Raw genomic sequence first — 57,671 nt, 5'->3', positions numbered from 1 at the left:
CAGCATGCTGTAGGAGTCCGTCAACTGGCTGGACATCTGGCTGAACAGCTCGAATGCCTGCTCAAGGCCCTGTCGGCTTGCCTGCTCTACGGAGGACGGCTGCCCCTCGGGACTGGAGGCAGAAGACATCTGGGCTTGGGGCATTGTGCTTTCTCGCTTGGCTGACCGTCAGTTAAACGGAACGTTGCGAGGGCTGTAGCAATACCCGTGCCTAAAAAAAACTGCTTATAAATGAAGCAGTTGAAAAACAGGCGTCAATCCTCCGCCTGTTCATCGCCATCGCGTCGGCTCATGCCGTACTTGCGCATCTTCTCGACCAGGGTGGTACGACGGATACGCAGGCGTTCAGCCGCACGCGCGACAATGCCATTGGCATCGTCCAGCGCCTGCTGAATCAGGCCCTGCTCCAGACCACCGAGGTAGTCCTTCAGGTCCAGACCTTCCGGCGGCAGCATGGCATTGGCGGTGAAGTCCGGCGTATGGCCATTGATCGCCACGCGCTCTTCGAGATCACTGCGCAGGCTGTCGACCATTTGCTCGTCTTCGTCATCGACGTAGCGGAATTTCTTCGGCAATTCGACCACGCCGATCACTCCGTACGGGTGCATGATCGCCATGCGCTCCACCAGGTTGGCCAGCTCACGGACGTTGCCCGGCCAGCCGTGACGGCACAGCGACATGATCGCCGCCGAGTTGAAGCGGATCGAACCGCGCTTCTCGTGCTCCATGCGCGAGATCAGTTCATTCATCAGCAACGGAATATCTTCGACGCGCTCACGCAACGGCGCCATCTCGATCGGGAACACGTTCAGGCGATAGTAGAGGTCTTCGCGGAAGGTGCCGATCTCGATCATGCTTTCGAGATTCTTGTGGGTCGCGGCGATGATGCGCACGTCGACACTCTGGGTCTTGTTGCTGCCCACGCGCTCGAAGGTGCGTTCCTGCAAGACGCGCAGCAGTTTGACCTGCATCGGCAGCGGCATGTCGCCGATTTCGTCGAGGAACAGCGTACCGCCGTTGGCCAGTTCGAAACGGCCGGCACGGCTGGTGATTGCACCGGTGAAGGCGCCCTTCTCGTGGCCGAACAATTCGCTTTCGAGCAGCTCTGCCGGGATCGCCCCGCAGTTGACCGGCACGAATGGCGCATCGCGACGTTTTGAATGGTAATGCAGGTTGCGCGCGACCACTTCCTTGCCGGTGCCGGACTCACCGAGGATCAGCACACTGGCATCGGTGTCGGCGACCTGTTGCATCATCTGGCGCACGTGCTGGATCGCACGACTGGTGCCGACGAGGCTGCGGAACAGGTTGGGTTCGCGATGACGACCGCGCTCGCGGGCCTGGTCGTACATCTCGCGATAGACCTGGGCACGGTGCAGGGAGTCAAGCAATTTGCTGTAGCTGGGCGGCATTTCGAGGGTCGAAAGCACCCGGCGACGCTGGTCTTCAGGCAAGTCGACGGAAGAATTATCGCCCATCAACAAAACCGGAAGGAACTCATCCCAGGTTGAGAGTGTCTTTAACAAGCCCAAAAGCGCGCCAGGAGCATTAACGGTCCCGATCAGTACGCAAATGACCTCACGACTAGACGACAAAGAGCCGACTGCCTGCTGCCAGTCATGGCTGCCGCAGGGTAAATTTTCTTCGCCGAGAAAATTTAGAATCACCGCCAGGTCGCGGCGGCGGACGCTATCGTCATCGATCAGCAGAATTTTGGTTTCACGCCACATGCAATAGCAACTTCCCTAGTCAACTCAATGCCCGAAAAATGGGGCAAGCGAGACGCTTGCAGGACACCATGTGCCTGTAGACGCCTGAAATCTGAAAACAGCCACTAGTTAAGTCAAAAAACCGTGCACAGTCAAATTTATGGCGCACATGTCTGGATTAACTGGGGGTTAATTAACCAAACAGATGGTAAACCTTTGCCGCCTTTTGCGCTTGGGTGATCTGCGACATCTCGTTGGCTATCGCCTGCCGCTCACCCATCGCCACCTCAAGAAGCTCTTTGTAGACGTGCAGCAGCTCCTCGAGATTGTTGCGCAATGCGTCTTCATCCAGCGCGGCTTCCGCCATGACGTCTTCCATGCAGGACCGGCAAGCCAGATCCAGCTCACCAATGGCTTCCCAGTTGCGTTCGGCCAGGGCTGTGACCAACGCTTCACGGGTATCGGCGATTCGCTGCAATACAAGACTCATGACGATCTCCTTAAAACTGGGGGCCTGGTGGAGCGATGCCGTCCCAGCCTTCCTTTACGGTGCGCAGCAGACCGGCCACTTCGTCGAGGATCTTCGGATCACTCTTGATGTTGGCCTCGGCCAGTCGCTTCATCATGTAGATGTAGAGCTGGTTGAGTTCAGCCACCGAATCGGCGCTGTTTTCCAGATCCAGACCCTCACACAAGCCGCCAATGATGCCAACAGCTTTGCTGATGGCCGTGCACTTGGCAGCAATATCCTTGCGCTCAATGGCGCCCTTGGCCTCGGCGATACGCCCCAGACCACCTTCCATCAACATTTGCACCAGACGGTGCGGGCTCGCTTCGGACGTCTGAGCGTGTGCGCCGACTTTCTGGTACTGCCGAAGGGCTAACATCGGGTTCATGTTCTACCTCATTGCCACATTGACTCGTATAACCAGTGTATCGCCAACGAATCAGAGAACTTTAGATCAAAAAGACAAAAACCCGGCACACGCCGATAAAGCGTAGCCGGGTTTTTGTCGTGCCTGTCTGTTACTTCGCGGACTGCTGAGCGTTCAGCGAGCTGAAGAACGACGTGATGTTGCTCGCCGTCGCCTTCATCTGCCCTACCAGCAAGTCCATGGCGTTGTACTTGGCAGTCAACGTCTTGGTCAGGTTCTCGACACGCAAATCCAGCGCCGCCTGCTGGTCGGTCAGGTTTCTGGTGTTTTTAGTGAGAATGGCCATGCGCTGATCAAGCAAGCCGACACCGGTAATGCTGCCCGCTGGCGGCTTGAGATACGGATCAACCACCTTGCTCATGCGCGTCAGCAGACCATTGGTGTCGTCGGTGCCGGTAAACAACTGCTGAACCTGGCCGGTCATGCCTGGCTGCGCCATGGTTTTGGTGAAAGCAGCGGTATCAAACTTCAGGTTACCGGTGTCGCGGTCGGTCATCACACCCAACTGCGACAGCACCGACAACGGGCCGCCAGCGCCTGTTGCTGTCAACTGTTCACGAATATCGGCAATCAGTGCACGCGGCATCGCGTCGCCGGTGAACGCCGCTTGCACGGTCAGCTTGCCATCGGCATCCGGCGTCGCCTTGGACAGCGTATCGATGGTGGTCTTCAACGTGTTGTAAGCGTCGACGAACGACTGGATCGATGTCTGCAGGCCTTTGGTGTTGGCGTCCACGCTGACAACAGTCGGCGTCGCAACACCACCCACGAGAGGACTGACCGTCGTCAGGTTCAGGGTCAAACCACTGATTGCGCCGGTCACCGTGTTGCTTTTGCTGGTGACTTCAAGGCCGTCGATGGTCAGCTTGGCGTTACCCGCAACGCCGTTGACGGCGCCTGAAGCACCGGCAGCCGGGTTAGGACCCATCAGCTGGGTGCCATCGATTTCCAGACCGGCAATACCGCTGACTTTGAGGTCAGAGCCTTCGCCGGTTTTGCTCGAACTGATCACCAGGCGCGAAGAGCCAGAGCTGTCGGTCACGATGTTGGCGGAGATGCCGTTGGCGCCCTGAGCCTTGTTGATAGCGTCACGGGTGGTCTGCAACGTGGCATTGGCCGGAATGTCGACATTGTAATCAGTGCCATTCTGACTGATTTTCAGGGTACCACTCGGAATGGCACTGGCGGCACCGCCGGCAAAAGAGGCGCTGGCGATTTTCGAGCCAGTGGCCAATTGAGTGACAGCAACGTTGTAACTGCCCGCCACGGCGGTGCTGTCGGACGTCGCGCTCAGATTGGTATTGCTCGAAGTCGCGGTGAAGCCGGAAAAGGCAGGATTGGTCTTGCTGCCCAGATTGGTCATCGCCGTCTGGAACGCGGTCAACGCGCTCTTCAGCGAACCAACGCCGGAAATCTTCAGCGTATTGGCTTTGGTCGCGGTATCGATCTGCGTCTGCTTCGGCGCCTTGTCGGCGTTGACCAGCGCAGTGACGATCGCACCGATGTCCAGGCCGGAACCCAGTCCGGAACCCGGTAGAATTGGACTTGCCATGTGCATCTCCCTTCAGATTGTTGCCATTCTTTTGACCGTTACACGCGTCCTGAGAATGGACAAACATTATTCATGCCAGCTATCAGACTTTGGCGTCGAACAACACGTGGCTTGCATTGGCCAGGCTGTCTGCCAGCTTGAGAGCTTCTGCGGAGGGAATCTGTCGAACGACCTCACCCGTCTCGCTTGCGATCACCTTGACGATGACCTTCCCGGAATGCTCGTCGATAGAGAACTCCAGATTGCGCTTGATCGATTGAACAAACTTCTCGATCTCCTGCACGGCCAGCTTCAACTTGGCATCGTCCGTATCCTGACTCTTGGCAGTGGCCGGAGCTTCAGTCTTGGCAACCTTAGGCGTTTCTGACGGTTTGTCAGCAACCGGCGCTACTGGCTTGGGAGCCGGATAAGACTGGTTAAGCTTGACGCTCATGTCCATGCTCATCACCTCCTAACGTAAAAAGGCGAGAGAGCACGACAAGCGCACTCCCCCGCCCAAACTTGTTCCGAAATTACTGAAGCAGCTTCAGTACAGCGGAAGGCAGTTGGTTGGCTTGAGCCAGAACGGAGGTCGAAGCCTGCTGCAGAGTTTGCTGCTTGGTCAGGTTAGCAGTTTCTGCGGCGAAGTCGGTGTCTTGTACACGACCCTGTGCAGCGGTGGTGTTCTCAACGATGTTTTGCAGGTTGGAGATGGTGCTGGTCAGACGGTTTTGCGAAGCACCCAGGCTCGAACGAGTGCTGTTGATCGTTGCAATTGCAGCGTCGATCGCGGTGATTGCGTTGTCGATGTTGGCAGCAGCGCCCGATACGCTTGCACCGGTCAGAACTACAGTACCGCTACCTACGGACAGGCTGACGGCGTCGAACTTGGAGCTCAGTACCAGGTCGATGTGGTTAGCCGAACCGGTGTTTGCGCCCACTTGCAGGGTCACAGTACCAGCCGAACCGTCCAGCAGGTTTTTGCCGTTCAGGTTGGTCGAAGCAGAGATACGAGTCAGTTCGTCCGACATCTGGGCGAATTCGTCGTTGGTTGCTTTCTGGTCGATGCTGCCGTTGGTACCGGTACGGGCTTTAACAGCCAGTTCACGCATACGCTGCAGAATGTCGGTCGAAGCTTGCAGAGCGCCTTCAGCGGTCTGAGCAACGGAGATACCGTCGTTGGCGTTCTGGATCGCCTGGTTGCCACCACGGATCTGGGAAGTCATACGGGTAGCGATCTGCAGGCCAGCGGCGTCGTCTTTAGCGCTGTTGATTTTCAGGCCGGAAGACAGGCGCTGCATCGAAGTCGACAGAGCGTCGGAAGCGCGGTTCAGGTTTTTCTGAACGTTCAACGATGTGGTGTTGGTGTTTACTGTTAAAGCCATGACGAATTCCTCGTTGGTTGGGTACTGCGGCTTCCGGCCCTGGCAACCGCCGGGTATGGCCTAGAGAACCTTCGTAATAGTTATCGTCGGGTTTGCAGGTTGCTTGAGGGCTTTTTGAAAAAAATTTGCCATCACCCTGCCACTCCCAAAAAAACAAGGGCTTAGCGCGCCCCTCCCACGAAAAAATGACGCCATAAAACTGCCCACACCACCAACCCTTGTGCCAGAGCCGTCGCCCCTCTCTCAGCTCTGCGCACTCTCCAGCAATTCAATCAGTTCATATTCCACGAAATCGGCAAGCCCCAGCCAGTCCTGACGCTCCTGACACGCCAGTATGTGTGTCAGTACCTGCGCCCACGACTGCTGGACATCCTCATTGGCGAGCGCAAAAAACCGCTGCGCCTCGTCGAATACATCGACCATCGTCAGCGCCGCTTCGACATCACGGCCCAAACGAAACAAGCCGGCGCATTGCCTGCATGCGCTGATGCACGCCACCTGGGCACTCATTGCACAAACTCCGGGTTGAACTGAGTGCCCACGATCATCGCCCCTGCCCGACTGCTGTTAAGGAAGCTGACCTCGGGATGCCGCGCGATATAACGCTCCAGCACGCACAGGTAGCCACGAAAATTCAATTGCGTCCTGACCCGCTCGCCATTGCCGTCACGGACCCAGTGCCGCGCCTGCTCCAGGGCTGGCCCCAGATCGCCATCGTCCCATCCGGCATGGGTCTTGTTCATCGGGAAGGCAAAGTCGGCACCGAACAGGGTAATGCGCGTGCCGCCCATTTTCACCGCCAGATCCACAGCGGGGTGAATCACGCTGCCGCCAGCATTCAATTCGGCTCGAGGGTGCTGCTGACGCAACGTGGCGTAGACCGGGCTGGCGGTATAGGCGCCATAGCGTTTGCCCTTCCAGGCCTTCAACACCGTCGGCGAGCTCATGGGCAGGTACACCAGCGGGATGCCGTCCGACTCCTCGAAAGGCAGATGCCGAAAGCTGATCAACTGATCGATCGTCACCACCAGATCGGGGATGATCCCGTGCTGACGCAACGGCCGATAAGCCGTGTCGACACAAATGAACAGCGGCCGCTCGGCCTGAGCGCGCACCGCTGCCAGCCGTTGAAAATGCCCTTCCAGGCTCGGTCCGGTGCCGATCACATAGATTTCGCGGCCGATGCAGGTGCCAAACAATTGCGCCACGTCATCATCGGCAAGCAGCACCTCCAGGCTATCGCGCAAGCGCTGCTGGATCGCCGGCAATTGCGGATCGAACTCGCGATTGTTGAAACTCAGGTGAACTTCATTGACCAGCCGATCACGAATCTTCGCGCTGAAGTCATCGGCCAGGAGCATTTCGGCGGGCAGCGCAAAAAACGGCGTGTAAATATCCGCATGATCGCCGGCATACATCAGTTCAACTCTGGGGTCTTCAAGCCATGGCCGCTGGTCGAGCAACTGCAGAACCAAGGCAAACAAGGCGCCGTTGAGAATGTGCACGTACAACCGCTCAAGGGCGGCGCGCTCCAGCAACACCGACGGCAGGTCGCCAAGGCCGGTGCCGTAGACGTGCAACCGAGGTTTTTCCGGCAGGCTGGCCGCCTGGACCCGGGCCTCGTGGATGCGGTCATGGCGACTGGTCAGTTGAATCCCGTCGATACTCAGCGTAGAGCCCAGGCCTTGCACCAGTTCGGCTTGAATGACCGAACTGTCTTCAGCCAGCAATCGTGCAAACAGCGCCGGCCAGCGTTGCTGGATCACCTGGGCGTTGGCCTGGAAAAACTCGCTCATGGCGCCTCGCGCTCCCTTTCAGGCAAAAAAATAGCGTTCAAGGTTAACCTTGAACGCTATTTTTGTATCCGCCGTTTTTGATTCCGCTCAAGGACGATAAATGATCGCCGAGCCCCACGACAGACCGACACCGAAACCGCTCAGCGCAATACGCTGCCAGTCGGAATCAATGACGTGTTTTTCCAGTAGCAACGGAATGCTCGACGACACCGTGTTGCCGGTCTCGACCATGTCCTTGATGAACTTCTCCGGCTCGCCTTCGAAGCGCCGCGCCACGGCATCGACAATCGCCGCGCTGCCCTGGTGAATGCAGAAAGCATCGATGTCATCAGCCTTCAGACCGGAATCATCCAGCAGTTCGTGCAAGTGCGCCGGAACTTTCAGCAGCGCAAAATTGAACACCTGACGACCGTTCATGAAAAACACGCCATCGGTGACTTTCAGGTGCGGAGCACCCGAACCGTCGGTGCCGAACTTGGCCTTGCCCAGCGCCCAGGTCGGATCTTCGCCCATCCAGGTGGCCGTGGCGGCGTCGCCGAACAGCATGGTGGTGTTGCGGTCTTCCGGGTCGACGATTTTCGAATACGGGTCAGCGGTGATCAGCAGGCCGTTCTTCAGGCCGGCGGCTTCCATGAACCCCTTGATCGCGTAGATGCCGTAGACATAACCGGAGCAGCCCAGGGAAATGTCGAACGCCGCCACGTTGGTTGGCAGCCCGAGTTTGTCCTGGACGATTGCGGCGGTGTGCGGCAGGCCTTCTTCATCACCGTTCTGGGTGACGACGATCAAGGCGTCGATCGATTCACGCTTCAGTTCAGGGTTGCTGGCAAACAGCGCATTGGCCGCTTCCACGCACAGATCGGAGGTTTCTTGTTCAGCGTCTTTGCGCGGCAGGAATGCCGAGCCGATCTTGCCAAGGATGAATTCTTCATCCTTCTCGAATTTTGCACCTTGTGCGTAATTGTCCACGCCGGCTACAGGAACGTAGCTCGCAATGCTTTTTATGCCAATCATTACGGCTTCCCAATAAAAAACAGCCCAAGACCACCGCTCGCAAGGATTTCGAGGGGCGCCGACAAACAGAAAACGGCCGCCACAACGGGCAGCCACGGGGAGCGCAAAGGGCTATCACTGGAATCGAAAACGAGCCAGGCGCCATCTCCCCGATCAATACAATACAGTGAAGATGCGCGTTATGACTCGCAGGTCACGCTATTTTGCCGAATCGGTGCAGATCGGCTTATTCGACCAACGACCAGTCCAGCGGCGTGCCACGCTTGATCGCTGCGCGCGCGCGGCGGCCGAGGACGGCGTCGGTGTGCTTGGGCGGCAGACCGAGACCAGGGCGGATAGCACGCAGATTGTCCCGGGAAAAGGGCTCACCGGCGGCCATGTCGGCGGTGACGTACAGCGAACGGCGATAGACCAGCGATTTGCGTTCAGCCTCCGTGACGCCGTAATGCACTTGGCCCATGGCCTGCCAGGCACGTTCGGTTTCTACCACCAGACTGGCCATTTCTGCAGGTTCCAGCGAAAAGCTCGCATCAACCCCACCTGCCGAACGGTCAAGGGTGAAGTGTTTTTCCACCACCGTCGCGCCAAGCGCCACCGCCGCCACCGACACGCCAACACCCATCGAGTGATCCGACAGGCCCACTTCGCAGCCGAACAATTCGCGCAGATGCGGGATCGTGCGCACGTTGCTGTTGAGCGGGGTCGCCGGATAGGTGCTGGTGCATTTGAGCAGCACCAGATCCTTGCACCCCGCCTCGCGGGCAGCGCGCACGGCTTCATCCAGCTCAGCGATGCTGGCCATGCCGGTGGAGATGATCAGCGGTTTGCCGGTGGCCGCCACACGGCGGATCAACGGCAAGTCAGTGTTTTCGAAACTGGCGATCTTGTAGGCCGGTACATCAAGGCTTTCGAGAAAGTCCACCGCGCTGTCATCGAACGGAGTCGAGAACGCGAGCATGCCCAGCTCTTTCGCTCGGGCGAAAATCGGCGCATGCCATTCCCACGGCGTATGGGCCTTTTCATACAGATCATAAAGCGAAGTGCCGGCCCACAGACTGCCCGGATCCTTGATGAAGAACTCGCCTTCAGCCAGATCCAGGGTCATGGTTTCGGCGGTGTAGGTTTGCAGCTTCAAGGCATGCGCCCCGGCCTTGGCCGCAGCCTCGACAATGTGCAGGGCGACGTCCAGTGACTGGTTATGGTTGCCGCTCATCTCGGCAATGATGAAGGGCGGCGCATCGGCGCCGATCAAGCGGTTGCCAATCTTGAAACTAGTCATGCGGGTGATCCTTCAAAACACGGGTGAACGCACAGGCACTCTGAGTGAACCCGGCGTCATGAAACACATTCAACGAGGGACGATTGTCCGGCAACACCTGAGCGGTGATGACTTTCAGTTGCGGCCAGTGCGCGGCAACAAATGCCTCGCCACGGGCCAATAGCGCCCTGCCCCACCCCAGGCCCATCCGTCCTTCGAGCAGGTAGATCGAGACTTCAGCTTCAAACCCACGCAAGTCATACCGCACAACGCCAACCGCGCCGTCGTCCGCCTCGGCGATCAACAGCAGGCGCTGCGGATTGCGCAAACTCGCGGTCAGCCAGTTCAGGTGCTGCGGCCAGTCGATCACGCCGCTGTCCAGCGACCAGCGCCGCACCGTTTCGGCATTGCGCCCCTCGAACAGCAATTGCGCATCGTCCAGGGTCGCCGCGCGCACCTTCAGCACCGCACCGGCCAGTGCCACCGCGACACGCTCGGCGCCGCGCCCGTCGACCAGTCGTCGCGAGCGTTCGGCCAGGCTCTGGCGCAAATAATGATTGCCGGTGACAAAGCCGATGGCGTTGCGCAACTGCTCGACACTGACCTGCTCACGGGCGCCCATGAACACATGCGCGCCGGCTGCCGCCATGACTTCGCCGTTGGCCTGCTGATTGTTCGACACGGCAATACAGATCGTCGGCAGCCCCATTGCCGCCCGCTCCCAACTGGTGCCGCCACCGGCACCAATAAACAGATCAGCCTCGGTCATGCGCTGGTAGAAGTCACTGACAAATCTGTGCAGACGCCAGTTCGGCCGTGTCTCGGCCAGGGCCTGCATCTGCGCCCATGCCGGATTGTCGGCACCGGCGACGAAGTCCACCTGCAGATCGGCAAAATCGGCCAGCGCGAGCATCGCGTGATGGGTTTGCCTCACCGCATCGAAACCGCCGAAGTTGACCAATACGCGCTGGGCCCGATCTTTGATGTCGACGGCCGGGCAGCTGAATTCTTCACGCAACATGGCATAGCGTGGACCGAGCAAGGTGCGGCAACCTTCTGGCAACAGCGCTTGATAATTCTCGTACAGGCCCGAGAGATTCTGATTGAGCAACAGATCGACGCTGTAGCGCCGCGTGGCCAAATCATCCACCGCGGCGATTCGCAACGCCCAGCGCCGTGCAGCGGTTTGCCAGTGATGATCGAGGCCGTAGTGGTCGACGATGATCCAGTCGAATTCGGCCTGACCTTCAAGCTGCATGCCCAACGCGTCGATATCGGCCTGCCACGGCAACATCGATTCGATGGCTTGCTGTGGGTCTTCATCGACGTAGCGATCAGGCAACGCAAACGTCTCGAAGCCCTCTGCGCGCAAGGCCTCAAGGCGATGGCCCGGCAAGCTGCGGCAGGCAAACGCGACGTGGCTGCCCTGCCCGCGCAACACGCGCGCCAGCGTCAGGCAACGGGCAATGTGGCCGCTGCCGATGGTTGGCGAGGCGTCGGCACGAATCAATATTCTCATTGCAACTCTCCGCCGGCCTTGAGCGCAGCGTAAAGGTATTCGGCGCGCGTCCAGTCTTCAAGGGTGTCGATGTCCTGCACCAGATGTCTGGGCAGAATCACCGGCAGGCTGGCGGGCGAATAGAGCACATCGCCGCGCAACCATGCCTCACTGCGCCCCCAGTAAAACTGGCCGGCGTCCTGAAACGCTTCGGGCAGATCCTGCGAACGGGTGTTACGAAATTCGGGATGCAATGCCGTCAAAGCGCCCTGCGCGTCCAGCGTCAGCGCACGCTGCACCGGAAAACCAAAACTGCACACGGAGAATGCGAATGACTTGTCTGGATGTTGCTCCAGCCACTCGATGCCCTGGCGCAGAAAACGTGCCTGCAACAGCGGCGCCGTGGCATACACGCAACAGGCGTAATCAAAGGCTGGCAGTTGTTGCAAGGCGTGCACGATCACCGCAGCGGTGCCGGTGAAATCATCGGCCAGCGCCGCCGGACGCATGAAGGGCACCTGCGCGCCGTGCGCTCGCGCAACGTCGGCAATCTCGGCATCGTCGGTGCTGACCACCACCTGCTCAAACAAACCTGAATCCAGCGCCGTGCGGATCGAACGAACAATCATCGGCACGCCATCGAACGGCAACAGATTCTTGCGCGGGATGCGCTTGCTGCCCCCACGGGCCGGGATGATTGCGACGTTACTCAAGGGCGTTTTTCCAGCAGGAACCAAGTGATGTCGTCCGCCGGGAATTGCGGATCGCGGTGATAGACAAAACCATAATCAAGCAGGTGCAGATCGGCATAGCGATCAAGCATCTCGCCGGCGAAATCACGTTTGAACAGCTTGCCGCGGTTGCCACGATAAGTCACTTCTACCGGCGCCGGATTGTAATACTCGGCGATCAGAATGTAGCGCTGACTCAACTCATACAACTGCGCATAAGCCGTCGGCAACAGCGGCGGCGCGAGGTGGATCAGCACACCCTTGCTCAATGTCAGGTCGTAGCGGCGTTCGCGCGGAAAATCGAACAGTGAGCCATGCCAGATCTGTGCAATGTCCAGCGCACGTGCCTGAGCACAGGCGTTGTCGTTGATCTCGACGCCGAATAGCTCGCAACGTGGCAACAGTTGATGCAACGCCTGCAAATTGTTGCCGGCGTTAGTCCCCAGTTCTACCAGACTTTCGATACCTGCGGCGCGGTTGAGCGCTTTGGCAAACAACGCCTGGTTCGCCGCCATCAGCGGCTGACCCGCATTGCGCTCGGCGTACTGGTTACCGAAGTCGCCCTGCCAGAACTTTTCCTGCTCACTCAACTGACGCATTGCAGATACTCATCCGTCGCCGCAGTGGCAATTATTCGGTCAGCCGACGCAATTGCTCGACCACGTAATCCTGTTGCTCATCGCTCAGCAGCGGGAACAGCGGCAGGCTGATCGCCTCGGCGTAATAACGCTCGGCTTCGGGGAAATCGCCCTCGGCGAAACCCAGGTCACGGTAGTACGGCTGCAAGTGCACAGGGATGTAATGCAGATTCACGCCAATACCGGCCGTACGCAAGCCTTCAAACACTTGACGGTGGCTGAGGCTGATGCGATCGGTCTGCAAACGAATCACATACAGATGCCAAGCCGACTCGGCCTCAGGCTGAAGGCTGGGCAACGTCACCGGCAAATACGCCAGCAGACGATCGTAACGCGCCGCCAGTTCGCGCCGCCGGGCGATGAAGTCGTCGAGTTTGCCCAGTTGCGACAAACCCAGCGCAGCCTGCAGATCGGTGATCCGATAATTGAAACCCAGCTCGATCTGCTCGTAGTACCACGGGCCGTGACTCGGCTCGCTCATCTGTTGCGGATCACGGGTCATGCCGTGGCTGCGCAGGCGTTGCAGGCGCTCGGCCAGTTGCGGGCGATTGGTCAACACCATGCCGCCCTCGGCGCTGGTGATGATCTTCACCGGGTGGAAACTGAACACCGTCATCGCCGCGAATTGACCGCAGCCGACCGGGCGCCCGGCATAGCTTGCGCCGACGGCGTGAGAAGCATCCTCGATCACGGTGAAGTTGTAGCGCTCGGCCAGTTCGGCAATCTTGCGCATGTCGCAGCTCTGCCCGGAGAACGCCACCGCCACCAGCACTTTCGGCAAAGTGCCGTCCTGCTCGGCCTGCTCGAGTTTCGCGGCAAGAGCGAAAGCATCGAGGTTCCAGGTCAGCGGGTCGATGTCGACGAAATCGACCTCAGCCCCGCAGTAACGACCGCAATTGGCCGAGGCGAGAAAGGTGTTCGGCGTCGTCCACAAACGATCACCCGGCCCAAGTCCCGCTGCCAGACAGGCAATGTGCAGCGCCGCCGTGGCGTTGCACACGGCGACGGCGAAGTCGGCCTGGCAACGCTCGGCCAGTGCCTGCTCGAAGCGCTCGATGGTCGGCCCTTGGGTCAGCCAGTCCGATTGCAGCACCTCGACGACCGCATCGATATCTGCCTGATCGAGGCTCTGCCGACCGTAGGGAATCATGCCGAGAGCTTCGCGTGCAGGTCAGCGATCTGCCCGACCGTGAGGAAGTGCGGATTGGTGTCGGAGCGGTACTCGAAATCTTCGCTCACGGCACGCCCCTGCTCGCCAAGATTGTCGACGGCAAAATCGACATCGACGCTGGTAAAGCGAATCGACGGCTGAATGGTGTAGTGATCCGCAAACTCCAGGGTCATGCGCGCATCGTCCAGCGGCACCATCAACTCATGCAGCTTCTCGCCGGGACGAATGCCGACGTTCTTGTGCGGCAGATGTTCGGCCATGCCCCGCGCCAGATCGACGATGCGGATCGACGGAATCTTCGGCACGAACACTTCACCACCGTGCATCCGCGCAAAGCTGTCGAGCACGAACTGCACGCCGTGGTCGAGGGTGATCCAGAACCGCGTCATGCGCTCGTCAGTGATTGGCAACTCCTGAGCACCGTCGGCGATCAGCTGGCTGAAAAACGGCACTACGGAACCGCGCGAGCCGGCCACATTGCCGTAGCGCACCACGGCAAAACGGGTTTGCTGCTCGCCGGCAATGTTGTTGGCGGCGACGAACAACTTGTCCGAGAGCAACTTGGTCGCACCGTACAGGTTGATCGGGCTGGCCGCTTTATCGGTGGACAACGCCACGACTTTTTTCACGCCGTTATCGATGGCGGCGGCGATGATGTTTTCCGCGCCATTGACGTTGGTGCGAATGCACTCGGTCGGGTTGTATTCCGCCGCCGGCACTTGCTTCAACGCAGCGGCATGGACCACGTAGTCAATGCCACGCATGGCCTGACGCAGACGGTCTGCGTCACGCACATCACCAATGAAGTAACGCATGCACGGCGCATTGAACGTCTGCTGCATCTCGTACTGTTTCAGCTCATCGCGGGAAAACACCACCACGCGCTTGGGCTGGTATTGCTCCAGCAGGCGGGCGATGAATTTGCGCCCGAACGAGCCGGTGCCGCCGGAGATGAAAATCGATTTACCGTTGAACATGTCTGAATTCCTGTGTCCTGTTCGCCAGGCTTAGCCGAGCAATTGCGCCCAATTGATCGGGGCACTTTCACCCAGGGTAAAACCTTTGCCGGTCAGCGCCAGGTTGGCGTTGTACGCCGGATCCCGGGCAAAGGCCGCGCTCCACTTCTCACGCAATGCCGCCAAGGCTTCAGGGGCTTGCGGCAACTCGCCGGTGTGCAACACCTGCACCAGCGGCGTCCACACGGTGAGGTAGCCGGCCTGCCCGGCCTTGAGACACAGATCGACATCGCTGAATCCGGCGGCGAAGGTCACGTCGTCCAGGCCACCCAGCGCGTTGAACAAGTCCTTGCGCACCATCAGGCACACTTTCGACACCGCCGAATAGTTCTGCTCGACCGCCAGGCGCTGCATGTAACCCTCGTTAGCGTGTTTCTCGCCGATGAAGGCCGAAGCCACCCCGTCGTTCAACCCGAGAATCAAACCTGCCTGGGCGATCTTGCCGTCGCGGTCCACCAGTTTGGCACCGACGATGCCGACTTCTGGACGCTGGGCGTGATTAAGCAACGACTCGATCCAGTTCGGGTTGACCACTTCACTGTCGGTGGCCAGCAGCACCAGATATTCGCCCTGCGCCTCTTGGCTGGCCGCGTTGTACAGCGCCACTTGATCAAGCGGACGATCAGCATGCAGCACGCGCACTTTGGCGTTGCGCAGCGCTCCCAACCAGTCATTGATCTCGGCCGACTGATTCGGGTTGACCGCAACCAGCAATTCATAGCGGGTGTAACGGGTTCTGAGCAGCACGCCATCCAGGCAACGTTGCAAGGCATCAAGATCGTCACCAGCGGGCACGATCACCGACACCAGCGGGCGCTCGACGTGGCGATAGTCGATCTGCCAGGTGCCAGGCTGCGCCGAGGTGACCTGAGCCTTGTAACCACGATTGCCCAAGTGCCGCAGCAGCGCCTGACGTTCGTGAGCATTTTCGGCCAACTCCGGCGCCCGGGTGATCAGCAGTGGTTCATCGAGATGGGCCAGACCGTCGAGGCCGCCCTGCTCGATGATGCGCAACAGCACATCCAGCTCCAGCGCCTTGCTGAAGTCGGCCTGATAACCGCCGAGCCCGGTCAGCACTTCGCGACGAATCAACCAGTGCCGGGCCATCAATGACGGAACGCTCTGCAGCAGATCCAGGTTGAAGCCCGGGCGGAACAGATCCACCAGCGCACCATTTTCCTCGCGCTGAATCTCATCCGTGGCGACCGCACGCACACCGGGCGCAGCCATCAGTTCCAGGCTGGCACGCAACAGGCCGGCGGGCGTGAACGCTTCACCCGCCTCAGCCAGCAGCAGCCAGTCGCTGGTCGATTGATTGACGCTCTGGTTGAGCTTGTCGACGAAGTTGCTTTGGGTCACTCGCACAAAGTGCAGCGTATTTTGTGCAGTGGTTGCAGCCGGCGGTTCACCCGTGGTGAAGACCACGACCTTGAAGGCTTTGCTGTGACCTTCAAGCAAGCTGTCCAGAGAGATCTGCAACTTGTCGATGTCGTTGTCCAGATCGAGCAGGAAAATGCCGAACTGCGGACCACCCCCATTGTCGGCCAGGTGCCGGGCAATCGCCGCCGCCTGCTCGGTATCCGGCGTACGCGCAGCGAGCCACTCGAGCAGGCGACCGGTGAGCATCTTGGCGAATGTCGGCTGATGCCCTTCGAGCAACACGGCGTCCAGACGCGCGACCCAGTCGCGCAGCACTGGCGCGTCGTCTTCTTCGTCCAGCGGTTGCAATTGCGCGATCAGTCGCTTGATCACCGCGCGATTGAACACGTTGGCGTCATGCGCCTGCCACAAGCGGTCGAGCACACTTTCCGGGGTGTCATTGTTGCGGGCCAGCATCAGGCTTTGCTGGCGAGCCCAGATCCCCTCCAGCTCCTTGAGCTGAACGCGTCCGGCCGGCATCGCGTGCAACAGAAACTCGAATTGCGTCAGCTGATCGAAAAACACCTGGTTGTAGAACGGCATTTCCACGTATTGCTTGGGACCGAACCGACGCTGCGGGCCGGCCTCGATATCGACCCAGGTCGACTCGAAGATCAACTCGGCGGTGAGTGCCCGATAGTTCTGCAGGCTGTCGGCCAGCGTGGCAAAACTCTTCAGCGCAAACTGTTTGCCCTGCTGCGGATCCTGATGCTGCAGCTGGGTCGGCAACGACGCGAGGAACTCGGCAAACGCTTCGCGCCCGGCCACGCTCTTGCCATCCATATAGGCCAGCGTGTGATAGATCTCGGTGTTGTGATCGGACTGCTCGTAGTTGATTTCGCGCACGACATACGGGATCGGCAGAATCCGCACCTTGCCCCGGGCCAGCATGTAATAGGTGTGACCGACTTCCTGCCACTGGAAGATCGTGTCTTGCGGCATGGCGGCGTACCAGTCGCGCAAGATCGCCGTACGCTGCACGGCATAGAACGGCGGCAGGTACTGGTGCATGTAATCGAGCAAACGCTCCTCGGCCTGATCGGCCGAGTAGTCTTCGCAGACTTTCTTGTCACGTCGGTAGTAATTGACGCTGTTGGCCAATGCCAGATACATCAGGCTGTAGCCATGGCACAGACTGTAATCGGGGTTGGCATCCATGAATGCCACGGCTTCGTGCAGGGCATCATGCACAAGGAAGTCGTCGTCGGCGGCAAACACCATGTAAGGCGTTTGCAGTTGCTCGACACCGTAAGCCAGCTTGGCGCGAATGCCCCAGTAGCCGAACTGCGGCAAGTGCTGATAATCCACGTGGGTAAATTCGGCTGGGATGCCCGTCAGCGCCACCGCCGACGAATCCAGCACCAGAATCCTGCACGGCAGGCTGCTGTAGAAGCGAATGGCTCTACGCAGAAACGCCGGGCGTTCGTGAGAGATCAGCACAACCGTCAACTGTTCGTTGAGTGCCAGATCGGTTACAGAAGTGTTCTTGCCTTGCATATATTCCCCACGAGCGGCGCGCCGCCGAAAACTCATCGTTGTTTGTCGATTAACGCACGCGGCGCAGATAACCATCCGGCGCAACTGTGATCAGCAATTTGCTGTGAATCGACTGATCGATCTCGAAATCGCGGTTTTCTTCCAGGTAGGCCCACACCGCGGTTTTCGGGTTGTCACCCTTGCCCCACGGACGATCCGGGAACGCATCGGCCGGCATGTCTTCGACCACGGTGTCCATGACCACGCAATAGCTGCCCACCGAAACCAAAGGTGCATACAGGCGCAGTTCTTCGAGGACGTGCTCGTGGGTGTGGTTGGAGTCCAGCACCACCAGCACTTTTTTGCCCTGCACGCGTTCGCGCACCTGATCGACGATGGCGTTATCGATGCTCGAACCCTGGATCATGCTGATGCGTTTGAACATCGGGTGCGCTTCGATGGCTTCGCGGTTGTGCTCGCGAATATCGATGTCGATGCCCAGCACTTCGCCATGTCCGATCAGCTCCAGGATCGAGGCGTAGAACACCAGCGAACCGCCGTGGGCGATGCCCGTCTCGACGATCACGTCCGGACGCAGGTTCCAGATGATTTCCTGCATCGCGACCATGTCCTGCGGGAACTGAATGATCGGCCGGCCCATCCAGCTGAAGTTGTAGGTGTACTTGTGTCTGGCCGTGGTGCCGACCCAGTCCAGGGACTCGGTCTGCAAGGCCTTGTCGTTCTGCAGGCCTTCGATGTTGGCTTTTACTTCTTCGCGAAACTGTTCATGCGGATTCATTGCAACTCTCCAAAAATTCGGGAAACGGCTTACCTGAATACCCTGGCGTCCGGGTAAGGCACTGCGTTGGTCTTGATGATCCTGGCGGGATTACCCACCACGACGGAAAAATCCGGCACATCTTTGGTGACTACCGCACCGGCACCGATGGTCACCCAACGACCGATGCGCAAGCGCGGCAGGATCGTGGCGTTGGTGCCGATAAAGGTCCCGTCACCGATTTCCACGCAACCGGCGATACACACGCCCGGCGCCATGAACACCGAGTGGCCGATCTGCCCTTCATGGCCCACGACACTGCCGGCGCTGATGCTGGTGTTGTCGCCCAGTGTCACTTCAGCCTGCATCAGCACGCCTTCCTGCAGATAACTGCCCTGCCCCATGCGGATCATGCTCAGGTCGATCCCCGGATGAACAAACTGACCGAGGCGTGCACCGGCATCCACCAGCTGACAGGTGGTTTCGTAGCGTAACCGGGTACTGCCGGTGATCAGATTGACGAAGCGCACGTCCTCGCCATTGAGTTCGCCGACCCGTTCACAGCCACCGAGCACCGGCACCCCGTAAAACAGCGTGCCGTGCTTGCGCGGATCGTTGTCCAGAAAAGCGAATTCGACGTTCGGCGTGCTGCGCTTGACGGCGTGCAGCATGCGCACCGCTTCCGGGTTGGCGGCCCCCAGCAGATACAGCTTCACGCTGTATGCCTGCGTGCCAGCAGATCCAGCACCACTTGCACCACACGCTGCTGGTCGGCGTCGGTCATGTCGTGATAGCTCGGCAGGTTGAAGGCGCGCTCGGGCAAGGCAAACGCCAACGGCGTATCGACCATGTATTCGCTGAACATCGGCAGCGACGACAGCGGCCAGAAAAACACCCGGGCGTCGATGTCGGCGGCCTGGAACGCGGCGATCATTTGCTCGCGGTGGATGCCGGTGTCGGCATCGAACACCACGGTCGGCATCCAGTAGCCATTGCGGCCATGGGCCGGCTCGGGATTGAGCGACACACCCGGAACGCCTTCGAGTGCCCGCGCGTAGTGGGCAAAAATCGCCCGTTTGCGTTCGATCAACTCATCGATTCGCTCGACCTGGGCACAGCCGACGGCGGCCTGCAAGTTGCTCATCTTGTATTTGAAGCCGACGAACTCCGGCCAGAACTGCTTGGTGCAACCTGCCACACGACCATGGTTGGACAGGGTCAGAACCCGCTCATACAAAGCCTTGTCCGAGGTGACGAACATGCCACCCTCACCGGTGGTCATGGTCTTGGTGCCATGAAACGAAAAGGCGCCGAAAGCCCCCAGCGAGCCGGCCGCCTGGCCGCGCCATTGCGAGCCGATGGCTTCCGCCGCGTCTTCGATCACCGGGATGCCGAACTCGCTGCCGATGGCGAGCAGCGCGTCCATGTCACACAGATTGCCGTACAAATGCACCGCGAGAATCGCCTTGGTGCGCGGGGTGATCGCTGCTCTGACACGTTGCGGATCCAGGCACCAGCTGTCAGCCAGCACATCGACGAACACCGGTGTGGCGCCCAGGTAAGTGATCGGCGCCGCCGAGGCAATCCAGTTGGTGTTGGCCAAAATCACTTCGTCGCCAGCGCCGACACCCAAAGCCGCCATGCCCATGTGCAGCGCGCCGGTGCAACTGGAGGTGGCGATGGCGTAGGTGGCGCCCAGATGCTCGGCAAAGCCGTGCTCGAAACGTGTCAGGTATTCGTAGCAACGTGCGCCCCAACCGTTCTGCACGGCGTCCAGGGCGTATTGCGCTTCGAGTTCGCCAACGCTGGGTTTGGTGTAATGAATTCTGCTCATTGGATGCTCAACTCCGGAACGGCGACGACAAAGCGTGCGCCCCATGCCTTGGCCGCAGACAGTTGCTGCGTCACTTCGCTCAACAGGTTCCACGGCAACACCAGAATGTAGTCCGGCTGCTCCTGGGCAATTCGCTCAGGCGCAACAATCGGGATGCGGCTGCCCGGCAGGAACTTGCCCTGCTTGTGCGGGTTGGCATCGGCCACCCAGGCGAGCAGGTCCGCTTTGACCCCGGCGTAGTTGAGCAAGGTGTTGCCCTTGGCCGCCGCGCCATAACCGACCACGCGCTTGCCGTCGGCCTTGGCCTGCAACAGGAAGCGCAGCAAGTCATGCTTGATGCGCTCGGCGGCAGGCGCGAGGCTGGTGTAGTACTCGGCGGTTTGCACCCCGGCCTCCAGTTCGGCCTGCAGCTGTTGTTGCACCGCGGGTTGAACCGCGCGGCGTTCGCCGTCCTTGCGCTGTACGAACACCCGTAACGATCCGCCGTGGGTGGTCAGTTGGCTGACGTCGAACACTTCCAGACCATTGCGCTCGCACAGGGTCTGCACGGCCGTCAACGACAGGTAGGAATAGTGCTCGTGATAGAGCGTGTCGAACTGCGCGCCGGCCATCAGCGTCAGCAGCTGCGGGAATTCGAACGTGGCCACGCCGGTCGGCTTGAGCAGCGTCGCGAAACCACCGAGGAAATCGTTGATGTCCGGCACATGCGCGAGCACGTTGTTGGCCGCCATCAGATCAGCGCCCCAGCCCTCGCTTTGCAACTGCGCGGCGGTATCACGACCGAAGAACAGCTCACGAATCTGCAGGCCTTTTTCCCGCGCAGCCTGTGCAGTGCTGCGGGTCGGCTCGACGCCCAGGCACGGGATGCCACGCGCGGCCACGTACTGCAGCAGATAACCGTCGTTGGCGGCGATTTCGACCACACGGCTGTCAGCGCTCAGACCGAAGCGCTCGACCATCTCGACGACATAGCGCTCGGCATGGGCCAGCCAGGTGCTGGAGAACGAACTGAAGTAGGCATACTCGGCATCGAACAAACTGTCGGCGCTGGTGTAATCCTCGGTCTGCACCAGCCAGCATTGCTGGCACACCGCGACCTTCAGCGGCACCCATTGCTCGGCCTGCTCGAGGCGATCGGCATGCACGTAGGCGTTGGACGGTGGCGAGGTGCCGAGGTCGATCAGCGGCAGGCTCAGCGGTGCGGCGCACCCACGGCAGTTCATAGACGCACTCCAGCAAAGTGTTGATCGAGCGCGGGATGGCTGGAATCACGTGCTGACAAATTATTGACAGGCAACGGCCAGGCAATCGCCAGCCGTGGATCATTCACCGACAGACCGCCCTCATGCTCCGGCGCGTAATCGGCGCTGTGCAGGTAAAGCAATTCGGCGTCTTCGGTGAGGGTCTGGAAACCGTGGGCGAAACCGGCAGGGATCAACAGGCTGCGACCGTCACCGGCCTTCAGGTGCTCGGCGTGCCAGTGCAGAAACGTTTCGGAGTCGGGGCGCAAATCCACCGCGACGTCCCACACTTCACCGCGCAGGCAGGTGATCAGTTTCGCTTCCGGCGCACTGGCATTCTGATAATGCAGACCGCGCACACTGCCCTTCTCGCGGGTGCAGGAATGGTTGATCTGACGGATGTGGAATTCACTGCCGAACGCACTCAGGCTGCCCTCGCAAAACAGCCGGGCGAAGTGCCCGCGCTGATCTTCGAAGCGTTTGTGCTGAACGCTGAACAGGCCGGCCAGCGGCAACGCCTTCAGGGAAAACTCGCTCACAGCGCGCCTCGGTACAGGTTCAATTGGCCGAGAGTGACGGTGCGCATGTCATCGCCGTTCTGCCACGCCAGATGCCAGTCGAGGGTCTGGGCCAGGCACTGGTGCAAGGTCCAGCGCGGTTGCCAGCCGAGTACCTGGCGCGCGCGGCTGCTGTCCAGACGCAACAGACCCGCCTCGTGCAGCTCACTCGGTTCGATGCGCAAGCCGCGCGCTTGCGGCCAGCGGCTGGCGAGCAATTCGACCACTTCACCAACGCTGCACATGTCCGCCTCACCCGGGCCGAAGTTCCACGCACCGGCGTATTCCGCGCCTTGTTCGTAGAGGCCAGCGGCGAGTTGCAGATAACCGGCCAGCGGCTCCAGCGCGTGCTGCCATGGGCGCACGGCGTGCGGATAACGCAGGGTCACCGGTTCGTCGGCGGTCCAGGCTTTGAGCACGTCGGGAATCAGTCGCTCAGGGGCAAAATCACCGCCGCCCAACACGTTACCGGCACGCGCGGTGGCCAGGGCCAGACCGTGTTCGGCGTACTTGTCCGCCGGGAAGAATGACGCGGCATAAGACTGTGCGAGCAACTCACAGCAAGCCTTGCTGCTGCTGTAAGGATCGTGGCCCCCGAGGGCTTCGTCTTCGCGGTACGGCCACAGCCATTCCTTGTTGGCGTAGACCTTGTCGGTGGTCACCAGCACGCAGGCACGTACGCAACCGACCTGACGAATCGCTTCAAGCAGGTTCAACGTGCCCATGACGTTGCTGGAGTAAGTGCCGAGCGGATCGCGATAGCCTTCGCGCACCAATGGCTGAGCGGCCAGGTGCAAAACAATTTCCGGCTCGGTGTCGGCGATGATTTCCAGCAGCGCGCCGAGATCACGCAGATCACCGCGCTGATCGTTGATGCCTTCGTGCACGCGCGCCAGTTCGAACAGGCTCGGCTCGGTCGACGGATCGAGGGAAAAGCCGCTGACTTGCGCGCCGAGGCTTTGCAGCCAGAGGGTCAGCCAACTGCCTTTGAAACCGGTGTGTCCGGTGACGAGGACGCGTTTGCCGCGCCAGAAATCCGCACTCAGTCCCATTGCTTCCATGGGGCCTCCCCGCTCTGCCACAGGGCTTCGAGATGGTTCTTGTCGCGCAGGGTGTCCATCGGCTGCCAGAAGCCATCGTGCTGAAACGCCATCAACTCACCGCGTGCGGCCAGGCCGTCCAGCGGACCGGACTCCCACGACGTCGAATCACCTTCGATCAGCGGCAGGACCTTGGGCGACAGCACGAAAAAGCCGCCGTTGATCCAGCCACCGTCGCCGCGTGGCTTCTCGGTGAACCCCAGTACCCGGTCACCTTCGCGATCCAGCGCGCCGTAGCGGCCCGGCGGTTGTACGGCGGTGACGGTGGCCAGTTTGCCGTGAGTCAGGTGGAAATCGACCAACGCGCTGATGTTCAAATCGGAAACGCCGTCGCCGTAGGTGAAGCAGAAGGCTTCTTCATTTTCCAGATAGCGCGCGGCTCGCCCGAGGCGGCCACCGGTCATGGTTTCTTCACCGGTATCGATCAGCGTCACACGCCATGGCTCGCTGTAATTCTGGTGAACGTCCATGCGGTTTTCACGCATGTCGAAGGTCACATCGGAGGTGTGCAGGAAGTAGTTGGCGAAGAAGTCCTTGATCGCGTACCCCTTGTAGCCCAGGCAAATCACGAAGTCGTGAATCCCGTGGGCGGAGTACTGCTTCATGATGTGCCAGAGAATTGGCTTGCCGCCAATTTCGATCATTGGTTTGGGCTTGAGGTGCGACTCTTCACTGATGCGCGTGCCCAGACCACCCGCCAAAATAACTGCCTTCATCCTCTCCCCTCTCGTTCGTCACCGGGCTGCGCGTCGCTTTCTGAGCGTTGCGGCCTTCTGGCTAAACCTTTCTGCCGTTTCGGGCGCAGGGGCAATGACCGCGAGCGCTCGTTTTATGGCGATTTGAGGGGGACTTGCAGGAAACGCGCCAGCTCGGTGCGCGAGGCGTCGCAGGACGTACAGCCATGAAAAAAGGGATGACTCCGTCACCGGACTCATCCCTCTCATCGAGCTGTTTCAACCATTGGAACCGGTCAGTCCGCCAGCCAGCCATTTTCCCAGTAGCGCAGGTTATCGCCACGCAACACGTAATCGCGCAGCACCACCTCACGCAACTCGTCGCCCATGCGGTAGCTGGCATCCGGATCGGCCAGGTGCATGCGAATCGCCTGCAGCCACTCATCAGTGGTGTTGGTCTTGACCCGCGTGCACGGCAGGTAGCCGCGATAGGCTTCGGTGTCAGTGCAGATCACCGGGTAGCCGCAAGCGCCGTACTCCAGCAGCCGCAGGTTGCTCTTGCAGTCGTTGAAGATGTGGAACTCCAGCGGTGCGAGGGCCAGATCAAGGTTGAGGCTGGCCAGTTTCGCCGGATACACGTCGAGCGGGATCACCCCGTGGAACTCATGCATGTACGGACGCAAGTCATCCGGGCACATGCCGAAAAACACCCAGTCGACTTCATTGGCCAGTTCGCGAACCACCTCGGCGATCACTGCCAGGTCGCCGTGGTGGCTGGTGCCGCCGCCCCAACCGACCCGTGGCTTCTTCGACGTACGCCGCTGGCTGCGCAGGTGGCTCCAGAGGTTTTTCGCGAGCATGTTCGGCACCACACGAATGTCGTGGTGCATGTCCGACAGCGCATTGGCCAGGGGTTGAGTCGACACGACCACCCGATCACAGAGGCCGATCGCTCGACGCACCATGCGCTCCATGTCCTGCTTGCTCGGCATGTTGCGGATGTGGGCATTGCGATGAGGCACGTCGATGACATAGTCATCCAGTTCGAAAATACGCCGGGCGCTGAAGTACTTCTTCAGGGGTGGAATTTCATCGATGGCGTGCTCCGAGTAGCGCCCCTGCAACACGATCACGTCGGGTGCCTGACGCTCGATTTCGACGATCGACGGCAAGCCGTAGCAGATGCGCCCCTCGACCCGGTTGGCCGCCTCCAACTCGATCATCGGCTGGCTCATGCGGTAATGGCCGATGGCAGAAGCGTTGATCGGTACCGCGAGCACGTTGGGCAGATTCGACCTGGAAAACGCACTCCAGCCGGTCAGCAGACCCGGTTCGAGGCTAAAGTTGCTGGCCCCGATACCCTGTAGCGCCAGGTTGACGTTGTAGGCCGGATCGCGCGCAATCTGCGGCAACCAGCGCTGGTAAAACGCGTCCTGCTCGCGCTCGTGCTGTTGTTGCTCTTCGCTCGTTGCCACGGCGACCGGGCGCGTGCCCACCGCCAGCCGGGCATGCGGATTCCACACCACCAGATAACCTTCGCGACCGACCCGCAGGCACAGATCGACGACGTTGTACGCGACCTTCAAGTCCTGTTCGTCGAGCCCCGCGACCTCCTCGAAGACCGACTTGCGGACCATCAGGCAGTCACCGCCGACGGCGCTCAGATCCTGCACCGCCTGGAGCCGGAACATATAGCCTTCCGACTGCATCGGCTGACCAAAGAACGGCAGCCCGGCCGGCCCCTGCAAGCCGAGAATCAGGCCGGCATGCAACACCCCGCCGTCCGGATCGAACAACTTGGCGCCGACCACCCCGACTTCCGGGCGCTGCGCATGATTGAGCATTTCATCGAGCCAATCGGCTTGAGTGATCACCGCAAAGGCATTGAGCAGCAAGACATACTCGCCGCGTGCCTGACTCACGGCAAAGTTGTGAATGGCGGCGAGGTTGTTTTTTTGCGGGTAGCGCAACACACGAATCCGCTCACCGCCCAATTGTCCCATGCCGTCGAGCCACGCCCGTGCTTCGGCGCTTTCGCTGCCGCTATCGACCAGGAGAATTTCGTACTCGGTGTAAGCGGTCTTTTCCAGCAGCGTTTCGACACAACGCTGCAAAGCCGCCGTCTGATCCTGAGCGACGATGATCACCGACACCAACGGGCGTCGGGCATGGCGATAGTCGACCCGATTGAGCAGCTCGGAGCCCTCACGTCGGGTCTCGTAGGCAATCCCCAAACGCTGCAGATGCGCATCGAGCACCCGTGGATTCTGTTCCAGGACACCCGGGTCGGTGAGCCATTGGGACAGATCGAATTTCGCTTCGAGCAACACTTCGGCGATATGCCCGACCACCTGAGTGCCGTCGCTCTCGACCATGCGCCAGAGCAGATCGTGCGGCGCCAGTTGGGCAAAGTCAGACGTCAGGCCGCCCAGCGCCAGAACCCGCTCGCGCTTGAACGCCAGCGCCCGCCCGACGTAGGGATAGCTGCGCATGAGGTCGAGATTGAAATCCGGCTTGAACGCAGGCTCTGCCGACTCACCACTGCGCAGACTGCCTTCGTCGCTGTACAGGCAGGTGAAAGACCGCGAATGCGCGATGCGGTCCGCCATGATCAGCAAGGCCGTGGCCACCGGACGATCACCGGGTTGCAGCAGGTAGAACCAGTCGGCGCCTTCCAGCTGCGGCAGCAGGGTGTTGAGCTGCTCCAGCCCGTCGTCTTGCAGTGGCAGGCGAAAGACGCGGCCATCCAGCTCCGCTTCGGCACAGGACGCGGACAGGACCAGCACCAGTTCCGCCGGGTAATCCTGATCGGCGAGGGCCTCCAGCGTGCGTTCCACGCCATCGCGACTGCCTTTGCCGTCGATGATGATCGGTACGATGCGCGGCTGATGTGACCAACCGGCGATGGTTTCCGGGAGCAACTTGCGCTGGCCTTCGGTCAGCACCCGGCACGCCAGCCATTGCGCGTAGAGTTCGCCGAAACTCAGGCTGTCGACGCCGACGCCACACTCTTGACGGCTCTGCCGGGAACCGAGGGTACGACTCAGCGGCAGCTCTTCCCAAACCCTTGGCGACTCGTCAGCCTTTACCAACGGGATATAGCGTACCCAGCCTGGCGCAGGCGCCGACTCACCGTTGCGGACCTTGAGCATTTGCGAAAGCCACTCGCGCTCAACGTCCAGCGCATCCTTCATCGGTTGCTGCGCGCTCAGCCGCTCCGGATAAAGACGCTCGGCGCTCAGCACGTTGTTGGACACCGCCAGGTTGCCGCGTCGCAGCAGGCAGATATACAAGGCGAAATCCAGGCTCGCGACGAAGCAGCCGCCCTCCTCGGTCAATGCCGGCAGCAGCTCGGCGACGTCCGCGCGGCGGAACAGCGCGTTGCTGAATCCGCCGAGAACGTTGACCGGGAATTTTTCAAAGATCGCCAGTAAATCGTCGCCCTTGAACAAGCCACTGACCGGCGACAGCGAGGTGTTTTCCAGACGCGCAGGCAGGATGATGTCGTTCGCATCCCAGAGCAGTCGCTGCGCCAGCACCAGACTGACCTCTGCACGGCGCATCTCGTGCGCTTGCTGCTCGATACAAGCGGAATACAGCAAATCATCGTCACACAGAAACTTGATGAACTCGCCCTGCGCCTGCTCCAGGCAGGCTTTCAGGTTGCCGACCAGGCCCAACGTGCGCGGGTTGCGGACATAACGAACGGCGACGCCGGTCTCCTCGCCGACATTCGAGACGATGGTTTCGATCTCGATGCCACGACTGTCATCGCAAACGATGATCTCCAGATGGCCATAGCCTTGACCGACAGCGCTGCGTAACGCTCGCTCGAAAAAGCGTGGATTGAAGGCGGGAATGACAAGGCTAACGAGAGGGAGTGAATTCACGGCGGGCTCACAGGCGGTACGAGCCCGCTCGGTAAAGCGAGCCCTGGAAACCGCTAAAAAACATTACTTGAAGGATGGAGCAAACGGGCGCTCACGCGCCCGTTAACCGTCAGATCTTGTTGAACAGACCCAACTGGCTGATCTTGCTGAACGCCAGTTGCGCGGCTTGCAACATGGTCTGCTGCAGGGTCAGGCGGGTCATGACTTCGGCGGGATCCGAATCACGGATCGAGCCCTGGGGCGTGGTGTTCGCCGTACTCAGGCTCAGGTTAGTCGCGGTTTGCATTTCCAGCGCTTGGCCACGGGCACCAATGGTGGTGACAGAAGCGCCAATCTGGTTGGTAGCGGCGTCGATGTTGCCGAGACCCGACTCCATGACACCCTGAAACTTCTGCTTGGCAACATCATCACCGTCGATCGGCGTATTCAATGCCGTAATCATCTGGCCCAGCGTGTCGAGCACGTTCTGGGTCTGGTGATTGTTCGGCTGGATCGAGAACTGATCGCCAGCGGCCGGCGTGTTGCCCAGCGCGAAAGTCACGCCCGCAGCGGTCGCGTTGCCGCCAGCCACGGTGCCGGACGACACGGGTTTGCTGTCCGCAGTGACTGGCGCCGCATACAGATCGAACGCCGTGGCGCTGGTGAACTTGAGCACAGCGCCGCCTTGCGGGAAGGCGTTTGTATAGGCCGACTGGTCGGTGATGGTCGAACCGGTAATCACCGCAGTAGACGGGTTACCCGGGCTGCGCGCGGTGGTGAACGAGTCAGGCTGGGTCGACAGCTGGAAGCTGTGCCCGGCAATGACCGCGTCCGGGTTGGTGTCCCCCGCTTTCAGGTTGATGTTCAGCTTCAGGTCGACGCCACGGAAACTGACCGACTGGTTGGTGCCGGTGGTGTTGACGATCGCGCCGTTCTGGCTGGCTTCGGCCGTCACGTCGTTACCCAGCGCATCGGTGATTTGCAGTTGGGTGCTGCTGACGAAGCTGACGGTGTACGGCTGACCACCGGAGAACTTGGAGTTGTAGGTGGCAACATTGCCAACGGTACCGCTGGACAGCACGACACGGCCGTCATCCACTGCAGGAGCCGTCATGTTGGTGCTGGTGCGGCCGGTGTTGATGGTCTGCTGAAAGGCATCCCAACCGGTGGTGTTGGTGCCGACCGTCATACCGTCGCCGATGCCCAGGTTGATCGTGGTCTGGTCACCGTTGTAGGTGTAAGTGCCGTCGGCATTCTGCGAGTACGGCGCGGTATCGGTCTTCGAACCGGAGAACATGTAGTTGCCGTTGGCATCCTTGGAGTTCATCAGGCCCAGCACTTGTTGCTGGATCTGACTCAGTTCCGAAGCGTAAGCCTGGCGATCCTTGTCGGTGCGCGTGCCGGTGTTGGCGGCCAGGGCGAGTTCCTTGGCACGCGCCAGTGCGGTGGTGATGGAATCCAGCGTGGACTCCTGCACATTCAACGAATTTGTGGTGCTGTCGACGTTGGTCTTGTACTGATCCAGCATCGCGGCCTGCTGGCCCAGTTGCAGCAAACGACCGGCGCCGATCGGATCATCGGACGCATTGGTGATGCGCTGCAGGCTGCTCGCCTCGCTGGCGGTGGCAACAGCCTTGTTGAAGTTACGCTGATAGTCCGACGCTTGCGTGCCGTAATACTGGGCGGTGGAAATGCGCATGAATTACGACTCCTTAAAGGCTGTTGATCAGCGTGGCGAAAGTTTCCTGCGCAGCTTTGATGATCTGCGAAGACGCTGTGTAGTACTGCTGGTATTTGACCAGGTTGCCGGTTTCTTCATCCAGGTTCACGCCGGACAGCGAATCGCGGGCACCTTTGGCGTTATCCAGAATCGCCGAGGTCGCGGCGCTGTCGGACTTGCCTTGAGCAGTCTTGGTACCGACGTTGGTCACCAGCTTGTTGTAGGCGTCAGTCAGGCTGATGCCTTTACTGGCCGAACCGGTGTCGACGGTCTGCGCGGTTTGCAGGGCGACCAGCGATTGCGCGTTGCGGTTGTCCGAAGACGCCGCACCGGTCAGGTTCATGGTGAAGGTTTCGCCAGGCTTCGGCGTGCCGCCAACAGTGGTCTGCACGGAGAAGGTTTTCTGTACGTTCGGCGTAACGCTGGTGTCCAGCACCGGGTTGCCGCTGGCATCGACGATGCCGACTTTAAGCTCCAGCGCGTTCGATTGACCGGGAACGATAGTGCCGCTGCTGATGAGGCCGCCCTTGGCATCCACAAAAGTGTAAGACTGGCTGCCCCCGGTCACCGCACCGAACACCAGTTTCACCGGCGTCGAATTCTTCAGCGCCGCCTGCATGTCAGCCTGGGCAGTCGGGTTGTAGATATCGATCTTGCTGGTCAGCGTCGGCTGGGTGAAGGTGCCCAGACCGCTGGCGCTGGCGACACCGGTCAACGGACCGGCCGCGGCGATTTTCTTCGGATCGGTGAGCACCGTCTGAATGCTCGCCGCCGCATTGCGGGTCGGAGTGATTTTGAAGCTGTCACCGGCGCTCAACGCACCACCCTTGAGAGCGAGGGTAAAACCGTCGATCACTGGCGGCGGATTGGTCGTGGTGCTGAAGGCGCCCATATCGGTGCCGTCGGAACGCTTGACGGTGTAGTCAGTGGCGCTGGTGAACGTCACTTGATAATCGCTGGTGGTCAGCTTGCCGGTGTCCTTGATGGTGACATCGAGGTTACCCGAACCGGTGCTGTTGCCCGACTGCGCGATGCTGCGCGAACTGACCAGCGCGGCACTGTTGATGTTGTTGAAAATCGCCGCGCCGAAGTCACCGTTCTTGTCGATGCCCTGGGCTTGCTGGCTGTTGACCTGATCCGCGATCACCAGCGCCACTCGGCCCAGCTCGTTGAGCGACGGGTCGAGGACTTCTTTGCGGTAAGTCAGCAGGCCGCCGATTTCGCCACCGCTCATCGCCGAGGTGATGTCGATGGTGCTCGAACCGCGATCCATCTGGATGGCCATGCGCGACGGATCGTCTTTGCTCGCGACCATGCTCAGCGTGTTGGTGGTGTTGCCGATCACCAGCGGCTGACCGCTGCCGATGTAGACGTCAAAACTGGTACCACGCTCGACGACCTGTGCGCCGGTCAACTCGGACAACTGGCGTACGGCTTCGTTGCGGCTGTCGAGCAGATCGTTCGGCGCACCACCGCTGGTGGAGATCTCGCCGATCTTCTGGTTCAGGTTGGCAATCGAGGTGGCCAGCTTGTTCACCTGGGACGTCATGTCGCCCAGGCTGCCATTGATGGTGGTGTTCTGGTCGTTGAGCTGTTTGGCGATGGTGTTGAAACGACTGGTCAGCGCCTGTGCGCCGGTCAGCACCGATTGACGGGAGGTGTCATCGGTCGCCGAGGTCGAAACGCCCTGCATCGTGGTGAAGAATTTCTGCAGCACGCCGGTCAGGCCGGTGTTGGTGTCCGACAGCATGGAGTCCAGCGGTGTGGCCTGCGCCAGGTAAGCAGCCGACTCGCTGTCGAGCGAAGTGGCTGTGTGCAGTTGGCTTTCCAGGTACGAGTTGTACACCCGGCGCACGTCGGCCAGGGTGGTGCCCGTACCGATGAACACGGTGCCGAACTGCTGCGAGGATTTGGTGCCCTGCACGGTTTGCTGACGTGAATAACCGGCGGTGTCGACGTTGGCAATGTTGTTGCCTGTCGTAGCCAAAGAGGACTGGCTGGCCGACAGTCCCGACATCCCGATATTGAGCAAACTCATGGTTCAGACCTTATACCTTGTGCCTTAAAAAGGCGTGGTGGATACACCCGCCGCAGCGTAGTTTTGGAAACTGTTCATCTGCTTGGCTATCTGCGAAATCTTTGTCGCGTAGTTCGGGTCGGTGGCGTAACCGGCCTTTTGCAACTCGCGTACAAACTGTTCTGGGTTATCGGCAGACTTCACGACATCTTGATAGCGATTATTGCTCTGCAGCAAAGTCACCAGATCGTGGAAGCTGTCCTTGTACGAGGCGTAGGAGCGGAACTCGGCCGTCTCCTTGACCATCGCGCCATTACGGAACTCGCTGGTGATTGCGCGAGCCGAATCGCCCTTCCAGTTGCTGCTCGCCTTGATGCCGAACAGGTTGTGGCTGCTGCTGCCATCCTGGGCACGCATGACCGATTTGCCCCAACCGGTTTCCAGCGCCGCCTGGGCCACCAGATAACGCGGATCGACGCCGATGCGGTCGGCCGCTTCCTTGGCCATCGGCAGCATGGTGTTGACGAATTCGTCGGCGGAACTGAAGGCTTTCTTCGCCGGTGCCAGCGGAATCTGCGCCATGGCGCGACCGTAAATCTGCATCTGCCCGCCAGCGGCCTTTTCGTTCTCGGCGCGTGCCAGCCAGTCGCCGTTGTACAGCGGACCGGCGCCGGTTGTGGCAGTGGTTGTCGCGCGCTGCGGCAATGGCGTGGCCGCTGCCGGCGTGGCCGACGGCACCAGCCCGGCGAGCAGACGATCAGCCAGCTTCGGTGGCAGAGCCAGACGACGCTGATTGATCAGCTCCATGTCGTTGCGATGGGCCAACTGCGTATTCGGTGCATTCACCGAACGCGACGCCCACAACGGACGCTCACCATTGAGCCGCGACAACGGGCCGTGGGTGGCCACGGTGCCGGCGGCAATCGGCGTGGCCACTGCAGCGGCTTTTGCCTTGGCTTCTTCCTGCTTGGCGGCGGACGCGGCCGCAGCCTCACCCGGCGCCATCGGTTTGTTCTTCGACATCTGCCGCATCAGCACGTCGGCCAGACCGATACCACCGCCCTCGCGGGACATGGAAACGGCCAGTTGCTGGTCGTACATTTCCTGATACTGCTTGGCCGCCGGCGTGTTGAGCGGGTTGTCCTGGCCCAGCGCTTCGGTGGCTGAACGCATCGACTTGAGCATTTCGCCAAGGAACAGCGATTCGAATTCCTGCGCCACCTTGCGCATGTTCGCATCGCTGTTCTTGTCGCCGACCTTGAGTTGGTTCAGGCGATTGAGGTCCGAGTAAGAACCCGAATCGCTGCTGTTGACCAGACCGCTTTTGCGCATATCCATAAGGGTCGGCCTCAGATCACGATCAGGTCGGCTTGCAACGCACCGGCCTGCTTCAGTGCTTCGAGGATGGCCATCAAGTCACCCGGCGCCGCGCCGACCTGGTTTACCGCACGGACGATTTCGTCGAGGGTGGTGCCAGGGCCGAACTTGAACATCGGCTTGGCTTCCTGCTCGGCATTGACCCGCGAGCGTGGCACGACAGCGGTCTGGCCGTTGGACAACGGACCCGGCTGGCTGACGATCGGGTCTTCGGTGATCGTCACGGTCAGGCTGCCGTGGGTCACGGCGGCCGGGGAAACCTTGACGTTCTGGCCGATGACGATGGTGCCGGTCCGCGAGTTGATGATGACTTTCGCCACCGCCTGACCCGGATCGACTTCGAGGTTTTCCAGAATCGACAAGTAGTCGACGCGCTGGCTCGGATCGAGTGGCGCGGTGACTCGGATCGAACCGCCGTCGATGGCTTGCGCAACGCCAGGGCCAAGCATGTCGTTGATCTTGTCGACGATACGTTTTGCCGTGGTGAAGTCGGAACGGTTGAGGTTCAGCGTCAGGCTGTTGCCCTGGTTGAAACCGCTCGGCACCGAACGCTCCACCGAGGCACCGCCCGGAATGCGGCCGGCCGACGGAACGTTGACGGTGATCTTCGAACCGTCACGGCCTTCAGCATCGAAACCGCCAACGACCAGGTTGCCCTGAGCGATGGCGTAGACGTTGCCGTCGATACCCTTGAGCGGGGTCAGCAACAGTGTGCCGCCGCGCAGGCTCTTGGAGTTACCGATCGAGGACACGGTGATATCGACCTGCTGACCCGGTTTGGCGAACGCCGGCAAGTCGGCACTGATCGACACCGCCGCGACGTTCTTCAATTGCACGTTGCCCGATCCCGGCGGCACCTTGATGCCGAACTGCGAGAGCATGTTGTTGAAGGTCTGCAGGGTGAACGGGGTTTGCGTCGTCTGGTCGCCGGTACCGTTAAGCCCGACCACCAGGCCGTAACCGATCAACTGGTTGGAGCGCACGCCAGAAATGCTGGCGATATCTTTCAGCCGCTCGGCGTGGGCAGCAAAGGCTGCGGACATCAGCGCCGCAGCCAGCATGAGGCTCTTGAAATTCAACGTAGCCACCTAGAAAGGGAACAGCGGGCTGAGGAAGAAACGGTCGAACCAGCCTGGCTGACTCGCATCGGCAAACGAGCCGGTGCCCGAGTAGGTGATGCGCGCATCGGCGACACGGGTCGACGACACGGTGTTGTCCGTGGCGATGTCATCGGCACGCACTAAACCTGCAATCCGCACCAGCTCATCGCCGGTATTGAGGGTCATCCACTTCTCGCCGCGTACGGCAATGATGCCGTTGGGCAAGACGTCAGCCACGGTCACCGTGATCGAGCCGGTCAGGGTGTTGCCCTGCGCCGCTTTGCTGTCGCCCTTGGTCGCGCGGTCGCCGCTGTAGCCAACGTCCAGACTCAGATCGTTACCGCCCAACGGGTTGTTGGTGGTCGCGCTGCCGCCGAACAGCGACGTCAGGCCGATGCCGGTCTTGCTGTTCTTGGCCACTTGCGAGTTGGCGTTTTTGCTCGCCTGAGTCTTCTCGTTCAGGGTGATGGTGATGATGTCACCGACCCGGAAAGCCTTGCGGTCGCTGTACAGGTTCTGCTCGAAGCCGGCCTGATAGATCGAGCCGTTATTGGCCGCAGACGGCAGCGGCGTGCGCGGCAACACCGGGGCGTAGTAAGGGTCATTGGGCTTGGGCGTCGGGGCGACGCAGCCCGCGAGCGAGACGACCCCACTCAATGCCAGAACAGATACGAAGCGATTCATGACCCTACCTCACGGTGTTGCAGGCGGCCTCATGGCCGCCTCATAGACTTGATTACAGATTCTGCGTTACGAACGAGAGCATCTGGTCGGCGGTGGAGATCACCTTGGAGTTCATCTCGTAAGCGCGCTGAGTGGTGATCATATTGACCATCTCTTCAACGGTGCTGACGTTGGAGGTTTCCAGGGTGTTCTGCAGCATGGTGCCAAACCCGTTCAGGCCCGGAGTACCGACTTGCGGCGCACCGGAAGCGGCGGTTTCCAGGAACAGGTTGTTGCCCACGGCTTGCAGACCGGCCGGGTTGATGAAGTCGGCGGTTTGCAGGTTGCCGATCACTTGCGCCGCCGGGTTACCGGCGATGGTCACCGACACGGTGCCGTCACGGCCGACGGTGAAGGTCTGCGCATCGTTCGGGATAACCACGGCAGGCTCCAGAGCGAAACCGCTGGCGTTGACGATCTGGCCATTGGAATCGAGGTGGAACGTACCGTCACGGGTGTAGGACGTGGTGCCGTCCGGCTGCAGAATCTGGAAAAACCCGCGACCGTCGATGGCCATGTCCAGCGGCTGCTCGGTGGTTTGCAGGCTGCCGGCGGTGAAGTTTTTCTGGGTGCCGACAATGCGCACACCGGTACCCACTTGCAGACCCGACGGCAGTTCGCTGTCCTGAGTCGACTGGGCGCCTGGCTGACGCTTGATCTGATAGAGCAAGTCCTGGAACTCGGCGCGGTCACGTTTGAAACCCGTGGTCGACACGTTCGCCAGGTTGTTGGAAATGGTGGTCAGGTTGGTGTCCTGGGCGGACAGACCGGTTTTGGCAACCCATAGAGCCGGAAGCATTCGATTCTCCTCGTGCGCCTGTTTTTCGGCGCGACGTTCTGATAATTAGCTGATCTGCAAGACCCGAGCCATGGCCTGGTCGTCGTCTTTGGCGGTGTTCATCATTTTGACGTGCAACTCGAACTGCTTGGCCAGGGCCAGCACTGAGGTCATCTCCTCAACGGCGTTGACGTTGCTCGACTCGAGGAAGCCCGACACCAGTTTGACGTTGGCGTCGGCCGGCGCAGGCTGGCCGTCCTTGGTGTAGATCGAGCCGTCGAGGCCCTTGTTCATGTTCTTGATGTCCGGGTTGACCAGTTTGATCCGGTCGACTTCCGCCATGACGCGCGGGCCTTCGCCCATCGCACGAATACTGATGGTGCCGTCTTCGCCGACTTCGATCTGCTGCTCGGGCGGCACGGCGATCGGACCGCCATTGCCCATCACCGGCATACCGTTGCCGGCACGCAGCACGCCGAGGGCGTCAACGTTGAGGCTGCCGGTGCGCACGTAACTCTCGCCGCCGTTCGGGTTCTGCACGGCGATAAAACCGTTGCCGGTGACAGCGACGTCGAGGTCACGGCCGGTCTGCACCAGCGAACCTGGGGTGAAGTCGGTGGCGGGCCGTTCGCTCATGGCAAACGCACGCGCCGGAAAGCTGTCACCAAACACCGGCATCGAACGCGCCTGCTCCAGGTCGCGCTGAAAACCGTTGGTGGAGATGTTCGCCAGGTTGTTGGCATGAGCCTTCTGCGCCAGTGCGTTCTGGCTGGCGCCGGTCATTGCCACATAAAGGTACTTGTCCACACTCTTTCCTCTGCATGCCGGACGTTTGCCGCCCACCGCTGTACTGCTGAGCCATAAGCAATTTGCAGACCAACTTTTTTCTGGCGGACAAAGACCCGGTAAACAAAGGACTTGGGGAGTGACGAGGGGAAATTTGAAATGTATCGAAGTCGAAAAACCGGCGGTGTTATGCCGCTTGGCGGCAATCCCGGCTAATGATCGTTCCAACGCTCTGCGTGGGAATGCAGCCCGGGACGCTCCGCGTCCCAAACCGGACGCAGAGCGTCCATTGAGGCATTCCCACGCAGAGCGTGGGAACGATCATTCGCTGCTGCCCGACTCTTTGCCGACTTCGTATTCACGCAGCTTGTTGGCAATGGTGGTGTGCGAAACCCCCAACCGCTTACCCAACTGCCGACTGCTCGGATGCTCGGAATACAACCGTTCCAGCACCGCCTTCTCGAAGCGCCCGACAATCTCGTCCAGCCCACCCTCCAGCGAGAAATCGCCAAGCGGCTGACGCACGCCGTAATCCGGCAGCCGAATATGCTCGGCCTTCACCGTGCCGCCATCGCACAGCGAAACCGCCTGGAACAGCACGTTTTCCAGTTGCCGCACGTTGCCCGGCCAATGGTAATGGCTGAGCCGATCCATCGCCGCCGGCGCCAGTTTCGGCAGCGAACAGCCGATCTGCCGACTGGCCTGATCGAGAAAGTGTTCGACCAGCGGGGTCAAGCCGTCGAGGCATTCGCGCAGCGGCGGGATGTGCAGGGAGAGCACGTTCAAGCGGTGATACAAATCCTGGCGAAACTCGCCGCGCGCGCACAGCTCGGACAAGTCCACCTGGGTGGCACAGATCACCCGCACATCCAGATAAACCTCCTCATCACTGCCGACCCGGCGGAAGCAACCGTCCTGCAGAAAGCGCAGTAACTTCACTTGAAGACGCGGACTCATTTCGCCGACGCCGTCGAGAAACAATGTGCCGCCCGCCGTCAATTCCAACAGACCGAGCTTGCCTTCGGCCCGCGCCCCTTCGAAGGCGCCGGGGCCATAGCCGAACAGCTCAGTCTCGGCCATCGACTCAGGCAGGCCTGCACAGTTGAGCGCCATCAACGGCGACTGCCCGCGCGGACTGGCGAGGTGGCAGGCACGCGCCAGCAACTCCTTGCCGGTGCCGGTTTCGCCTTCAATCAACAGCGGCGCATCCAGCGGGGCCATACGCCGCGCTTCACGCACCACGGCGGCCATGACTTTGGAGCTCTGGAAGATGCTGTCGAAGCCACGCAGCTCCTGCTTGCGCACGTTATAGATGCGCTCGCCCACTCTGTCGGCGCGATGCAAGGTCAACACTGCGCCGGCCATGGCTTCACTGTCGTCGTGCTCCGATTGCAGCGGCGCGATGTCGGCCAGAAAGATGTCACCCTTGACCTTGACCCGCATGCCATTGATCCGCGATTTATTGGCGCGCACCAGTTCCGGCAAGTCGAAATCCTCGGCGTAGCGCGACAGCGGAATACCCGGCACCTCGTCAACGCGCACCCCGAGCAACTGCGCCGCCGCGCGGTTGGCAGCGACGATCGAGCCCCCCATGTCGATCGACAGCACCGGAAACTCCAGCGCGCCGAGCAAGGCATTCAACTCCATGTGCCGTCGTTCGCTAGGCATCAGCCCTACCCGCTTGACGCCAAACACTCCGGCGATTGCCTCGAATTTCGGCCGCAACGCCTGGAACTGGATATTGATCAGGTTCGGGCAGTGCAGGTAGATCGCATTGCCATGCTCGCCACCGACTTCACCCCGCGCCACGTTGATCCCGTAGGCGACCAGCAGGTTGAGAATGTCGCGCAGGATGCCGATGCGGTTCTGGCAGTGGACTTTGATGCGCATATATAAGGCCCGACAAGATGGGGAGTTGAATACCGCCCCTGTGGGAGCGAGCTTGCTCGCGAAGGCGTCAGCACATCCAGCATTGATGTGTCAGACCCAGCGCTTTCGCGAGCAAGCTCGCTCCCACAGGGTATTGCGGTGCGCCCGACGCTCATTTTTCTGCCGAGGCACGCAGATAGTTGTCAAGATTATGTGACAGGTACTGAGCTTTTCAAACCCGCTAATCACCGCAAACGCGATATATCCGTCCAAGCGTAACGATTATTTTACGATTTCAGGCGAATTTTCCTACACGTATCGCGATCAACCTGCTGCAAACCCGACCGCACTCAGGTAATTCTGAATCCATCGCTGGACATAACAAGAACGAATTCCCCTAGCAGGAGAGCAGTATGAAGCAGACGCAATACGTGGCCCGCGAGCCCGATGCGCAAGGTTTTATCGACTACCCCGCCGAAGAACACGCGGTGTGGAACACGCTGATCACTCGCCAACTGAAAGTGATCGAAGGGCGTGCGTGCCAGGAATACCTGGACGGTATCGAAAAACTCGGTCTGCCCCACGACCGCATTCCGCAACTCGGCGAAATCAACAAAGTGCTCGGCGAGACCACCGGTTGGCAGGTCGCACGCGTTCCGGCACTGATCCCCTTCCAGACCTTTTTTGAACTGCTGGCCAGCAAGCAATTTCCGGTCGCGACGTTTATTCGTACCCGCGAAGAGCTGGATTACCTGCAAGAGCCGGATATTTTCCACGAGATCTTTGGTCACTGCCCGCTGTTGACCAACCCGTATTTCGCCGAATTCACCCACACCTACGGCAAGCTCGGCTTGCAGGCGACCAAGGAAGAACGCGTGTACCTGGCGCGCCTGTACTGGATGACCATCGAGTTCGGCCTGGTCGACACCCCGCAAGGCAAACGCATCTACGGCGGCGGCATCCTGTCCTCACCGAAAGAAACCGTTTATTCGCTGTCGGACGAACCGGAGCATCAAGCCTTCGATCCGCTCGAAGCCATGCGCACGCCGTATCGCATCGACATCCTGCAACCGCTGTACTTTGTCCTGCCGGACCTCAAGCGCCTGTTCGACGTGGCCCATGAAGACATCATGGCCATGGTTCGCCAGGGCATGCAGTTGGGTCTGCACGCACCGAAATTTCCGCCGAAACCGAAAGCCGCGTGAACCGCGACTTTTGCTGACAATTGAGCCTGTCAGTTGCCGCCACTTTGGTTTAGCGTGACGGCATTGACGACTCAGAAGCCTTTATAAAAAAAACACACTCGATTTCAGGAATACACCATGTCCACTTTGAACCAAGCCCACTGCGAAGCCTGCCGCGCCGATGCGCCACAAGTCAGCGACGAAGAACTGCCGATCCTGATCAAGCAGATCCCTGACTGGAACATCGAAGTGCGCGACAGCATCATGCAGCTGGAGAAGGTCTTCCTGTTCAAGAACTTCAAACATGCGCTGGCGTTCACCAACGCTGTCGGCGAGATCTCCGAGGCCGAAGGTCACCACCCGGGCTTGCTCACCGAATGGGGCAAAGTCACCGTGACCTGGTGGAGCCACTCGATCAAAGGCCTGCACCGCAACGACTTCATCATGGCCGCACGCACTGACGAAGTGGCCAAGACCGCAGAAGGACGCAAGTAATGCACTTCGACGCCATCGGCCGGGTACCCGGCGACCCGATCCTCGGCTTGATGGAGGCGTATGCGCAGGACAGCAACCCGCGCAAATTCGACCTGGGCGTTGGCGTCTACAAGGACGCCCAAGGCCTGACGCCGATCCCGGAAGCGGTGAAAATCGCTGAAGCACGGCTGGTCGAAAGCCAGGACACCAAGACTTACATCGGTGGTCACGGCAACCCGCAGTTTGGCAAAGTCATCAACGAGTTGGTGCTCGGCGCCGACTCGAAGCTGATCGCCGAACAGCGCGCCGGCGCCACCCAGACCCCGGGCGGCACCGGTGCCCTACGTCTGGCGGCCGACTTCATCGCCCAATGCCTGCCGGGCAAGGGCGTGTGGCTGAGCAACCCGACCTGGCCAATCCACGAAACCATTTTCGCGGCGGCCGGGGTCAAGGTCAGTCACTACCCCTACGTGGGCAGTGACAACCGCCTCGACGTCGACGCCATGCTCGCCGTACTCAAGGAAGTGCCGAACGGTGATGTGGTGCTGCTCCACGCGTGCTGCCACAACCCGACCGGTTTTGACTTGAGCCATGACGACTGGCAGCGCGTGCTCGATGTGGTGCGCGCGCGCAATCTGCTGCCGCTGATCGACTTTGCCTACCAGGGCTTTGGCGATGGTCTGGAACAGGATGCGTGGTCGACCCGGCTGTTCGCAGCCGAGTTGCCTGAGCTGCTGATCACCAGTTCCTGCTCGAAGAACTTTGGCCTGTACCGCGACCGCACCGGTGCGCTGATCGTCTGTGCGAAAAGCGCTGACAAGCTCATCGACATCCGCAGCCAACTGGCCAACATCGCCCGCAACCTGTGGTCGACGCCGCCGGATCACGGCGCTGCAGTGGTCGCGACCATCCTTGCCGATCCTGAGCTGAAAGCGCGCTGGGCCGATGAGGTGGAAGCCATGCGTTTGCGCATTGCGCAGTTGCGCAGCGGTCTGGTCGAAGCGCTGGAACCGCACGGCCTGCGCGAGCGTTTTGCGCACATTGGCGTGCAGCGCGGCATGTTCTCTTACACCGGGCTGTCGCCGGAGCAAGTGAAACAACTGCGTGAGCATCACAGCGTGTACATGGTCAGCTCAGGCCGGGCGAACGTCGCCGGCATCGATGCCACGCGCCTCGCATTGCTGGCCGAAGCCATCGCCAGCGTCTGCAAATAATCCCTCCCATTGCTCGTTCCCACGCTCCGCGTGGGAATGCAGCCCGGGACGCTCTGCGTCCCAACAGCGGACGCAGAGCGTCCATTGAGGCGTTCCCACGCAGAGCGTGGGAACGATCAATCACCACAGTTTTGCGCCCCCTGCGGCCATCTGTCGCATTAATTTGAATTAAAAGTCTGATTGTCATTTTTCCTGCTGTATCCTTCGCAGGCTTTCTAAAAGCGCGGATCGACCAGATCTATCAACAGACTTAGCGAGGAGCGCAACCATGCACGAGATTCCTAATCTCCCCTTCCCAAGCCTGCACGTACCTGAGCAGACGACCACGCAACAAGCCGGCGCCCAACAGCCCGAGCCGAAAGAAGCTGTTGAGAGCCGTCCGGCCGACAACGAAGAGTAAGACCCCGTCGTACAGACCGTGTGGAAAGCGCTAACATGCGCTTTCCACACTGCCTGAAACCGAGCCCGCCATGACCGACGAATTCTCCGAAAGCCAAGCCGCCGTACTGATCGGCGCGACCGAGAAAATGATCGAGATCTGGAACCGCCTCTCGCCCGAGAAGCAAGCCGCTCTCCTCGCCCGTTTCGGCACAGAGGAAAACGCCCTGGCGGCGCTGGTCACCACGCAGCTGGTTGCCCCGGCCAAAACCTGAATGGCCACCCGACAAATAGTTTTACTTTTCCCGCCGCAGATTCTTCCACGCCGGTATCATAAGCAGCCTATCTAATCTGCCGTTCCCGTGGATCGTTACCCATGTCGTCCTCTATGCCAGAACCTCAGCGCCCCCTGGCGGTCACGCTGCAAGTCGTCTCCATTGTCCTCTTCACCTTTATCGGCTATCTGAACATCGGCATTCCGCTCGCGGTGCTGCCGGGGTACGTCCACAGCGATCTGGGCTTTGGCGCGGTGATTGCCGGTCTGGTGATCAGCGTGCAATACCTCGCCACTCTGCTCAGCCGCCCGTATGCCGGCAAAATCATCGACAACCAGGGCAGCAAACGCGCGGTGATGATTGGCCTGGCCGGGTGCGGCTTGAGCGGTGTGTTCATGCTGATTTCGGCGTGGACACCGAGCATGCCGATGCTCAGTTTGATCAGTCTGTTGATCGGTCGGCTGGTGTTGGGCAGCGCGGAAAGCCTTGTGGGTTCCGGTTCGATCGGCTGGGGCATTGGCCGGGTCGGCGCAGCGAACACCGCCAAGGTGATTTCCTGGAACGGCATCGCCAGTTACGGCGCACTGGCGGTCGGCGCCCCGTTCGGTGTGTGGCTGGTCGGCCAGTTGGGTCTGTGGAGCATGGGCGTCAGCATCATCTTGCTGGCGATTCTTGGTCTGGCACTGGCATGGCCGAAAACTGCCGCACCGATTGTGGCCGGCGAGCGTCTGCCGTTCATGCATGTGCTCGGCAAAGTGTTTCCCCATGGCTGCGGTCTGGCGCTGGGCTCGATCGGCTTCGGCACCATCGCCACCTTCATCACCCTGTATTACGCCACCCCAGCATTGGGACAACGCGGTGCTGTGCCTGAGCCTGTTCGGCGCCAGCTTCATCGGTGCGCGACTGCTGTTCGGCAACCTGATCAACCGTCTCGGCGGCTTTCGCGTGGCGATTGCCTGTCTATCGGTGGAAACCCTTGGTCTGCTGCTGTTGTGGCTGGCGCCGGACGCACATTGGGCGTTGGCCGGTGCGGCGTTGAGCGGGTTTGGTTTCTCGCTGGTGTTCCCGGCACTGGGCGTGGAAGCGGTGAATCTGGTACCGGCGTCGAGCCGTGGCGCGGCCGTCGGCGCTTACTCGCTGTTCATTGATTTGTCGCTGGGGATCACCGGGCCTTTGGCCGGGGCGATTGCGGCAGGCTTCGGTTTCGCCTCGATCTTCCTCTTCGCGGCCCTCGCCTCGCTGAGCGGTCTGGCGTTGAGCGTGTATCTGTACAAACACACCGCCAAGTACCGCGAAGACTAGAAGTCCACTTTGCCGCGCCCGGCCTTGATGCTGCCGCGCTTGGTTTTCGATTCGAGCCGACGCTTCTTTGAACCGAGGGTGGGCTTGGTCGGGCGGCGTTTCTTTTCGACTTTGGTGGCGCTGAGGATCAGCTCGACCAGACGCTCCAGCGCATCGGCGCGGTTGGCTTCCTGCGTGCGATATTGCTGCGCCTTGATGATCAACACACCATCGCCGGTAATGCGACTGTCACGCAGCGCCAGCAGCCGCTCCTTATAGAACTCGGGCAACGACGAGGCCGGTATGTCGAAGCGCAAGTGCATGGCGCTGGAGACCTTGTTGACGTTCTGCCCACCGGCGCCTTGCGCGCGGATGGCGGTCAGTTCGATCTCGGCATCCGGCAGATGCACGTTGTTGGAAATCACCAGCATGGAAAAACGTCCGTAATCAGAGCACACAGGATACCGCTATTAGCCAGATAGCGATCGACTGCCTGCCCAGGTAAATGCTTGTGCACTTATTTCGAGGGTCATTTCGAGTTACCATTGTGCCCTTTGAACTTACCCGATCAATGCAGGAAGCAGACTTATGAGCAACAAGGCAGTTATCGTTTTTAGTGGTGGCCAGGACTCTACGACTTGCCTGATCCATGCACTGACCCACTACGATGAAGTCCACTGCATCACCTTTGACTATGGTCAGCGTCACCACGCGGAAATTGAAGTTGCACAGCGACTTTCCAAAACCCTCGGCGTGACCGTGCATAAAACGCTGGATGTGTCCTTACTCAACGAGCTTGCCATCAGCAGCCTGACACGCGACAACATTCCGGTGCCGACCGTGAACAGCTCCGGAGAAAGCCTGCCCAGCACTTTCGTACCGGGAAGAAACATTCTGTTTTTGACCCTTGCTTCCATTTATGCCTATCAAGTCCAGGCGAAAACGGTCATTACCGGTGTCTGTGAAACCGACTTCTCGGGCTATCCCGATTGCCGGGATGAATTCGTCAAGGCGCTGAATAAAGCCCTTGAATTAGGTATGGATTACACGCTGCAACTGGATACGCCATTGATGTGGCTGAACAAGGCAGAAACCTGGGCCTTGGCTGATTATCACGATCAACTGGATCTGGTTCGTGAAGAAACACTGACTTGCTACAACGGCATCAAGGGCACTGGATGTTCCGATTGCGATGCCTGTAATCTTCGCGCCAAAGGCTTGAACGAGTTCCTGAATAATAAAGCTCAGGTCACTCAAAGCTTGAAAGAGAAACTTGGCTTAAAGTAATACTACAACAAGAAGCGCTCACTCAAGCATGCCGAGTGAGCGCCCTCCTCTCTTTATTGCGTCTGCGCACCCGTCAGGTATTTCTTGAACAATGATCTTGCGCCGTAGGCTGGCAAGATATTAAAGAAGGCAAAACCCACCTTGATTGCGATCTGAACGTAGATCATGCCCAGTATCGCGCTGTTTTCCATCGTCCCGTAAAAGGCGATGTAGCAGAACAGAAAGCTGTCGATGATAACGGCAAACAACGTGCTTAAAAAAACTCGCAAAAACAGAAACCTGGAATTTGTGAGTTCTTTAATCTTGCACAACAGGTACGAGTTTATATTCTCGGAAACCAGAAACGATACAGAAGACGCTACAAGGACTGCCGACAACTGACTGATAACATCATTGTAAGCGCCATCGAGCTTCCAACCCGGCAGGCCCGGAAGATGAGTAGTGATGGCCAACAGAATGATAATCGCGGCATTGCTGATGAACGCGAACAGGATCGCTTTTCGCGCGAGTCTCAGGCCGAAGGTTTCATTGAGCAAGTCAACGATCAAAAATGTCAGCGGATAGAGAAAAGTGCCCGGCGTTACGACAATATCGAAATACTCCAGATAGATCGGTTTTGTCGCAGCAATGCTGGTGAAGATGTAAAGCGTGAACAGCATCAGGTTCAGGATGATGTAGATCATCCAGGAACTCTCATGACGGTCATTGATTTCGTAAGCGGTGAGTGCCCCGCCCTGGGAGTAAAACTTCTTGTAGAGGTTTTTCACTTCGATTTTATTCAGATTATCCATAATCTCACTATTCAACACTTCACTCAGTTTTATTTTAATTATCTTGCCTGTCGCGATGACCATGATGACGGCCAGGCTTTTTCCATTTTCGAACCCCAGCAACTTGTACTTGCTGTTTTCCATTTCAACACTGCAATCCATTAAATCGTTCCTCGATTACATCTCCGATCACGCATACACGATCCGTATCAAAGCTGCCTTCATGGCTTATAGATAACTTCGCTGTGATTTTGTCATACACCAGCTTTTCCCTGTCGCTGGTCGATGCTCCTTTCTGCACGATCAACAGATCGCCGGGTTCATTCATGCCGCTGATTTCATTTTCCAGAAGCACGCCAATCAGGTTAAAGGACGCGCCAAAATAGTAAGTCAGGGGATAAATCGTGGCCAACTCACCAATTCTTTTATCCAGACTTTTCAGCAGCATACTTTCCTTGATAACAGGCACCGCCGCTGGATTCATATTCCCCTGTGGCGAAATACTGCTTTCGATGATTTCCTTTTCTTCAAAATCAATCGTCTCTATTTCTTCGTAAGACACCCCGAAGAAATCAGAAATCTTGCGCACAGTGGCCTGTTGTACGTTGACCACCTTGCCTTCAAGAATGTTGTAGATGGTCGTCCGCGTCAAACCACTGGAGTGGCACAAGGACAACTGCGTCTCCCCGCGACTCTTTATCAGGTATTTGATGTTGTTCTTCAGATTCTCCGATCTTTCTCTTCTGTGCATCACATGCTTATCATCCATTTTTAACTGCAATCAATGTCACGTCCCGAATGATCATTCCGGACATACACAAGTGAGGTAGGAAATTGCAGTTATATCCCTGTCAGTGCCGCGCAGGATCATAGCATTCTCCCTCCCTGGGTTCGGTATAAAAGGTCAGCTTTCAAAGGCTGCTTCCGCCAACATGCAGGGCTATTTCAGCCTCGGTAATGACTCGTCAGTTCCTGTCGACTTCCACCCCTGGCCTGAAAATCGGCCCCGGGCAGTGCCTGTTTTACACCCGACGCGACCACAAAAAGAATCATTTTCTTTGAAGAATGTTCATTTTTTTGATTAATTCTGTGGCGTTCCTCACTGAAAAATTTATGATGCGTCAATTCGGCGTCGCACTCTCAAGAGTGAAAGAGCGAAAAACCGGGAGGCCTGTACAGGGTTTAGTTTTGCGCGCACAGCGGTCAAAACACGGATTCGCCTGTACAGATCTGGCAAGCAAGGACATGCGCAAATCACGCAAACCAGGGAAGGAATCAAGCAATGGCAGTCATTACTGAACCGCTCAAGAACCAGGCTGACTTGCTGCGACGCGGCCTGGCAGATCTTCGCGCAGAAGACGCTGAACTGGCGGCAATTCTCGACGCTGAAGTCACGCGTCAACAGCACACGCTTTCACTGGTCTCCTCCTCCTGCGCAGTCCAGCCGCGAACCTTGGCGGCCTCCGCCTCCGTGCTGGTCAACGTGACCGCAGAAGGCATGTCCGGCAAGCGTCACAGCGCTGGGTGCGAAAATGTCGAGCGGGTCGAATCGCTGGCCATCCGCCGGGCGCGGCAACTGTTCGGCGCGCAATACGCCAACGTGCAGCCACACTCAGCGTCGAACGCCGTTTACCAAGTCCTCACGGCCTTGCTTGAGCCCGGCGACACCTTGCTGGGCATGGCGGTGGAACACGGCGGTCATCTCACGCATGGCAGCCTCGCCGCGTTTTCCGGCGCCTACTACAAGGCGATCCAGTACGGCACGACAGCAGACGGCCTGATCGATTACGACAAGGTGCGCCTGCTCGCACTCGCCCATCGCCCACGCGTCATCCTCTGCGGCGCCAGCGCCTATTCGCGCGAAGTGGACTTCAAGCGGTTTCGCGAAATTGCCGATGAAGCCGGCGCTATTCTGCTCGCCGACATTTCGCATATCGCCGGGCTTGTCGCCACCGGTCGGCACCCAAGCCCAATCGACGCCGCACACGTCACCGTCACGTGTACGCACAAGCAACTCGGCGGGCCTCGCGGTGGCGTGATTCTCAGCGGTGCTGATGCGAACACCAAGATTCCCGGTTTGCGGACCACCTTCAGTCGTCTGCTGGATCAAGCCGTTTATCCGCGCATGCAGGGCGCACCTGCTGCCAACATGATCGCGGCGAAGGCTGCCGCGCTGGGTTACGCAATGTCCGCAGCATTCGATGCCTGCATGGCGCAGATCCGCAGTACGGCGGATGAAATGGCCAAAGCGTTTCAGGCCAAGGATTATGAAGTGGTCGGCGGCTGCAGTGAAAACCACACGGTGCTGGTTCGCCTGCGTGGCGACATCACAGGCGCTATCGCGGAGGCGGCGCTGGGGCACTGCGGGATCATCGTCAACAGACATCGCGTACCTGATGATCCCCGTTCGGCACTTGTCACCAGCGGGCTGCGAATCGGCACGACTGCTCTGGCGCAACGCCGGGTCGATGTCCACGGCAGCCGCCAGATCGTCGATTTGATCGTGCGGATTCTGAACACGGTGGCGCCGCTCGGCGAACAGGATTACACCCTGGAACCCCTGCTCCTCGCGCAGTTTCGCTCAGAGGTCGAAACCCTGTGCAGGGACTATCCTCTCGCCGACTATCAATAGCGCCCCAACATTTGCACCCATAAAAAACCCGGCACTCAGGCCGGGTTTTGTGTTTCTGCGTCTGCGCTTACTTGGCAGCACCTGCCGCGTGCACGGCCTGCTGCGCGCCGCGCTTGTTCTTGATCACGTAGCAGATCCACATGAACACGACCCACAGCGGAATCGCGTACACCGAGATCTGAATGCCCGGGATCAACAGCATCACGCCAAGGATGAACGCAACGAACGCCAGGCAGATGTAGTTGCCGTACGGATACCACAGGGCCTTGAACAGCGGCGTCTGTTGAGTCTTGTTCATGTGCTGACGGAACTTGAAATGCGAGAAGCTGATCATCGCCCAGTTGATCACCAGCGTCGCGACGACGAGGGACATCAGCAGTTCCAGCGCGTGTTGCGGCATCAGATAGTTCAGCAGCACAGCGACCAGCGTCACCGCAGCGGAGGCCAGAATCGAACGTACCGGCACACCGCGCTTGTCGATTTTCGCCAGCCCCCTCGGCGCATCACCTTGCTCGGCCATGCCCAGCAGCATGCGGCTGTTGCAGTAGGTGCCGCTGTTGTACACCGACAACGCAGCGGTCAAGACCACGAAGTTGAGGATGTGCGCGGCGGTGTTGCTGCCGAGCATCGAGAACACTTGCACGAACGGGCTGCCGCTGTACGAATCGCCGGACGCATTGAGGGTTGCCAGCAGGCTGTCCCATGGGGTCAGCGACAGCAGGATCACCAGCGCACCGATGTAGAAAATCAGAATCCGGTAGATCACCTGGTTGATCGCTTTCGGGATCACGGTTTTCGGCTTGTCGGCTTCAGCGGCGGTGAAACCGAGCATTTCCAGACCGCCGAAGGAGAACATGATGATCGCCATGGCCATCACCAGACCGCTCACGCCGTTCGGGAAGAACCCACCGTGCGACCACAGGTTGCTCACCGAGGCTTGCGGGCCGCCGTGGCCGCTGACCAGCAGGTAACTGCCCAGTGCAATCATGCCGACGATCGCCACGACCTTGATGATCGCGAACCAGAATTCGGCCTCACCGAAGACTTTGACGTTGGCCAGGTTGATCGCGTTGATCAGCACGAAGAAGGCGGCGGCGGAGACCCAGGTCGGAATGTCCGGCGCCCAATAGTGAATGTACTTACCGACAGCCGTCAGCTCCGACATGCCCACCAGAATGTACAGAATCCAGCAGTTCCAGCCCGACAGGAAACCGGCAAAGCCGCCCCAGTACTTGTGCGCGAAATGGCTGAAGGAACCGGCCACCGGCTCCTCGACGATCATTTCGCCCAACTGGCGCATGATCATGAAGGCGATGAAGCCGCAGATGGCGTAGCCGAGGATCATCGACGGGCCGGCGGATTTCAGTACCCCGGCCGAGCCGAGGAACAATCCGGTACCGATCGCGCCACCGAGGGCGATCAGTTGAATGTGGCGATTTTTCAGGCCGCGTTTCAGCTCGCCTGATTGCGAGGGTTGTCCACTCATGAAAAAGGTCTCACGCAAGGTTTGATGGTGTTCAGTAGACGTTGCTGCAAGGTTGCGATTTCAGGCAGCCCCGATCAAACCCCAGCGCAGGCACCAGGAGTTCAGCTTGTTTACAACGGTCATGCGTCACCTGTTTGTTTTTATCTGTGACGAAATCGAACCCGAAACGCTTGTGGCGCGACGGAGTGAACAAGGCGGATAGCCTTGAGATTTTTGCGATTACGCAGAGGGTCACAGTTAAAACGCGGCGCATTGTACACCGCTAACCCCCTGCTGCCAGACCCCGCTGGATCAGCGTGTCGGTTGCCGGGATTGCGTGTGTCCGCCACGAGACACTCGGGCGGCTGCAAAAATTGAGTCAGGCCTTTGCAGGCCATCGGCGTGGACGAGGAAAAAACCGTCCCACGGGGAGAGGTGGAGATCAGTCACGGCGTTCATCGCGCCTCCTTCTTGTTATGCACCTGCACGACAGGCATGAGGCGCATATCACCTTGCAAACGCCGCTGAAACAAGCGCGCCAGAGCCTTGCGCAGCCCGCAGCAGAGCAGGCTTCGGCAGGTTTTCCTTACAGCGTTCTTGGACGGTCAGTTTCACGCGGTTTTACCGGGTTTTCCGTAAACATTTCTTTACGATGCGTAACGCAGAGTTTCCATTTCAGAAATATCTGTCAGACGTCTGCAAATTGACGGCAGCTAGCTTGCTAATGAAAACCGTGGGTTAGTTTTTTGTTTTTAAAAAAGAAAAACCCAGCGAAAAAACAGAATAAAAAGTCTATTTAAAAATTAAATGAATAATTTTTTGCATTACAAAAAACCCTGAACTAGGTTCTTCACGTCTTGCCGGCCACCTCGACCGGCCAGTCACAACCGTGAAAGTCATCTAGGAGATCGACCATGCAAGCACTGGAAAAAGACTTGGATACCGAACTGCAACTGGACGAATGGTTTGAAGCACCGACCCACGAGGCGGCAGTAGAAATGATGCAAGCCGACGCGGTGGTTCCGTTCGGCACGGCGATGTGGCCTCTGTAAGACATCCCGGGCAGGCACGATCCGGCCGGTCGTGCCTGCCGCTTTCTTCACGGTCAGTCAGGGAGGACTCATGGATAAGCCCCGCGCGATCTCGCATTTCCTTTACTACCTCGAATACCACCCTGCCCTTGCCGGCCTCGACTCGGCGAAGGTATTGCTCGGCCACACGGCTGATTATGCAGCGCTGACCGGCGCCATCGCCGAACAGGCTGGCGATCATCCACGCTTCAGGTTCAGCGCCCGACGTCTGGATCTGGAAAGCACCGCAGCGCTGACTTCGGCAATCACCGACAGCGATCTGTACATTTTCTTCTACGACTCCTCCACCCTGCCCAATCCGCGCCCCGACGGCCCGGAGTTTGTCCGCGCACTGCAAAGTGTGATGGCGGAAAACTGGAAGAAGTCGCTGCTGTTCAAGGATTACGGCGAGTATTTCTACGACACGTTCAGCGTCACCCCGCAGCGCATCGCTGGGCTCAACAGTCACTTGATTCAGCGGATGTCCCAGGCGACCACGCTGAGTTTCAAAGACGATGACGGCTCATGGTTTGAAACGCCGCTGAGCAGCATCAAGAAGTGGACCGACATCAACGGCGTCGGCAACTTCGACCTGGCCCCCGGCGAAATCGCCACCCACAGCGAAGCCATCAACGGCCATGTGAAATTCAAGGGCACATTCCTCAGCACCATCCCGTTTGCGCGCAAGTACGGCGTGCTGGAGTCGCCGCTGGAGTTATGGATCGAGAACTCGACCATCAGCCGCATCGCCACAGACGTGCCGGGGCTGGAGCATGACTTCAACAAGTACCTGGATGCGAATCCGTCGAACCGGCGGATTGAAGAATTAGGGATTGGCACCAATGAAGGCGTGAAGGATTTGTATGCGCGCAATGCCGGGTTTGAGGAACGGCATTGTGGCTTGCACCTTGGATTGGGCGGTGGCGCCAAGGGCAGTCATCACCTGGATCTGATCTTTTCTGGCGGGGTGTTGGCGCTGGATGACAAGCCGGTGTTTGATGGGCGCTTTGTGTTTTAGGGCCGGCACCTGATCGTTCCCACGCTCCGCGTGGGAATGCAGCCCGGGACGCTCCGCGTCCCTCTAGAGCCGAACGCGGAGCGTCCGTTGAGGCATTCCCACGCAGAGCGTTGGAACGATCGGTGTGCGCCAGACGAAAAAAAACGCCAACCCTGCGGTTGGCGTTTTTTCATTCGGCGCTAAACCCGATCACTCAGGTTTCTTGCGACCAAACCCCGGACGCTGACCGGAACCTGCCGGTGCACCACGACGTTTGCCCGACGGCTTGTCGCCATCAACCAGCTTGATCCCCGGACGCTTCGGCGCAGGCTTGGCCGGGCGCTTGTTGGTGGTGTCCGCTGGACGATCCGCCACTGGCGTGCCACGACCGGCAGGTGCACCACGCTCACCACGTTCAGTACGACCGTTGGCCGGACGCGGAGCACGCTCGCCGTCACGGGCAACCGGCTTGCGACCTGGACGCTCGCCTTCGATCTGCGGCTCGCGGCTTGGACGTGGGCCCGTCGGTGCGCCAGCAGCTGGACGCAGCGTACGTACGCGCTCGGTCTTGCCCATCGGACGCGACGATTTGCGCTGCATACGCTCAAGCTTGTCTTTGCTCTTGGCGTTCAGCTGCGGCATCGCTACCGGCGTCAGGCCGACTTCAGCACTGAGAATGTCGACTTCGTACTGGCTCATTTCGCGCCAGCGGCCCATCGGCAGGTCGGAGTTGAGGAACACCGGGCCGAAACGCACGCGCTTCAGACGGCTGACCACCAGACCTTGCGACTCCCACAGACGACGCACCTCACGGTTACGGCCTTCCATGACCACGCAGTGGTACCAGTGGTTGAAGCCTTCGCCACCCGGCGCCTGCTTGATGTCGGTGAACTTGGCCGGGCCGTCTTCCAGCACCACGCCGGCCTTCAGACGCTCGATCATCTCGTCGTCGACTTCACCGCGTACACGCACGGCGTATTCACGGTCCATTTCGTAGGACGGGTGCATCAGGCGGTTAGCCAGTTCACCGTCGGTGGTGAACATCAGCAAACCAGTGGTGTTGATGTCGAGACGACCGATGTTGATCCAGCGACCTTCTTTCGGACGCGGCAGCTTGTCGAACACGGTCGGACGGCCTTCCGGGTCGTCACGGGTGCAGATCTCGCCATCGGGTTTGTTGTACATGATCACGCGGCGTACCGATTCGGCCGCCTCTTCGCGCTTGATCACCTTGCCATCAATGGTGATGGCGTCGTGCATGTCGACGCGCAGACCGAGGGTGGCGTCTTTGCCATTGACCTTGATCCGGCCCTGGCTGATCCAGGCTTCCACGTCACGGCGCGAGCCGACGCCGATACGGGCGAGGACTTTCTGCAGCTTTTCGCCTGCTGGGCCGATTTCCTGGTCGTCTTTCTGAATGATGTCGCTCATCTGGGCACCTCCCGGTGTGGTCTGTTCAGGCGGCGCCTGAAGCATTGAAAACTGTGTTTTCGGGCGAAGGGATCGCCGAAGGGTCGCGAATCATACGCGGATGTGCGCCGTCGCGCATCAGAGACTAGCTGATCGATCGACAGTTATTTCTTTTTCCGCCGACCGGCGCCGCCAAGTTTGATCAGGCGCAGCGCGGCTTCGGCCAGTACGGTGCGCTTGTCGTCCTTGTCGAGTTTCTTCCAGGCCTTGATCTCGCGCTTGCTGCGGCCGCAGCCGAGGCAGATGTCGTCGGTGAATTTGCAGAGGCTGATGCACGGGTCTTTTGTCGAACTCATCGCCATCTCCGGAAAAACACAAATCCCTGTAGGAGTGAGCCTGCTCGCGATAGCGGTGTGTCAGTCAACATCTTCTTGGCAGATACACCGCTATCGCGAGCAGGCTCACTCCTACAAGGGATCGCGGTGTTCTTGGGATCGGGTCAGTCTTCGAACTCGCGGCGCTCGGCTTCGATGGCTTCGGCCAGGGCGCGGGCTTCGGCTTCTTCTTCGCTTAGCTCAGGTTCGGGCGCGTGTTGTTCGAGGGCAGCGACGGCGGCCAACAGCTTTTCACGGGCTTCGGCGACGCCGAGAATGTCTTCTTCCGGTTCGGCTTCAAGTTCAACTTCGATGGTTGGCTCGGCGATCTGCGGCTCAGTCTCAGTCTCAGTCTCAGTCTCGGTTTCTGCTTCAACCGTCGGCACCTCACCATCCACCGCATCCCGCAGCAAATCATCGAAGTCGGTCTTGATCCCCTCCTCCATGCTGTCCAGTTCCAGCAGCAAGGTATGGAAACTGGTTTCTTCCTTCTCCTCTTCCGGCTCGGCGCTGGCATCGGCCAGTTCCTGCAAACCCTGCGGCACCGGCGCGTCGTCGAAATCGAGCACCGGGTCGGTTTCCATCTCGCGCAGTTCGGCCAATGGCGGCAGGTCTTCGAGGTTCTTCAGGTTGAAGTGATCGAGAAAGCCCTTGGTGGTCGCGAACATCGCCGGTTTGCCGGGAACATCTCGGTAACCAACAACACGAATCCACTCACGTTCCAGCAAGGTTTTGACAATGTTGCTGTTCACCGCCACGCCACGCACGTCTTCGATCTCGCCACGAGTAATCGGCTGGCGGTAGGCGATCAGCGCAATGGTTTCCAGCAAGGCACGGGAATAGCGCTGCGGGCGTTCCTCCCAGAGTCGGCCGACCCACGGCGAAAACTTCTCGCGGATCTGCAAGCGATAGCCGGACGAGACTTCCTTGAGCTCAAAGGCGCGGCCCTCGCAGGATTTGCCCAGCAGCGTCAGGGCTTTCTTGAAGACCGCGGGTTCGGGCCGCTCGCCTTCTTCAAACAGTTCAAACAGGCGCTCAAGGGATTGCGGCTTTCCCGAGGCCAACAGAAAGGCTTCAAGCAGGGGTGCCAGCTCGCGGGGTTCAGTCAGGTTCATGTTTCGACTCGTTATTCGGCTCGGGCTCGCACGTGGATCGCGGCGAACGGCTCATTCTGCACCAGCTCGACCAAGGATTCCTTGACCAGTTCAAGGATCGCCATAAAAGTCACCACCACACCCAGCCGGCCCTCTTCGGCGGTGAACAGCTCGACGAACGGCACGAAACCGCCGCCCTTGAGCCGTTCCAGCACATCGCTCATGCGCTCGCGGGTGGACAGCGCCTCACGGCTGACCTGGTGGCTTTCAAACATATCGCCACGGCGCAGCACCTCGGCCATGCACATCAAAATTTCTTCCAGCGCGACATCCGGCAACAGCTTGCGTGCCCGGGCTTCCGGGGCGTCGAGCTTGGGTACGATGACATCGCGGCCGACGCGGCTGAGGCCGTCGATACCTTCGGCGGCCGCCTTGAAACGCTCGTATTCCTGCAAGCGGCGGATCAGTTCGGCGCGCGGGTCGTCTTCTTCGTCTTCGACGGTTTCGGCGCGCGGCAGGAGCATGCGCGACTTGATCTCGGCAAGCATCGCAGCCATCACCAGATACTCGGCGGCGAGTTCCAGGCGCACCGACTGCATCAATTCGACATAGCCCATGTACTGACGGGTGATTTCCGCCACCGGGATGTCGAGGATGTTGATGTTCTGTTTGCGGATCAGGTACAGCAGCAGGTCGAGCGGGCCTTCAAAAGCTTCGAGGAAGACTTCCAGCGCATCCGGCGGGATGTACAGGTCCAGCGGCATTTCCATGACCGCTTGGCCATAGACCATGGCAAACGGCAGCTCTTGCTGAGCGCCGGCCTGGGGATCGACAACGGTTTCCACTGCGGACATTCAGGCCTCGACCATGAACGGCGTCGGATCGCCGCAACCGACGCGAACCACTTCCGGGTCGTCGCCAGTCAAGTCGATCACCGTGGAGGCCTTGATGCCGCCGAAACCGCCGTCGACGATCAAGTCCACCTGGTGTTCGAGCAACTGACGCATTTCGTACGGATCGCTGAGCGGGTCTTCATCGCCGGGCATGATCAGGGTCACGCTCATCAGCGGCTCGCCGAGTTCGGCCAGCAGCGCCAGCGCGATCGGATGGCTCGGCACGCGCAAGCCGATGGTGCGCTTCTTCGGATGCAGCAAAAGACGCGGGACTTCGCGGGTGGCATTGAGGATGAAGGTGTACGGCCCCGGCAGATGCGCCTTGAGAATACGGAAAGTGCCGGTGTCGATCTTGGCGTAGTTACCCAATTGCGACAGGTCGCTGCAGATCAGTGCGAAGTTGTGCTTTTCATCGAGCTGACGCAGGCGGCGCACGCGCTCGATCGCGGTCTTATCGCCGATCTGGCAACCGATAGCGTAGGAAGAGTCCGTGGGATAAACCACCACCCCGCCCTTGCGGATGATCTCGACCGCCTGTTTGATCAGGCGCGCTTGTGGGTTTTCCGGATGTATCTGGAAAAATTGACTCACATTCTCTACCTGTTCAGACGGCGGCAATATCTGTGTCATGTTTGAACCGACACCACAGGGGTGGAAGGTCCTCGGGAACCGGCCGGTATTGGCCGATCTCGGACCAGCCGCCAGGGCCATGGAAGTCACTGCCGGCGCTGACCAGCAGACCGAACTCACGGGCAAGGATTGCCAGGCTGCCCACCTGTTCCGCAGGCTGATGGCCATTGACCACTTCAATTGCATGCCCGCCCGCTTGAATATAGTCGGCAATCAGCTTTCGGCGCTTGCTGCGGGTGAAATCGTAGTGCCACGGATGCGCCAGGCTGACCCAGGCATTGGCGGCGCGCAACGTGCCCACGGTGTCTTCCAGCGTCGGCCAGTGCAACTTGACGTCACCGAGCTTGCCGGCGCCGAGCCATTTGCGGAAGGCCTCGGCGCGATCCTTTACAAACCCTTCACGCACCATCCAGTCGGCGAAATGCGGACGGGCCGGGGCGTTGCCGCTGTCGCCCAGTTCCTGCTGGATCTGCCGGGCGCCATCAAGGGCACCGGGCATACCCTTGAGGGCGAGCTTGCGGCTTATTTCTTCCGACCGCAGCCAGCGCCCATCGTGCAATTTGGCGATGGCCTCGACCAACGGCGCGGCGTTGACGTCGAAACCGTAGCCCAGCACATGAATGGTCGCGCCGCCCCAGGTGCAGGACAATTCGACGCCATTGACCAGTTGCATGCCCAATTCATTGGCGGTCGCGCGCGCTTCGGCGAGGCCTTCGAGGGTGTCGTGGTCGGTCAACGCCAGGACTCGCACGCCGTTCTCGAACGCACGCGCAACCAGAACCGCAGGCGCCAGGGCGCCATCGGAGGCCGTGCTATGGCAGTGCAAATCAACATTCACGGGGAGTTGTAACCTCAAATCAGCTGGCGCTATCGCGCGCCCATATGTTTGTTATTATGCCGCCACATCCAGCTTCTGGCTCTCACTGTGAAACAATTCATCGATTTCATCCCGCTTCTGCTGTTCTTCATCGTTTACAAACTTGATCCACGGGTCGTCGACATCGCTGGCCATGAAGTGACTGTAGGCGGTATTTACAGCGCCACGGCGATGCTGATCATCAGTTCCCTGGTGGTGTACGGCGCGTTGTTCATCAAACAGCGCAAGCTGGAAAAGAGCCAATGGCTGACCCTGATCGCCTGCCTGGTGTTCGGCAGCCTGACGCTGGCCTTCCACAGCGAAACCTTCCTCAAGTGGAAAGCGCCGGTGGTCAACTGGCTGTTCGCCGTCGCCTTCATCGGCAGCCACTTCATCGGTGACCGTCTGCTGATCAAGCGCATCATGGGCCACGCGCTGACCCTGCCGGATCCGGTCTGGACTCGCCTGAACATTGCCTGGATTGCCTTTTTCCTGTTCTGCGGGGCTGCCAACCTGTTCGTCGCCTTCACCTTCCAGAGTTACTGGGTGGATTTCAAGGTGTTCGGCAGCCTGGGCATGACCCTGGTGTTCCTGGTCGCACAGGGCATTTACCTGTCGCGCCACCTGCACGATGCCGATACCACAACAACACCAAAAACCGAGGACTGACATGCTCTACGCCATCATTGCCACCGACGTCGCCAACTCGCTGGAAGCACGCCTGGCCGCGCGCCCTGCGCATCTGGAACGCCTGCAAGCGCTCAAGGGCGAAGGCCGCATCGTATTGGCCGGTCCGCACCCGGCCGTCGACAGCAATGATCCGGGTGCAGCGGGTTTCACCGGCAGCCTGATCGTCGCCGAGTTCGACTCGCTGAGTGCCGCACAGGCCTGGGCTGACGCCGATCCGTACATTGCCGCCGGCGTCTACGCCAACGTGATCGTCAAGCCGTTCAAGCAAGTCCTGCCTTGAAAGTCCTGTGATGAGGGGATTTCTCCCCTCATCACCCGCGATATTGCCGCTGACACTGAACCTTCCTGGTTCCTGCTGCTCTCAATCGCTCATTATTCTCGTTTGCCTGCCGACAACCTGCCCAATATCCATTTGGAAACAGGTGTCGCGATGCGCAAGGGTTCGTTGTGTCTGATGTTGGTCACGTTGTCGATCATGGCCCCCGCCCATGGTGAGGAAACCACCGAAAGCGGCAGCTCCACGCCATTGTCGTTAAGCGCCGGCAGCCAGATCACCGAGTTGCAGCAGCGCCTCAAGGCCAGCGAGCAGCAGCGGGAAGAACTGAGCAAACAACTGCAAAATGCCGACAACACCCGTGAAAGCGTCCAGCTCGCCCGGTTGCGCCAGGAGAACCAGCGTCTCAAGCTGCAACTCAAG

At 59.7% G+C, this 57,671-nt stretch carries 55 protein-coding genes and 1 pseudogene (2 of these 56 cut by a window edge); 13 read left to right on the top strand and 43 right to left on the bottom strand.

Annotated features, from left to right (window positions below; genetic code table 11):
- From ACWR1S_RS09060 to ACWR1S_RS08900, 33 genes are all read right to left on the bottom strand, one after another.
- Window positions 1-129, bottom strand: partial view of a sensor histidine kinase gene (locus ACWR1S_RS09060; protein WP_454563256.1) — the beginning only. The gene continues 1,065 nt to the left of window position 1, outside the view; only the first 129 of its 1,194 coding nucleotides appear in the window; it begins with the start codon at window positions 127-129; its stop codon lies off the left edge, out of view.
- A 125-nt stretch (window positions 130-254) separates the two neighbouring features.
- Window positions 255-1,730: a sigma-54 dependent transcriptional regulator gene (locus tag ACWR1S_RS09055; RefSeq protein WP_007920053.1), complete on the bottom strand. Its 1,476-nt coding sequence runs from the start codon at window positions 1,728-1,730 to the stop codon at window positions 255-257.
- Window positions 1,731-1,902: 172 nt separating this feature from the next.
- Window positions 1,903-2,199 (bottom strand): hypothetical protein, encoded by a 297-nt coding sequence (locus tag ACWR1S_RS09050; protein WP_007920054.1) that lies wholly within the window; start codon window positions 2,197-2,199, stop codon window positions 1,903-1,905.
- 10 nt (window positions 2,200-2,209) lie between these two features.
- Window positions 2,210-2,605 carry a flagellar export chaperone FliS gene (gene fliS / locus ACWR1S_RS09045; RefSeq protein ID WP_064119541.1) on the bottom strand — a complete coding sequence of 132 codons (396 nt, stop codon included), beginning with the start codon at window positions 2,603-2,605 and terminating at the stop codon, window positions 2,210-2,212.
- A 130-nt stretch (window positions 2,606-2,735) separates the two neighbouring features.
- Window positions 2,736-4,196: a flagellar filament capping protein FliD gene (fliD, locus tag ACWR1S_RS09040; RefSeq protein ID WP_454563243.1), complete on the bottom strand. Its 1,461-nt coding sequence runs from the start codon at window positions 4,194-4,196 to the stop codon at window positions 2,736-2,738.
- An 82-nt stretch (window positions 4,197-4,278) separates the two neighbouring features.
- On the bottom strand, window positions 4,279-4,635 hold the full coding sequence (locus ACWR1S_RS09035) for a flagellar protein FlaG (protein ID WP_077571651.1): 357 nt from the start codon (window positions 4,633-4,635) through the stop codon (window positions 4,279-4,281).
- A gap of 73 nt (window positions 4,636-4,708) precedes the next feature.
- Window positions 4,709-5,560 carry a flagellin domain-containing protein gene (locus tag ACWR1S_RS09030; protein WP_016984295.1) on the bottom strand — a complete coding sequence of 284 codons (852 nt, stop codon included), beginning with the start codon at window positions 5,558-5,560 and terminating at the stop codon, window positions 4,709-4,711.
- A gap of 243 nt (window positions 5,561-5,803) precedes the next feature.
- Entirely contained in the window at window positions 5,804-6,070 is a 267-nt protein-coding gene (locus ACWR1S_RS09025; protein WP_454563242.1) for a hypothetical protein, read from the bottom strand.
- On the bottom strand, window positions 6,067-7,356 hold the full coding sequence (locus tag ACWR1S_RS09020; protein WP_454563241.1) for a motility associated factor glycosyltransferase family protein: 1,290 nt from the start codon (window positions 7,354-7,356) through the stop codon (window positions 6,067-6,069). Before ACWR1S_RS09020 ends, ACWR1S_RS09025 begins: the two co-directional genes overlap by 4 nt.
- An 87-nt stretch (window positions 7,357-7,443) precedes the next feature.
- On the bottom strand, window positions 7,444-8,370 hold the full coding sequence (locus ACWR1S_RS09015) for a ketoacyl-ACP synthase III (protein WP_095122707.1): 927 nt from the start codon (window positions 8,368-8,370) through the stop codon (window positions 7,444-7,446).
- Window positions 8,371-8,596: 226 nt separating this feature from the next.
- A complete protein-coding gene (gene pseI / locus ACWR1S_RS09010; RefSeq protein WP_454563240.1) occupies window positions 8,597-9,649 on the bottom strand; it encodes a pseudaminic acid synthase in 1,053 nt (350 codons plus the stop codon).
- A complete protein-coding gene (pseG, locus tag ACWR1S_RS09005) occupies window positions 9,642-11,147 on the bottom strand; it encodes a UDP-2,4-diacetamido-2,4,6-trideoxy-beta-L-altropyranose hydrolase (RefSeq protein WP_454563239.1) in 1,506 nt (501 codons plus the stop codon). The genes pseI and pseG overlap by 8 nt, the downstream gene beginning before the upstream one ends.
- The gene (gene pseF / locus ACWR1S_RS09000; RefSeq protein ID WP_454563238.1) at window positions 11,144-11,839 is read right to left on the bottom strand and encodes a pseudaminic acid cytidylyltransferase; all 696 of its coding nucleotides are present in this window, start codon (window positions 11,837-11,839) and stop codon (window positions 11,144-11,146) included. The genes pseG and pseF overlap by 4 nt, the downstream gene beginning before the upstream one ends.
- Window positions 11,836-12,456: a pseudaminic acid biosynthesis-associated methylase gene (locus ACWR1S_RS08995; protein WP_454563237.1), complete on the bottom strand. Its 621-nt coding sequence runs from the start codon at window positions 12,454-12,456 to the stop codon at window positions 11,836-11,838. Before ACWR1S_RS08995 ends, pseF begins: the two co-directional genes overlap by 4 nt.
- Window positions 12,457-12,487: 31 nt before the next feature.
- Window positions 12,488-13,645, bottom strand: a complete 1,158-nt coding sequence (pseC, locus tag ACWR1S_RS08990) for a UDP-4-amino-4,6-dideoxy-N-acetyl-beta-L-altrosamine transaminase (protein WP_454563236.1) — start codon at window positions 13,643-13,645, stop codon at window positions 12,488-12,490.
- Complete coding sequence (pseB, locus tag ACWR1S_RS08985) at window positions 13,642-14,643, bottom strand: UDP-N-acetylglucosamine 4,6-dehydratase (inverting) (RefSeq protein ID WP_454563235.1); 1,002 nt, start codon at window positions 14,641-14,643, stop codon at window positions 13,642-13,644. The genes pseC and pseB overlap by 4 nt, the downstream gene beginning before the upstream one ends.
- A gap of 30 nt (window positions 14,644-14,673) precedes the next feature.
- Window positions 14,674-17,598 (bottom strand): glycosyltransferase family 2 protein, encoded by a 2,925-nt coding sequence (locus tag ACWR1S_RS08980; RefSeq protein ID WP_454563234.1) that lies wholly within the window; start codon window positions 17,596-17,598, stop codon window positions 14,674-14,676.
- A 49-nt stretch (window positions 17,599-17,647) separates the two neighbouring features.
- The gene (locus ACWR1S_RS08975) at window positions 17,648-18,376 is read right to left on the bottom strand and encodes a cephalosporin hydroxylase family protein (protein ID WP_454563233.1); all 729 of its coding nucleotides are present in this window, start codon (window positions 18,374-18,376) and stop codon (window positions 17,648-17,650) included.
- Between the two features lie 29 nt (window positions 18,377-18,405).
- On the bottom strand, window positions 18,406-19,071 hold the full coding sequence (locus tag ACWR1S_RS08970; protein WP_454563232.1) for an acetyltransferase: 666 nt from the start codon (window positions 19,069-19,071) through the stop codon (window positions 18,406-18,408).
- Window positions 19,068-20,189 carry a DegT/DnrJ/EryC1/StrS family aminotransferase gene (locus ACWR1S_RS08965; protein ID WP_454563231.1) on the bottom strand — a complete coding sequence of 374 codons (1,122 nt, stop codon included), beginning with the start codon at window positions 20,187-20,189 and terminating at the stop codon, window positions 19,068-19,070. Before ACWR1S_RS08965 ends, ACWR1S_RS08970 begins: the two co-directional genes overlap by 4 nt.
- Window positions 20,186-21,412: a methyltransferase domain-containing protein gene (locus ACWR1S_RS08960; RefSeq protein WP_454563230.1), complete on the bottom strand. Its 1,227-nt coding sequence runs from the start codon at window positions 21,410-21,412 to the stop codon at window positions 20,186-20,188. Before ACWR1S_RS08960 ends, ACWR1S_RS08965 begins: the two co-directional genes overlap by 4 nt.
- The gene (locus ACWR1S_RS08955; protein ID WP_454563229.1) at window positions 21,409-21,969 is read right to left on the bottom strand and encodes a dTDP-4-dehydrorhamnose 3,5-epimerase family protein; all 561 of its coding nucleotides are present in this window, start codon (window positions 21,967-21,969) and stop codon (window positions 21,409-21,411) included. The genes ACWR1S_RS08960 and ACWR1S_RS08955 overlap by 4 nt, the downstream gene beginning before the upstream one ends.
- Entirely contained in the window at window positions 21,966-23,048 is a 1,083-nt protein-coding gene (gene rfbG, locus ACWR1S_RS08950; RefSeq protein ID WP_454563228.1) for a CDP-glucose 4,6-dehydratase, read from the bottom strand. The genes ACWR1S_RS08955 and rfbG overlap by 4 nt, the downstream gene beginning before the upstream one ends.
- A complete protein-coding gene (gene rfbF, locus ACWR1S_RS08945) occupies window positions 23,030-23,803 on the bottom strand; it encodes a glucose-1-phosphate cytidylyltransferase (protein ID WP_016984278.1) in 774 nt (257 codons plus the stop codon). The genes rfbG and rfbF overlap by 19 nt, the downstream gene beginning before the upstream one ends.
- A 254-nt stretch (window positions 23,804-24,057) precedes the next feature.
- Complete coding sequence (locus ACWR1S_RS08940) at window positions 24,058-27,651, bottom strand: glycosyltransferase (RefSeq protein WP_454563227.1); 3,594 nt, start codon at window positions 27,649-27,651, stop codon at window positions 24,058-24,060.
- Window positions 27,652-27,760: 109 nt separating this feature from the next.
- The gene (locus ACWR1S_RS08935) at window positions 27,761-29,329 is read right to left on the bottom strand and encodes a flagellar hook-associated protein 3 (RefSeq protein ID WP_454563226.1); all 1,569 of its coding nucleotides are present in this window, start codon (window positions 29,327-29,329) and stop codon (window positions 27,761-27,763) included.
- 13 nt (window positions 29,330-29,342) lie between these two features.
- Complete coding sequence (flgK, locus tag ACWR1S_RS08930) at window positions 29,343-31,388, bottom strand: flagellar hook-associated protein FlgK (protein ID WP_454563225.1); 2,046 nt, start codon at window positions 31,386-31,388, stop codon at window positions 29,343-29,345.
- A 24-nt stretch (window positions 31,389-31,412) separates the two neighbouring features.
- On the bottom strand, window positions 31,413-32,705 hold the full coding sequence (gene flgJ / locus ACWR1S_RS08925; protein WP_454563224.1) for a flagellar assembly peptidoglycan hydrolase FlgJ: 1,293 nt from the start codon (window positions 32,703-32,705) through the stop codon (window positions 31,413-31,415).
- An 11-nt stretch (window positions 32,706-32,716) separates the two neighbouring features.
- On the bottom strand, window positions 32,717-33,805 hold the full coding sequence (locus tag ACWR1S_RS08920; protein WP_177413072.1) for a flagellar basal body P-ring protein FlgI: 1,089 nt from the start codon (window positions 33,803-33,805) through the stop codon (window positions 32,717-32,719).
- Between the two features lie 27 nt (window positions 33,806-33,832).
- Window positions 33,833-34,528, bottom strand: coding sequence for a flagellar basal body L-ring protein FlgH (flgH, locus tag ACWR1S_RS08915; protein ID WP_454563223.1), 696 nt, complete (start codon window positions 34,526-34,528; stop codon window positions 33,833-33,835).
- A gap of 52 nt (window positions 34,529-34,580) precedes the next feature.
- Entirely contained in the window at window positions 34,581-35,366 is a 786-nt protein-coding gene (gene flgG / locus ACWR1S_RS08910) for a flagellar basal-body rod protein FlgG (protein ID WP_242204348.1), read from the bottom strand.
- Window positions 35,367-35,411: 45 nt separating this feature from the next.
- Window positions 35,412-36,152 carry a flagellar basal body rod protein FlgF gene (locus ACWR1S_RS08905; RefSeq protein ID WP_064119567.1) on the bottom strand — a complete coding sequence of 247 codons (741 nt, stop codon included), beginning with the start codon at window positions 36,150-36,152 and terminating at the stop codon, window positions 35,412-35,414.
- 300 nt (window positions 36,153-36,452) lie between these two features.
- The gene (locus tag ACWR1S_RS08900; protein WP_454563222.1) at window positions 36,453-38,021 is read right to left on the bottom strand and encodes a sigma-54-dependent transcriptional regulator; all 1,569 of its coding nucleotides are present in this window, start codon (window positions 38,019-38,021) and stop codon (window positions 36,453-36,455) included.
- Between the two features lie 392 nt (window positions 38,022-38,413).
- Between ACWR1S_RS08900 and phhA the strand changes: the two genes are divergently transcribed.
- The 6 genes and pseudogenes from phhA to ACWR1S_RS08870 all read left to right on the top strand — a co-directional run bounded on the left by phhA (window position 38,414) and on the right by ACWR1S_RS08870 (window position 42,827).
- A complete protein-coding gene (phhA, locus tag ACWR1S_RS08895; RefSeq protein WP_454563221.1) occupies window positions 38,414-39,205 on the top strand; it encodes a phenylalanine 4-monooxygenase in 792 nt (263 codons plus the stop codon).
- Window positions 39,206-39,322: 117 nt separating this feature from the next.
- A complete protein-coding gene (locus ACWR1S_RS08890) occupies window positions 39,323-39,679 on the top strand; it encodes a 4a-hydroxytetrahydrobiopterin dehydratase (RefSeq protein WP_003222798.1) in 357 nt (118 codons plus the stop codon).
- Window positions 39,679-40,872 (top strand): amino acid aminotransferase, encoded by a 1,194-nt coding sequence (locus tag ACWR1S_RS08885; RefSeq protein ID WP_454563220.1) that lies wholly within the window; start codon window positions 39,679-39,681, stop codon window positions 40,870-40,872. Before ACWR1S_RS08890 ends, ACWR1S_RS08885 begins: the two co-directional genes overlap by 1 nt.
- A gap of 268 nt (window positions 40,873-41,140) precedes the next feature.
- Complete coding sequence (locus ACWR1S_RS08880; protein WP_008088845.1) at window positions 41,141-41,272, top strand: hypothetical protein; 132 nt, start codon at window positions 41,141-41,143, stop codon at window positions 41,270-41,272.
- A 70-nt stretch (window positions 41,273-41,342) separates the two neighbouring features.
- Entirely contained in the window at window positions 41,343-41,525 is a 183-nt protein-coding gene (locus ACWR1S_RS08875; protein ID WP_454563219.1) for a hypothetical protein, read from the top strand.
- Window positions 41,526-41,638: 113 nt separating this feature from the next.
- Window positions 41,639-42,827: pseudogene (locus ACWR1S_RS08870) on the top strand (MFS transporter).
- On the opposite strand, the gene arfB reads toward ACWR1S_RS08870, so the two are convergent.
- A complete protein-coding gene (arfB, locus tag ACWR1S_RS08865) occupies window positions 42,824-43,237 on the bottom strand; it encodes an alternative ribosome rescue aminoacyl-tRNA hydrolase ArfB (protein WP_095187827.1) in 414 nt (137 codons plus the stop codon). The pseudogene ACWR1S_RS08870 and the gene arfB sit on opposite strands and share 4 nt — an antisense overlap.
- 157 nt (window positions 43,238-43,394) lie before the next feature.
- Between arfB and queC the strand changes: the two genes are divergently transcribed.
- Entirely contained in the window at window positions 43,395-44,093 is a 699-nt protein-coding gene (gene queC / locus ACWR1S_RS08860) for a 7-cyano-7-deazaguanine synthase QueC (protein ID WP_454563218.1), read from the top strand.
- Window positions 44,094-44,146: 53 nt separating this feature from the next.
- Here the strand turns inward: queC and ACWR1S_RS08855 are convergent, their stop codons facing one another.
- Window positions 44,147-45,025 carry a queuosine precursor transporter gene (locus ACWR1S_RS08855; protein ID WP_277761152.1) on the bottom strand — a complete coding sequence of 293 codons (879 nt, stop codon included), beginning with the start codon at window positions 45,023-45,025 and terminating at the stop codon, window positions 44,147-44,149.
- A complete protein-coding gene (locus ACWR1S_RS08850) occupies window positions 45,009-45,614 on the bottom strand; it encodes a helix-turn-helix transcriptional regulator (protein ID WP_454563255.1) in 606 nt (201 codons plus the stop codon). The genes ACWR1S_RS08855 and ACWR1S_RS08850 overlap by 17 nt, the downstream gene beginning before the upstream one ends.
- A gap of 531 nt (window positions 45,615-46,145) precedes the next feature.
- Between ACWR1S_RS08850 and ACWR1S_RS08845 the strand changes: the two genes are divergently transcribed.
- Window positions 46,146-47,495, top strand: a complete 1,350-nt coding sequence (locus ACWR1S_RS08845) for a serine hydroxymethyltransferase (RefSeq protein WP_454563217.1) — start codon at window positions 46,146-46,148, stop codon at window positions 47,493-47,495.
- Between the two features lie 67 nt (window positions 47,496-47,562).
- Here ACWR1S_RS08845 and ACWR1S_RS08840 read toward each other — a convergent pair whose 3' ends face one another.
- Window positions 47,563-48,981, bottom strand: a complete 1,419-nt coding sequence (locus tag ACWR1S_RS08840; protein WP_454563216.1) for an amino acid permease — start codon at window positions 48,979-48,981, stop codon at window positions 47,563-47,565.
- An 893-nt stretch (window positions 48,982-49,874) separates the two neighbouring features.
- On the opposite strand from ACWR1S_RS08840, the gene ACWR1S_RS08835 reads away from it, so the two are divergent.
- Together ACWR1S_RS08835 and ACWR1S_RS08830 are read left to right on the top strand one after the other, a co-directional pair.
- Window positions 49,875-50,012, top strand: coding sequence for a hypothetical protein (locus ACWR1S_RS08835; RefSeq protein WP_003222780.1), 138 nt, complete (start codon window positions 49,875-49,877; stop codon window positions 50,010-50,012).
- A 70-nt stretch (window positions 50,013-50,082) separates the two neighbouring features.
- On the top strand, window positions 50,083-51,048 hold the full coding sequence (locus ACWR1S_RS08830; RefSeq protein WP_454563215.1) for a leucyl aminopeptidase: 966 nt from the start codon (window positions 50,083-50,085) through the stop codon (window positions 51,046-51,048).
- Window positions 51,049-51,237: 189 nt separating this feature from the next.
- Here the strand turns inward: ACWR1S_RS08830 and rluB are convergent, their stop codons facing one another.
- The 6 genes from rluB to ACWR1S_RS08800 all read right to left on the bottom strand — a co-directional run bounded on the left by rluB (window position 51,238) and on the right by ACWR1S_RS08800 (window position 56,266).
- On the bottom strand, window positions 51,238-52,458 hold the full coding sequence (gene rluB, locus ACWR1S_RS08825) for a 23S rRNA pseudouridine(2605) synthase RluB (protein WP_454563214.1): 1,221 nt from the start codon (window positions 52,456-52,458) through the stop codon (window positions 51,238-51,240).
- Window positions 52,459-52,601: 143 nt separating this feature from the next.
- Window positions 52,602-52,793 (bottom strand): DUF1289 domain-containing protein, encoded by a 192-nt coding sequence (locus ACWR1S_RS08820; RefSeq protein ID WP_007919669.1) that lies wholly within the window; start codon window positions 52,791-52,793, stop codon window positions 52,602-52,604.
- 143 nt (window positions 52,794-52,936) lie between these two features.
- A complete protein-coding gene (gene scpB / locus ACWR1S_RS08815; RefSeq protein ID WP_454563213.1) occupies window positions 52,937-53,926 on the bottom strand; it encodes an SMC-Scp complex subunit ScpB in 990 nt (329 codons plus the stop codon).
- An 11-nt stretch (window positions 53,927-53,937) separates the two neighbouring features.
- A complete protein-coding gene (locus ACWR1S_RS08810; protein ID WP_172828192.1) occupies window positions 53,938-54,636 on the bottom strand; it encodes a segregation and condensation protein A in 699 nt (232 codons plus the stop codon).
- Window positions 54,637-54,759: 123 nt separating this feature from the next.
- Window positions 54,760-55,389 (bottom strand): L-threonylcarbamoyladenylate synthase, encoded by a 630-nt coding sequence (locus ACWR1S_RS08805; RefSeq protein WP_038363745.1) that lies wholly within the window; start codon window positions 55,387-55,389, stop codon window positions 54,760-54,762.
- A gap of 13 nt (window positions 55,390-55,402) precedes the next feature.
- Window positions 55,403-56,266, bottom strand: a complete 864-nt coding sequence (locus ACWR1S_RS08800) for a PHP domain-containing protein (protein WP_454563212.1) — start codon at window positions 56,264-56,266, stop codon at window positions 55,403-55,405.
- Between the two features lie 87 nt (window positions 56,267-56,353).
- Between ACWR1S_RS08800 and ACWR1S_RS08795 the strand changes: the two genes are divergently transcribed.
- The 3 genes from ACWR1S_RS08795 to ACWR1S_RS08785 all read left to right on the top strand — a co-directional run.
- Entirely contained in the window at window positions 56,354-56,953 is a 600-nt protein-coding gene (locus tag ACWR1S_RS08795) for a septation protein A (protein ID WP_007919675.1), read from the top strand.
- Window position 56,954: 1 nt separating this feature from the next.
- Complete coding sequence (locus tag ACWR1S_RS08790) at window positions 56,955-57,254, top strand: YciI family protein (protein ID WP_016987935.1); 300 nt, start codon at window positions 56,955-56,957, stop codon at window positions 57,252-57,254.
- A gap of 150 nt (window positions 57,255-57,404) precedes the next feature.
- Window positions 57,405-57,671, top strand: partial view of a translation initiation factor 2 gene (locus ACWR1S_RS08785; protein ID WP_454563211.1) — the 5' portion only. Its footprint extends 144 nt past the window's final position; the window shows 267 of its 411 coding nt (coding positions 1-267); its start codon is at window positions 57,405-57,407; its stop codon lies off the right edge, out of view.

The sequence above is a fragment of the Pseudomonas sp. AIG genome (assembly GCF_977020205.1).
This window is presented reverse-complemented; position numbering and strand designations above follow the sequence as displayed.

Coding starts and splice junctions, on each gene's coding strand:
- fliS (WP_064119541.1), bottom strand. CDS start 2,605: ATGAACCCGATGTTAGCCCTTCGGCAGTACCAGAAAGTCGGCGCACAC.
- ACWR1S_RS08830 (WP_454563215.1), top strand. CDS start 50,083: ATGGATAAGCCCCGCGCGATCTCGCATTTCCTTTACTACCTCGAATAC.
- ACWR1S_RS08995 (WP_454563237.1), bottom strand. CDS start 12,456: ATGCGTCAGTTGAGTGAGCAGGAAAAGTTCTGGCAGGGCGACTTCGGT.
- ACWR1S_RS08790 (WP_016987935.1), top strand. CDS start 56,955: ATGCTCTACGCCATCATTGCCACCGACGTCGCCAACTCGCTGGAAGCA.
- ACWR1S_RS09035 (WP_077571651.1), bottom strand. CDS start 4,635: ATGGACATGAGCGTCAAGCTTAACCAGTCTTATCCGGCTCCCAAGCCA.
- ACWR1S_RS08975 (WP_454563233.1), bottom strand. CDS start 18,376: ATGAATCCGCATGAACAGTTTCGCGAAGAAGTAAAAGCCAACATCGAA.
- ACWR1S_RS08890 (WP_003222798.1), top strand. CDS start 39,323: ATGTCCACTTTGAACCAAGCCCACTGCGAAGCCTGCCGCGCCGATGCG.
- ACWR1S_RS09055 (WP_007920053.1), bottom strand. CDS start 1,730: ATGTGGCGTGAAACCAAAATTCTGCTGATCGATGACGATAGCGTCCGC.
- pseG (WP_454563239.1), bottom strand. CDS start 11,147: ATGAGAATATTGATTCGTGCCGACGCCTCGCCAACCATCGGCAGCGGC.
- flgK (WP_454563225.1), bottom strand. CDS start 31,388: ATGAGTTTGCTCAATATCGGGATGTCGGGACTGTCGGCCAGCCAGTCC.
- flgH (WP_454563223.1), bottom strand. CDS start 34,528: ATGAATCGCTTCGTATCTGTTCTGGCATTGAGTGGGGTCGTCTCGCTC.
- ACWR1S_RS09020 (WP_454563241.1), bottom strand. CDS start 7,356: ATGAGCGAGTTTTTCCAGGCCAACGCCCAGGTGATCCAGCAACGCTGG.
- pseI (WP_454563240.1), bottom strand. CDS start 9,649: ATGACTAGTTTCAAGATTGGCAACCGCTTGATCGGCGCCGATGCGCCG.
- ACWR1S_RS09050 (WP_007920054.1), bottom strand. CDS start 2,199: ATGAGTCTTGTATTGCAGCGAATCGCCGATACCCGTGAAGCGTTGGTC.
- ACWR1S_RS08935 (WP_454563226.1), bottom strand. CDS start 29,329: ATGCGCATTTCCACCGCCCAGTATTACGGCACGCAAGCGTCGGACTAT.
- ACWR1S_RS08900 (WP_454563222.1), bottom strand. CDS start 38,021: ATGCGCATCAAAGTCCACTGCCAGAACCGCATCGGCATCCTGCGCGAC.
- ACWR1S_RS08875 (WP_454563219.1), top strand. CDS start 41,343: ATGACCGACGAATTCTCCGAAAGCCAAGCCGCCGTACTGATCGGCGCG.
- rluB (WP_454563214.1), bottom strand. CDS start 52,458: ATGAGCGACATCATTCAGAAAGACGACCAGGAAATCGGCCCAGCAGGC.
- ACWR1S_RS08980 (WP_454563234.1), bottom strand. CDS start 17,598: ATGCAAGGCAAGAACACTTCTGTAACCGATCTGGCACTCAACGAACAG.
- ACWR1S_RS08845 (WP_454563217.1), top strand. CDS start 46,146: ATGGCAGTCATTACTGAACCGCTCAAGAACCAGGCTGACTTGCTGCGA.
- ACWR1S_RS08835 (WP_003222780.1), top strand. CDS start 49,875: ATGCAAGCACTGGAAAAAGACTTGGATACCGAACTGCAACTGGACGAA.
- ACWR1S_RS08920 (WP_177413072.1), bottom strand. CDS start 33,805: ATGCTGGCTGCGGCGCTGATGTCCGCAGCCTTTGCTGCCCACGCCGAG.
- ACWR1S_RS08965 (WP_454563231.1), bottom strand. CDS start 20,189: ATGAGCAGAATTCATTACACCAAACCCAGCGTTGGCGAACTCGAAGCG.
- ACWR1S_RS09025 (WP_454563242.1), bottom strand. CDS start 6,070: ATGAGTGCCCAGGTGGCGTGCATCAGCGCATGCAGGCAATGCGCCGGC.
- ACWR1S_RS08850 (WP_454563255.1), bottom strand. CDS start 45,614: ATGCACAGAAGAGAAAGATCGGAGAATCTGAAGAACAACATCAAATAC.
- ACWR1S_RS08855 (WP_277761152.1), bottom strand. CDS start 45,025: ATGGATTGCAGTGTTGAAATGGAAAACAGCAAGTACAAGTTGCTGGGG.
- ACWR1S_RS08820 (WP_007919669.1), bottom strand. CDS start 52,793: ATGAGTTCGACAAAAGACCCGTGCATCAGCCTCTGCAAATTCACCGAC.
- flgG (WP_242204348.1), bottom strand. CDS start 35,366: ATGCTTCCGGCTCTATGGGTTGCCAAAACCGGTCTGTCCGCCCAGGAC.
- queC (WP_454563218.1), top strand. CDS start 43,395: ATGAGCAACAAGGCAGTTATCGTTTTTAGTGGTGGCCAGGACTCTACG.
- ACWR1S_RS08840 (WP_454563216.1), bottom strand. CDS start 48,981: ATGAGTGGACAACCCTCGCAATCAGGCGAGCTGAAACGCGGCCTGAAA.
- ACWR1S_RS08885 (WP_454563220.1), top strand. CDS start 39,679: ATGCACTTCGACGCCATCGGCCGGGTACCCGGCGACCCGATCCTCGGC.
- fliD (WP_454563243.1), bottom strand. CDS start 4,196: ATGGCAAGTCCAATTCTACCGGGTTCCGGACTGGGTTCCGGCCTGGAC.
- flgJ (WP_454563224.1), bottom strand. CDS start 32,705: ATGGATATGCGCAAAAGCGGTCTGGTCAACAGCAGCGATTCGGGTTCT.
- ACWR1S_RS09030 (WP_016984295.1), bottom strand. CDS start 5,560: ATGGCTTTAACAGTAAACACCAACACCACATCGTTGAACGTTCAGAAA.
- phhA (WP_454563221.1), top strand. CDS start 38,414: ATGAAGCAGACGCAATACGTGGCCCGCGAGCCCGATGCGCAAGGTTTT.
- ACWR1S_RS08880 (WP_008088845.1), top strand. CDS start 41,141: ATGCACGAGATTCCTAATCTCCCCTTCCCAAGCCTGCACGTACCTGAG.
- rfbG (WP_454563228.1), bottom strand. CDS start 23,048: ATGGAAGCAATGGGACTGAGTGCGGATTTCTGGCGCGGCAAACGCGTC.
- arfB (WP_095187827.1), bottom strand. CDS start 43,237: ATGCTGGTGATTTCCAACAACGTGCATCTGCCGGATGCCGAGATCGAA.
- scpB (WP_454563213.1), bottom strand. CDS start 53,926: ATGAACCTGACTGAACCCCGCGAGCTGGCACCCCTGCTTGAAGCCTTT.
- pseB (WP_454563235.1), bottom strand. CDS start 14,643: ATGTTCAACGGTAAATCGATTTTCATCTCCGGCGGCACCGGCTCGTTC.
- ACWR1S_RS08960 (WP_454563230.1), bottom strand. CDS start 21,412: ATGAACTGCCGTGGGTGCGCCGCACCGCTGAGCCTGCCGCTGATCGAC.
- rfbF (WP_016984278.1), bottom strand. CDS start 23,803: ATGAAGGCAGTTATTTTGGCGGGTGGTCTGGGCACGCGCATCAGTGAA.
- ACWR1S_RS09015 (WP_095122707.1), bottom strand. CDS start 8,370: ATGATTGGCATAAAAAGCATTGCGAGCTACGTTCCTGTAGCCGGCGTG.
- pseC (WP_454563236.1), bottom strand. CDS start 13,645: ATGATTCCCTACGGTCGGCAGAGCCTCGATCAGGCAGATATCGATGCG.